Here is a 57671-nt window from a genome sequence, read left to right on the forward strand (position 1 = left end):
CGATCAGGTATTCGATGGCGTTGAAGGTGCCCTCCGGTCCGGACTCGGAGCGGATGGCGAACCGCTTCCCCGGCTCCCACGCGGTGACGGTCGCCTCGTCGGTGTGACCGGCCATGGTGAGGCTGCTGCGGCCGCCCTCGCGTGGCTCCACGTTGTTGCGGCCCATGAACCAGGAGTCCAGGCCGGGTCCGGTGGCGATCGCCGCCCACACCTGCTCGGGCGTGGCGGTCAGCTCGATGTCCTTGTGCAGCTCGAAGTGGTGTCCCACGAGGTTGAGCCCTCTCTTGTGATCTGTCTCGTCAAAGGTCGGGTTGAGTCGTTATCCATGGCCGGCGGCGACGCGGGGCCGGTGACCGAGGTCTCGGATCTGGTCCGGGTCAGCGGCCGGACTGGTGACGGAGCATCGGCAGCAGCGCCGCGGCCACCACGACATGCAGTGCGCAGAGCATGATTCGGGTGTCCGCCGTGGCCCGCTCGATGAAGACGGGAAGGAAGGAGGCCGTCAGCACCGCCCCGGCCAGCAGAGTCCAGGTCACCCGGGCGTGCCGGGTGAACCGTTCGAGCAGTGCCAGGGCTGCCCAGCCGAGCAGCCCGAAGAGCAGGCTGAAGACCGCGATCTCCGGCAGGATCAACTGATGCGACTGGGTCGCTCCGGGGTCGGTGAGCGTGAAGTCCGTTCCGGCGGCGCGAGCGACGAGGTAGAGCAGGCTGTTCGCGCAGACCGCAGCGGCCACCCCCAAGGCGCGCTGCTGACGGCGGCGGGACACGGCACCGTCGGTGCGGCTGACCGGGTAGCTGCGGGCGATGGTCGGACTGGTCGTGGTGGTCATGTCAGGGCTCCTCGGATTTGTTGCCGGCTGCGGGGTTGACGCTGGGATGCAGGGCCAGCACCACTCGGTGCTCGCGGCCGCCAGGGGCCGTGTCGTCGTGGTACCTGCTGATCAGGGCGCCGACCGTGGACGCCAGTGCGTCGGCGAACGCGGCCCGGTCACTGGCGGAGGCGAACCGGACGGTCGCATCGATGGCAAAGGTCGCCACCGGCTTCTTCGCCCGGTCCGCGCCGGTGATGAGGGCGCCGACGTCCTGCACGAGTCGGGCGGCGAGCGCGAGCAGCCACCGCGCGGACAGCCGGTCCGGCGCATCAGACGGGTTCGGTCGCACAGCCGCCAGGGCCGTCGGCGAGATCACGTACGAGGCTGCGGTGGCCTGCATGACCCGTTCCGTGACGTTGCCCTTGCGGCGCTCCTCCACCAACTCGATCAGGCCGTGCTGCTCGAGCGCCCGGAGGTGGTAGTTGACCTTCTGCCGGGGCAGGCCGACCCGGGCGGCGAGCATCGTCGCCGAGGCCGGCTCCGCGAGCGCGGCCAGCAGGCGGGCCCGCATCGGGTCCAGCGACGCCTCGGCCGCCGCCGGGTCCTCGATTACTGCGATGTCGAACATGACCAAACCCTCCCACCGACAAGTTTTTTTGTCAAGACAGGTTCGATTGTCGGCGCGCCGGTCCGGCCAGCCGACCCGTCCAGCCGGAGGCCAGACGGCAACCTCGTAGCGGCGGGTGGGTTGACGGTTGGATCGGCGCCTTGCTTTGGATGACCCGAACAACCGCGGCGCGCGGGGCGGTTCGGGCAATGCGCGTGAGCAGGGTGAGGTTCCCCCGGTAGCTCGGAGAACATCACTCCGCATTATCGGAGGAACCTCAACGATCCAGCATCTCGACGGGAACCAACCGCTCAGCCGGCCAAGCCGGGGCGGATCAGGAACGAACTGTCGGCGCGGAACGTGGCCGTGCCGTCCATCTGGTCCACCCATATCTCACCGTCGCGATGCCGCAGGAACCAGCCGGGGTAGTTCGACGCCTCCAGCGACGTGGCCCCCTTGGTCGCCCCGGCGCGGGCGCAGAAGGTGGCATCACCGCGGAACAGCCGGGTCCCGTCGGCGGGGCTGAGCCGCACCCGCCAGGACGAGTGCCGCAGGTATCGGCCGTCGCGGGCGCGGAAGGAGAAGCAGGCGGGGTCGGCCAGGCCGGCGAGCACCGAGAAGGTCGCCTGCCGGCGCGCGTCGGCGTTGCTCGCCGGGCCGACCGGCAGCAGGACGCCGAGGCCGTCGACGGTCGTGACGAACAGTCCCCGCCGCCCCCTGTACTCCAGGGAGACGAGCCGTCCGGCAGTCAGGGATTCGCCAGGGACGGCCGACGGGTGGGCGGCCACGGTCGGGGGTGGTGTCGGCGCTGGCACAGCGACCGCCGTCGCCGGGGACGGACCTGCGGGCGTCCCGGACGGGGCGGTCGTTGCCGCGACCGGTGCGGACGCCTGCGGTGGTGGCGCGGGCCGGACCGCCGCGGTGAGCCCGGCGCCGGCGACGAGGGCACCGGCGACGACGGTCGCGGCGACGGGGTGCGCCACGACGGTCTGGAGAAGCTGGCTGAACAGTCCGGCCTTGATGCTCGCGCCGACACCCGCGGCGTGGCCGGCGGCGGCGGTACCGGAGACGGCGGCGGTCGAGGCAGCCGCCACGCCCACCGTGCTCCTGGCGGCCAGTGCGGCGGCGAGCCCGACCGGAACGGGTAGCAGGGCGAGACCGAGAAGCAGCCGTTCCGGGGCGATCATGCCATCGGCGGCGCGTAGGCAGCGATCGCAGGACCGGACGTGCCGGGCGAGACGCTTGCGCCACAACGGGCTCGGGGTGCCGTCCCAGTCAGCCGCCGCGGCAGCAAGCCCGGCGCATCTCGGCCGTGCCTGCAGTGCGGCAAGCAGTTCGCGGCTCACGTCGAGTTGCTGACGCATGCGCTGTACGCGCACGCCGGCGTGCGCGACGCTGACGGCCAGGGCCCCGGCCAGTTCCGTCCGGGTCAGCTCCCCCGCGGCTTCCAGCCACCACAGGGACAGCAGCGCCCGGTCGTCCGGGTCCAGCCACCAACTGGCTCGGACGATCTGCCGGCGCTGCCCGGACAGCTCCACGCGCAGGGCCGTCAGGTCCTCGAAGCCGGCCTCCCCGTCCGGGACCTCGGCCGCCTCGTCCAGCGGGCCGGTCCGACGGGCCGCCAGCTGCCGGCGGTGCAGATGCGTGCTGAGTTGCCGCGTGGCGATCGCGGCCAGCCAGGACCGGAAGCTCTCCGGGGACTGCAGCCCTGGTAGCTGGCGGACGGCACGCAGCATGGTCTCCTGGACGACGTCGTCGGTGTCCGGGTGTCCGCCCAGTGCGCGGTGCACGATCGTGTAGACCAGCGGAAGGCCGGCTGCGACCACCTCGTCCATGGCCCGCCGGTCACCCGCCTGAGCCGCGACGACGAGGCCGGCCTCGTTCGTGCTGCTAGCTCGCATCTTCACATCTCAGTCACAGACCTCGATCTTAGCCGCTGGTCATGGTGGGGCCGTCGCCCGGCGGGAGACCGGGAGCGGCCAGTCGGGCTGGTCGTTGACTGTCGCCGAGGATCGGCCGCCGCGTCAAGCAGGGCGGGGCCTGGTCGGACGCGTACTCGTGCCCGCCGCGCCGCCGGGACCGCAGTACGGTGCCCGAAGGAAATGCCGGTACTGATCCGCATCCGCCGGAGAGGCGCATCCCGCCGAGAAGAAAGTGTTATGCGGAACGGCATCCGGGAGTCGATACCCGAGGACTGCTGTGATCGGCACCCACGAGAATGGGATCACCATTACGAAACGCCCGTGAGCTGCAGGGACCACCCGGCTGACGCTCACGCCCTGGCGACCGTACACGCACCATTAGATTGATCGATGCCTACCTCTTGAACGCGCCGAAATATTCTGGCAATCTATCGATCTCGATGTGGGTCCATTCGGGCGCACCCTGCCACACATCGGGGCAGCCCGGCCACCACCAATCACCAGGCAGAAACAGACGTCATGTTGTTAGCGCTAACAGGGATCCTGGCACCACCCGCCCAGACCGGAGGGAAACACCCATGAGCATGAGCGACGCGGCGTCGCCGGCCGCCTCACACAGACGCGGCCGGCGACGCCGGACGACCGTCCTCGTCGCCGTCGCGACACTGCTGGCCGGCGCCCTCGCCGCAGCGGTCAACGTCACCGAGGCCTCCGCCGCCTCGGTCGACACGAACGCCTGGTACGTGCTGCTGAACCGCAACAGCGGCAAGGCCCTCGACGTCTACGGGGCCTCCACCGCCGACGGCGCCCGCATCACCCAGTGGACCCGCAACAACGGCAACAACCAGCAGTGGCAGTTCGTCGACTCCGGCGGGGGCTACTACCGCCTGAAGTCCCGCAACTCCGGCAAGGTCCTCGACGTCTCCAACCGGGCCACGACCGACGGCGCCCCGCTCATCCAGTGGACCGACGCCAACGCCACCAACCAACAGTTCCAACTCGCCGACTCCACCGGCGGATACATCCGACTCCTCAACCGCAACAGCGGCAAGGCCGTCGAGGTACAGAACGCCGACACCGCCGACGGCGCCAACGTCGTCCAGTACAGCGACTGGAACGGCGCCAACCAGCAATGGCAGCTCATCCGCGTCGACACCACCGGCCCGACCCCCGCCACGTCGGCGCCGCCGGCGGCGTCGTACACGAATCCGGTGGTGTGGCAGGACTTCGCCGACGGTGACATCGTCCGGGTCGGCGACGCCTACTACTACTCGGCCTCGACCATGCACTACTCCCCCGGCGCGCCGATCCTGCGCTCCTACGACCTGGTGCACTGGGAGTACGCCGGGCACTCGGTACCGAGTCTCGACTTCGATTCCAGCGCCTACAACCTCACCGGCGGACGCGCGTACGTCAAGGGCATCTGGGCGTCGGCGTTCAACTACCGCAAGAGCAACAGCACGTACTACTGGATCGGCTGCGTCGAGTTCAACCGCACGTACGTGTACACGTCGTCGGCGGTCGACGGCACCTGGCAGAAGCGCTCGAAGATCAACAACTGCTACTACGACGCCGGACTGCTCGTCGACGATGACGACACCATGTACGTCGCGTACGGCAACACCAACATCAGCGTGGCGCAACTGTCGGCCGACGGGTTGAGTCAGGTCCGCGCCCAGCAGGTGTTCACCACCCCGTCGAGCGTCGGCACCCTCGAAGGGTCGCGGTTCTACAAGCGCAACGGCTACTACTACATCTTCCTGACCCGCCCCGCCAACGGCCAGTACGTCCTGCGGTCCAGCAGCCCGTTCGGCCCGTACGAGATGCGCCAGGTGCTGCTCGACATGCCCGGCCCGATCGCCGGCGGCGGCGTACCGCACCAGGGCGGCCTTGTGCAGACCCAGAACGGCGACTGGTACTACATGGCGTTCCAGGACGCGTACCCGGGCGGACGCGTGCCGGTCCTGGCGCCCATCACCTGGACGGCCGACGGCTGGCCGAGCGTGCAGACCGTCAACGGTGCCTGGGGCGCCAGCTACCCCGCGCCGAACATCCCCGCGTCGTCGAAGACGGTACGGCCGATGACCGGCGCGGACACCTTCACCGGTAGCAGCCTCGGCCCGCAGTGGGAGTGGAACCACAACCCGGACAACACGAAGTGGTCGACCGGCAGCGGGCTGCGCCTGCAGACCGCGACAGTCACCAACGACCTGTACGCGGCCCGCAACACGCTCACCCACCGCATCCAGGGACCGACGTCCACGGCGACCGTCGAGCTGGACTACTCCGCGATGAGCGACGGTGACCGGTCCGGTCTGGCGATGCTGCGTGACTCCTCAGCCTGGATCGGCGTCAAACGCGATGGCGGCGCCACTCGGGTGACCCTCGTCAACGGCCTGACCATGGACGGCAACTGGAACACCACCGGCACCGGCACCGAGGCGGCCTCCGCCGCGGTCTCGGGCGGCCGGATCTGGCTGCGGGCCAGCGCCGACATCCGCCCCGGCACCGGCCGGCAGGCCCGCTTCTCCTACAGCACGGACGGCGTCACGTTCACTCCCCTCGGCCCGGCTTTCACCCTCAACAACGCCTGGCAGTTCTTCATGGGATACCGCTACGCGATCTTCAACTACGCGACCCGCGCCCTCGGTGGCGCCGTCACCGTCCGCAAGTTCGATATGACCACCCCCTGACCGTGCACTGCCCACCACCATCAAGAACCCGAAAGGTGTGAAAATGAGGGAACACCGTCGCCCGCCGCTAGGACGACTCTCGATGCGGCTACGGGCGATCCTGACCCTGCTGACCGCCGCGCTGATCGCTGTCGGCGCCCCACTGGTGATCGCCGGTTCCGCCGACGCGGGCACCACGCTGGGTGCCTCGGCCGCGGAGAAGGGCCGCTACTTCGGCGCCGCCGTCCCCGCGTTCAAACTGTCCGACAGCCAGTTCACCGGCATCCTCGACCGCGAGTTCAACGCGATCACCCCCGAGAACGAGATGAAATGGGACGCCACCGAACCGTCCCAGAACCAGTTCAACTACAACGGGGGCGACCAGATCGTCACCCACGCCCAAGCCCACGGCATGAAAGTCCGCGGCCACACCCTGCTCTGGCACGCCCAACAACCCGGCTGGGCACAAAACCTCTCCGGCACCGCCCTGCGCAACGCCGCCATGAACCACGTCACCCAGGTCGCCACCCACTACAAAGGCAAAATCTACGCCTGGGACGTCGTCAACGAAGCCTTCGCCGACGGCACCAGCGGCGGCCGCCGCGACTCCAACCTCCAACGCACCGGCAACGACTGGATCGAAGTCGCCTTCCGCACCGCCCGCACCGCCGACCCGGGCGCCAAACTCTGCTACAACGACTACAACACCGACGGCGTCAACGCCAAGTCAACCGGCGTCTACAACATGGTCCGCGACTTCAAATCCCGCGGCGTACCCATCGACTGCGTCGGCTTCCAGTCCCACCTCGGCACCAGCCTGCCCGGCGACTACCAGGCCAACCTCCAACGCTTCGCCGACCTCGGCGTCGACGTCCAGATCACCGAACTCGACATCACCCAGGGCACCAACCAAGCCAACATGTACGCCGCCGTCACCAAAGCCTGCCTCGCCGTGACCCGCTGCACCGGCATCACCACCTGGGGCGTACGCGACAGCGACTCTTGGCGCGGCAGCGACAACCCCCTTCTCTTCGACGCCAACGGCAACAAGAAAGCCGCCTACACCAGCACCCTCAACGCCCTCAACGCCGGCGGCAGCACCACACCGCCGACCGGGCCGGTCGACACGAACGCCTGGTACGTGCTGCTGAACCGCAACAGCGGCAAGGCCCTCGACGTCTACGGGGCCTCCACCGCCGACGGCGCCCGCATCACCCAGTGGACCCGCAACAACGGCAACAACCAGCAGTGGCAGTTCGTCGACTCCGGCGGGGGCTACTACCGCCTGAAGTCCCGCAACTCCGGCAAGGTCCTCGACGTCTCCAACCGGGCCACGACCGACGGCGCCCCGCTCATCCAGTGGACCGACGCCAACGCCACCAACCAACAGTTCCAACTCGCCGACTCCACCGGCGGATACATCCGACTCCTCAACCGCAACAGCGGCAAGGCCGTCGAGGTACAGAACGCCGACACCGCCGACGGCGCCAACGTCGTCCAGTACAGCGACTGGAACGGCGCCAACCAGCAATGGCAGCTCGTCCGGGTCGGGTGACGGGCGCGCTTCGCGCGGCGGGCGTTCATCCGCACAGCCGAGCGGGCTCGACCCGCTGACCGGGTGTCCCGGTGCTCCCGCCCAGGGACCACCGGGACACCCACGCGGTGCCCCCGCTGATCACGTGGATCGGTGGTGGTGGGTCGCCGCACAGGACCGGTGGCCCGGATCAGTCCGGGCCACCGGTCCACGTGCCACAGCCAGGGCAGGCGGAGCCAGCCCAACCCGCTGAGCAGACTACGAGGTAACGGTCCACCGTTGGTTCGCGGCGGCGGTGCAGGTCCACAGGATCACTGTGGTGCCGTTGCCGGTGGCGGCGGCGTTGACGTCGAGGCAGAGGCCGGACTGTAGGGACCGGATGGTGCCGTCGGTGTTGCGGCTCCAACGCTGGTTGGCGCCGCCGTTGCAGTCCCAGATCTGCGCCTTGGCGCCCGCAGTGGCGTTGGTCGGCGCGTCGAGGCACTTACCGAGGGCCTGGAGGGTGTCGCCGCTGACCGTCCAGCGCTGGTTGGCGCCGCCGTTGCAGTCCCAGATCACCGGTTGGGTGCCGTTGGTGGTGTTGCTCTGCGGCACGTCGAGGCACCGGCCGGAGGCGGCGCTGACCAGGGCGCCGGCGGTGGTCGGGGCGGGGTCGTGGTGCCGCCGCCGCTGACCCGGTAGACGACTGTGCCGTGGCCGGGGACGCTGGCGGAGATGGCGCCGCTGGTCGTGCTGGCGGCGTTGGTCCACGCGTCGAGCAGGGTGAAGGAACTGCCGGTCTTGCCCACCGCGGTCGCGGTGGTCGAGATCGTCGTGGTGGTGCCGCCCTGGTTGAACAGGGCCACGGCGACGTCACCGTTGGCCAGCTTCTTGGCCAGCACCCGTCGGGTGCCGTCGAAGGAGACCTGGGTGGCCTGCAGGCCGAGAGAGTCCTGGTTGATCGCGATGAGGCTGCGGTTGGTCAGGACGCTCTGGGTTGCCGACGACATCGAACGGACGTCGTTGCCCGCGATCAGTGGCGCCGCGAGCACCGCCCACATCGCGAAGTGGCTGCGCATCTCGGTGTCGGTCATGCCGCCCCGGCCGACCTCCATCATGTCGGGGTCGTTGAACGCGCCGGGACGCGCGTATCCCGCGAGGGGCACCGTGACGTTGATGATGTTCTGGATGCCCATCGGGTAGCCGTTGGTCTGACCGGTGTCCCAGGCGTTGGTGATGTCCTCGGTGGTGCGCCACATGTTGGCCACGTCGCCCCAGTTTCGCTGCGGCCCGGTCTTGGCGTGGATGCTGTTGGGGTTGATGCTGTAGACGATCGGCCGGCCGGTCGCCGCGAGGGCGTCGCGCATCCGGGCGAAGGTGGTCACCTGCTGGTCGATGGTGCCGTCGGGTGAGCACCAGTCGTACTTGAGGAAGTCCACGCCCCAGGCGGCGAACTGCCGGGCGTCCTGCGCCTCGTGTCCCTGGCTTCCGGTCGCACCGGGGTAGGAGCCGAAGTACTGCGCGCAGGTCCGGTCGGCCGGAACCTCGTAGAGACCGAACTTGAGGCCCTTGCTGTGCAGGTAGTCACCGAGCGCCTTCATGCCACTCGGAAAGCGGCCCGGGTCGCCCTGGAGATTGCCGGCGGAGTCGCGGTTCGGGTTGAACCAGCAGTCGTCGACCACGACGTACTGGTAGCCGGCGTCGCGCATGCCGCTGGTGACGATGGCGTCGGCGGCCTGCCGGATCAGCGACTCGTTGATGTTGCAGCCGAACGAATTCCAGCTGTTCCAGCCCATCGGCGGGGTGCGGGCCACCCCGTTGTCCAGGGCGAGCGAGGCGGCGGGACGCAGCCCGACCGCGGTGCCGGTCAGCAGCAACGCGGCCGTGAGGGCAGCGCCCCATCGCGAGGCGAGGTTTCTCATCAGCTCTCCTTTCCGCCGCGGCGGTACGCCGCGGCAGGTGGTGGTCCGCCGACGGGTCACGGTGGCCGCGGCGGGTCGACGGCTGGTGGATGTCATCAAGGTCGATACATATGACGCTTCGAGTCCCTCGGGCGCCCGCCGGCCCGGTCGATATTCACCTGGGCCGTGCCGGCGGGTGCGGTCGGCAGGGACTACTGGAGCGAGACGTCGTCGACGAAGAAGCTGTCCGTTCCCGACGCCGTCTCCACGTAGAAGGTGGCGCCGGACAGCGTTCCGCTCCAGGACACCGCCGCCGTGCCGGTCAGCTTCGTCCAACCGTCGGGGCTCACCGCCGTTCCCGGGGTGAGTGAGAGGTAGTTCGTCGTGCCGTTGGCGGTCAGCGCCAGGGTCGCCTTCACGGTCGGCGTCCCGCTCTGGCTGCGTACCCAGACGGTGGTGGTGTAGCTCTTGCCGTTGGTGAGCTTCGAGGTCACGTCCTGGCTGGGACCGTTCCACGACGCCGTACGCCCGGTGACCGACAACGACGCCGCACCACCGTGCACGACCGCGGCGTTCGACGACAGCGTCCCGCTGCCCATGACCCCCCAGCCCGACGTGCCGCTCTCCGCGTCACCGTTGGCGATCAGATTCCCGCCGCCGGCGGCCCCTGCGAACTGCCACCAGTTGACGTTGAACAGGTTGCCGCTGCCGCCGGTGAAACGCAGGTACAGGTCGTGCGTGCCGGTTGCGCCGGTGACGGTGCAGGAGGTGTTCACCCACGTCTGCCAGCCGCCGGTACCTGGGACGGTGCACCGTCCCACCACCGGACCGGAGGTGCTGTCGAGGCGGAGCTCGATGGTGCCGCCGCTGGTCGCGGAGGCAACCCGCGCGGTGAACGAGTTCGCCCCGGCGCCGAAGTCGACGCCTTTGACCTTGATGTAGTCGCCGTTGTCGATCCAGCCGACGTCCATCCCGCCTTCACTGGCGGGTTCGGTCTCGATACCCGATTCCCAGGCGATCGTCTCGGCCTCTTGACGGGTATACGGGTTGAGGGTGCCGACCTGGGGTGCCCCGGTGGTGGTCATGTTGATGGTGGGGATCGAGCCGTCGGCGTTGTAGGAAAACTTCTCGACCGCGACCGACCGGGTGTAACCGCCGCCGCCCGGCAGCGCGCCGTTGTGGTAGAAGAAGTACGACCCCCCGCTGAAGTCGACGATGCCGGGGTGGTTGGTGAAGCTGCTGCCCTGGGTCGGCATGACCGTTCCGCGGTAGGTCCATGGCCCGGTGGGGCCGGGGGCCGTCGAGTAGCCGATGAACTCGGAGCAGCACTTCGCCGCGAAGACGTTGTAGTACAGCCCGTTGCGCTTGTAGACCCAGGGGCCTTCCTCGAACAGTGTCGGCCGGTTCGCGTCGCCGGTGCGGGTGCCGAACCCGGCGGTGGTGAGTGGGATCTGGGCGGGGCTGCCCGAGTAGGAGATCATGTCGGCGTTCAGCTTCACGTACCAGAGGTGGGGGTTGCCCCAGTACAGGTAGGCCTGTCCGTCGCTGTCGATGAAGACGGTCGGGTCGAATTCGCCGTTGGACACCAGGGGCCGGCCAATGGCGTCGTGGAAGGGGCCGGTCGGGCTGTCGGCCACCGCCACCCCGATGCCCATCGCGCCGGTCGCCCGCACGGTCATGGGTACGTACCAGTAGAACTTGCCGTTGCGGGCGATGACCTGGCCGGCCCAGGCGTCGGCACTGGCCCAGCTGAAGCTGGCGATGCTGAGCGGGGATCCGTGGTCGGTCCAGTTCACCATGTCGGCGGACGACCAGACCCGCCACTCCTTCATGGTGAACCAGGTCGAGGCGTCCTCGTCATGACCCGTGTAGAGGTACACCCGGCCGTTGTAGACCAGCGGAGCCGGGTCGGCGGTGTAGATGTGCTGGATAATCGGGTTGTCCGCCCGGGCCACGCCAGGGACGAGAGCGACGGCGCAGAGCACCGCCGCGACCCAGGCGATGAGCCGCCCGACACGGAGCTTGCCGGGAAGTGGAGAGAACACTCTCATATCTGCCTCCAAGGGCTGCCGGTTGTTGTCTGATCGCGACTGCGGCCACGTCGCACACCGTCGTTGCGGACCCGGCGTGCGGCCGGCCGGGGCGGGCCGGCCGCACGCCGTGCTCAGTTGCGCAGAGCCCACTGCTGGTTGGTGCCCCCGTTGCACGTCCAGAGGATGAGCTTCGTGCCGTTCGCCGTACCGGCGCCGTTGGCGTCGAGACACAGTCCCGACTGGACGCCGGTCACCGTGCCGTTGGCGTTGAGGTTCCACTGCTGGTTGGTCTGGCCGTTGCAGTCCCAGATGATCGCCTGCGTGCCGTTGGCCGTGCCCTGCCCGGACGCGTCGAGGCACTTGTTCCCGTACACCTGCAACTGCTTGCCGGCGGTGTAGGTCCACCGCTGGTTGGTGCCACCGTTGCAGTCCCAGAGTTGCGCCTGGGTGCCGTTGGTCGTGCTCGAGCCACCGATCTCGACGCACCGGCCCGATTGGCTACCGACTATCTGCACGTCCTGCTGGCCGACGCCGGTCTGGACCCCTGCGGAGGCCATCACCGCCTGCGCGCCCGAGGGCCAGCTGTTGTTCGTGACCGTCGTGTTGCCGGAGACGACGTTGCCGCGGTCACCGTTGGTCACGTTGCTGCTGCCGTTGGTCGACCAGTTGCCGGTGACGGTGAAGTTGCCCATGTTCTCCCCGCCCCAGTAGTTGGCGGTGGCCCAGGTGCCGGTGCTGGAGAAGACATTGGTGCGGACCGTGTAGTACCGGGAGCCCTCGTCGAAGTAGAGCCCGAACCAGCCGTTGGTACGCAGGCAGTAGTTGTCGCTGATCAGCGCGTTCGGGTTGGCCGACAGGGTGTAGATGCAGGAGCCGTCGGTCATCTGCTGCATGACGTCGTGGACGTAGTTGCCGGTGAGCCGGTTGTTGGACGCGGTGGTCGGCGTGGTGTAGCGCGGCTGGTAGTTGTACAGGCCGCGGTTGGCGTACTCGGTGCTGCCGCCGGCGTCGTTGGCGCCCCACCCGTAGCCGATCGACATGCCGGTGTACGGCAGGCTGTAGACCTCGTTGTGGGAGACGGTGGACGTGTTGACGTAGGTGGTCAGGACGGAGACGATGCCCCGGTAGTCCGCGCCGAGGTCGTGGATCCGGTTGTTGCTGATGGTGATGTCCCGGTTGACCATCCGGGAGTCGCTGGGGTGGTGCGCGTCGGCGCGTACACCGCCCACCACGATGCCGCCGGCCGAGCTGCGGGCGATCTCGGAGCGGGTGATCGTGATGTTACTGGCGCCTAGGCCGACCCCGCTGGCGTGGGCGTTGGCGTCGTTGCCGATGCCCACCGCGGTCTGGCCCAGGTTGACGAACTGGGAATCGCTGAAGGTGATGGTGTTGGCGGCGGACACCTGTACCGCGGCCGGCATCTGGCTCCAGCTCGGCCGGGTGGCCTCGAAGAGCTGGCAGCCCTCCTGACATGAGGTCAGGGCGTCGGCCGGTCGGGCCCAGGTACCGGTGATGTGGGCCCCGGTCTGCTGGTCGGCGAAGCCCTGGTTGCTGCTGGGCCCCAGCCAGCTCGTCCCGGTGAAAGTGATCCCGCTGAACGAGATGTGGTGCGCCGGCGCGTCGTACGTGCCGCCGACATTCACGAGGGACGGCAACACGGGCAGCTCGACGCTGGTGGTGGCCATGTTCTGCCCGGCGAGCGGGATGTAGGAGAGCACGCCGGTCCCGGGGTCGAGGTACCACTCCCCCGGCGAGTCCAGGAACTCGTACGCGTTGGCGAGGTAGAGCGGGCCGGCTCGGTGCGGCTGGCTGAGGGTGTCGTAGCCGAAGGTGTTGTTGTTCCACGCCGGCTGCTGCATCGTGAGGAAGTTGCCGGCGATGCTCTGCACCGGCGAGTACCGGTCCGTGAACGAGCCGACGCTCTCCACCTCGACCCGGTTCTGGTTGGCGAGGTTGTTCAGGTAGCTCAGGGCGCCGCTGCTGAATCGCATGCCGGTCGTGGTGAAGGTGAAGTCGGACCGGTTCACGGCCGTGCGGGCACGGGTGGCGATGGCGCCGTTGACGTAGAGCTGCCGGCTGTCTGTCCCGGTGCCGACGTTCGCCCGCCAGATGTTCCTTCCGGCGTCGGCGAGCGACCAGCCGGTCACCGCCCTGGCACCGCTGATCACCGGTCGGGCCGACGAGGCGGCCCGCCAGATGACGGTGTAGCCGTTGTTGCCCGAGTCGGCCGCGGTCAGTCGCAGCGGTGCGGCGAGCCGGTACACGCCGTCGGCCAGCTCCACGACGATGTCGCCGGACATCGCGGCGTTGCGGGAGCGGACCGCCGCCTGCGCGGCCGTCAGCGAACACGGTTGGCTGACGGAGCAGGTGCTGCCCGTACCGGAGGGTGCGGCGTAGATGGTGGTGGTGGCCGCGGCGGCCGGTGCGGCGGCGACGAGCACGGCGGCCGCGGTGATCATGACCGCGGCGGCGACGCGGGCCGCCACCTGTCTGCATCCGGTGGGGGACGAGGATACGAACACAGTGTCTCCTGTCGTGCACGGTGGTGGGGGGCCTGCTTCGGCCTGGTGGGGACTCCGAAGCCGGCCTGGTGTGCTCGGACGCGGACTGCGATCCCTCGGGTTGCCGAGATCGCGACGCGCGCCGCGTGGGCGTGCCGGCGGGGGGCGTCAGCAGGTCGAGGTGACCCACGTGCAGTGCAGGTGCGGCAGGACGCTCGGGGGCCGGACGTAGCTGTTCCGCCGCGCCGGGGGCATCCCGGGCTGAGTGGGGGCTGGGCCGCCCGGACCCCCAGCCTCCGCTCAGCACGGCAAAAGTTATGTTAGCGATAACAGAGGCGATCAGCAATGAAGCGCGTCTATTTCGAGCGCTTCCGTTCTGCCAACTCCGGAGCCTCGAATCGCGCGTCAAAAAGCGTTATCCGCGACGCCCGCGTATGGTCGAGCAGCCCCACGACGCCCCGGCGGCTGTCCCGCCGCCGCACCGCCTGGCGCCCGGAGCGTCTGCGCCGACAGCGCAGCCGAGACCGCGCCGCGGCGACCAGGTCGCTCAGAGCAGACGGCATCGTCCAATCAGGCGGCACTGGCATCCGCCTGGCCCACCCCCGCAGCTCTGCCATCGCGGCACCGAAGAAACCGGCCGCCATGGTTCGACACCTCCGGCGACCTGGCGGAGGTGGCCGCCCCATCGCGTAGCAAGAAGGTGGACCGCCGGCGGAACATCTCGGGTCCGTCGCCGGCACCGCTCGGCGGCCCCGGAGTGCGAATGCAGCGATGTCGCGGCCGTCCCGGAGCCCGCCGGAAACGCCGACTTGACGAACGGGATGTTATCGCTCACAGTCGATGGTCATAGGACGATGGGCACGTCGCGGCTGTCCGGCAAGGTGCTGGACGTCTACAACTTCTCGACCGCCAACAGCGCCGACATCGTGCAGTGGACCGACGGCAACCAGACCAACCAGCAGTTCCGGCTCGCCGACTCCGACAGCGGCTACGTCCGGTTCATCAACCGGAACAGCAACAAGGCGATCGAGGTGATGGGCGCCTCTGACGCTGCAGCGCTAGTTGGCGTGACGCAGGCCCGCCACGGGTGCACCTGAGGTCCGCCGGCAACGACGGATGCTGATTCGGGAGTGCTGTCACGGCTCGCGACCAGGACCGGGTGGAACTGGAGCGGCGGGCTCGGCGCAAGGCCGAGACCGCCCCGGTCACGCCGCAGGCCGGATGAACCTGCTGTCCGAGCACCCGGTCATCGATGAACCTGCGCCCGAAAGTTTCGGACGATGCTTCCCGCGACACCCCATTACGGCGCTCTCGCGCTGATCGACTGCCCGCCCAGACGTCACCTGGGCGGGCCAAACGTACAGGTAGACCTGGTAGCTCGAGGCGACCGACGTCCGAGCCGAGCCGCAATTCGCTCCCGGAAGTCTTCCGGAATCTGTTGTTTCAGCGGTGTTACCCGTGTCAGCATGACTTGACATTGAGGTTCATCGTTCGCTGGCCCAGGTTGCCCGAATCCACGGCTTCCCCTCGCACGCACTGCGACAGCCCACCACCCGTGAGGTGCTCGGTGACCGGGACAGCAGAACCGAGAAAGGAGGCCATCGTGGCAACCAGTTCTTCTGTCTACTCTCCTGGCTCCCTGCGGAGTCGCTCGCTACGGGTACGACTGCTGATCAGCGGTACCGCCGCCGCCGTTGCCGCACTGGGCGCGGTGATGGTGATCCCGGATGCGAACGCCGCAGCGAGCACCCTGGGCGCGGCGGCCGCGCAGTCGGGCCGGTACTTCGGCACGGCGATCGCCGCGGGCCGGCTCGGTGATTCGGCGTACACGACGATCGCCGGGCGCGAGTTCAACATGGTGACGGCCGAAAACGAGATGAAGCCGGACGCGACGGAGCCCCAGCGTGGCCAGTTCAACTTCAGTTCCGGCGACCAGATCTACAACTGGGCGACCCAGCGCGGCATGAAGGTCCGCGGCCACACCCTCGCCTGGCACGCACAGCAGCCGAGCTGGATGCAGAGCCTGAGCGGCAGCAGCCTGCGCCAGGCGATGATCGATCACATCAACGGCGTGATGGCCCACTACAAGGGCAAGCTCGCCTACTGGGACGTCGTCAACGAGGCCTTCAACGAGGACGGCAGCCGCCGGCAGTCCAACCTGCAGGCCACCGGCAACGACTGGATCGAGGTGGCGTTCCGCACGGCTCGCACCGCCGACCCCTCGGTCAAGCTGTGCTACAACGACTACAACATCGAGAACTGGTCCTACGCCAAGACGCAGGGCGTCTACAACATGATCCGGGACTTCAAGTCTCGCGGCGTGCCGATCGACTGCGTAGGCCTGCAGACCCACTTCACCGGCGGCAGCTCGCTGCCGAGCAACTTTCAGACCACACTGTCGAGCTTCGCCGGCCTGGGCGTGGACGTGGCCCTGACCGAGGTCGACGTCACCAACGCGTCGACCACCCAGTACGCCGGGCTGACCCAGGCCTGCGTCAACGTGTCCCGCTGCGTCGGCATCACCGTCTGGGGCGTACGGGACAGCGACTCGTGGCGCTCCAGTGAAAGCCCGCTGCTGTTCGACGGCGGTGGCAACAAGAAGGCCGCCTACAACTCGGTGCTCAACGCCCTCAATGCCGCCGGCCCGACCACCACGTCCTCGCCGACTTCGACCGGTGGCCCCACCTCCTCCCCGCCGTCCTCGCCCTCTGCCACGCCAGGCGGAGCGAAGCGGATCATCGGCGCCCAATCCGGCAGGTGCGTCGATGTGCCGAACGCGTCGCGGAACAACGGCACGCGGGTCCAGCTCTACGACTGCAACGGCCAGGTCAACCAGGCGTGGACCCTCACGTCGAGCCGGCAGCTGACGGTGTACGGCACCATGTGCCTGGACGCCGCCGGATCCGGCAACGGCTCGGCCGTGCAGATCTACAGCTGCAGCGGGCAGGCCAACCAGCAGTGGAGCGTCAACTCGAACGGAACCATCACGGGCGTCCAGTCCGGACGCTGCCTGGACGTCTGGGGCACCGGCAACGGTCAGCAGATCCAGATCTACGACTGCAACGGACAGGCCAACCAGCGGTTCAGCCTGAACTGACCCGATCGTTCGTCGCGGCGCCCGTGACGGCTGCCGCCCCCTCTCGAGCGCCAATCCCCCACGCCGCATCTTCGATGCGGCCCATCAGGAAGGTCGAAGTGTGAGACGACGTCCTCTCTCCACGTCGAAACGGCTGCTCGCCGCGGGCGCCGCGACGCTCGCCATGTTGGCCCCCGCCCTGCACCCCGGAACGAGCGCAGCAGCCGGAGCACCGTCGGTGCCGACCCGCGACGCCTTCAACTGGATTTCCTCCTCCGAACCCGTGATCACCCCACAGCAGGCAGCGGGGCACGACCTCGTGTCCGTCAAGGACCCGTCCGTGGTCTGGTACGGCGGCAAGTGGCACGTGTTCATGACGACGTTTGACGCGAAGGCCGGCTGGACGATGGCGTACAAGTCGTTCCGCAACTGGTCGCAGGCCGACGCCGCTCCGCAGTACATGCTCGACCAGTCAGCCATCGGGCCCGGCTACCGCGCAGCCCCTCAGGTCTTCTATTTCGCGCCGCAGAAGCTGTGGTATCTCATCTTCCAGAGCGATGGCGGCGGCTCCTATTCCACCACCACCAACATCGACGACCCTTCTTCGTGGTCCAAGCCGAAGAACTTCTACTCGAGCATGCCGCAGATCATCAGAGACAACATCGGCCAGGGATACTGGGTCGACTTCTGGACGATCTGCGACGACGCGAAGTGCTACCTGTTCTCGTCCGACGACAACGGCCACCTGTACCGCTCGGAGACCTCGCTCCGGAACTTCCCCAATGGCTTCGACAACTCCACCGTGATCGCCATGGCCGACCCGAACAGGTTCGACCTGTTCGAGGCGTCCAACGTCTACCGGCTCGGCGATTCCGGCAGCTACCTGCTGCTGGTCGAGGCAATCGGCAGCGACGGGCGCCGCTGGTTCCGCAGCTGGACGTCGCCCCACATCTCGGGCCCCTGGGCACCGCTGGCCGACACCGAGGCGGCCCCCTTCGCCCGCAGCAACAACGTCCACTTCCCGAGCGGCGCCTGGACGAAGGACATCTCTCACGGCGAAATGATCCGCGCCGGCAATGGTCAGCAACTCACCATCGACCCATGCAGCCAGAACAAGTTCCTCTACCAGGGGCTCGACCCGAGCGCCGGGGGCGACTACGGGCTGCTCCCCTATCGTTTGGGCCTGCTCACCCAGCAGGGACCGGATCCGCTGGACGCGTACTGCGTTCGCTGAACAGCCGGGTCGGCGCCAGCCGGGCTGAATCCGGCTGGCGCCAACGCGCGTTGACGGCCGGGTGCCGGCGGCGAGCCGGCGTCTCACGGGAACCGAGGTATCGGCGCGCCGCTGGTTCGGCTCGCCGGCCGCCCCGACCGATTCGAGGTCGGAGCGGCGCGGCCGGCCCCGGGCCCGCCCGGACCACGTCATCGCCGACAAGGGCTATGCTCCCAAGGCCGTCCGGGCTGACCTGCGCCGGCGAGGCATCGGGCACACGATTCCTGAGCGCGTAGACCAGCAAGCGAACCGTCGCAGGCGAGGCAGCCGAGGCGGCCGGCCACCAGCGTTCGACAAGCAGCTCTACAAGCACCGCAACGTCGTCGAACACTGCTTCAACCGGCCCAAGCAGTGCCGCAGCGTCGCCACCCGCTACGACAAGACCGCCTCGTACTACCATGCCACCGTCGCCGCGCTACTCCAGTGGTTGTGAACCTTTGAAGACACTAGGATCGGTCGCGTGTCGAGGCCAGGGCGGCGGAAGAAACGCCAGCGCAGACCGCGTCGGCGACTGCCAGAACTCAAGGATCGTGAGACTCCTCGGCGCGGGCAACGATCTCGGCCTGGGATACTGCGTTACTGGGTGCGGCGGCCGGAACCGAGCGTTGCCATCTCAGCAATCTTCACGTCGATCTTTCTGCTGATGGCCGCTGTGACGCGTGACGGGGCTCTCCTAATCATCGTGCTGCCGTGCGCAGGCGCGGGTCTGTTCGTGTGGGTGACCCGGCATACCTGGCGCCGTAACGCCGACCGCTGGCAGCAGGGCTACTACGACGTCTTCTGATCTCCAGTCTGGCAGCGACCGAACTGTTCGGCGCGGCACACTCTCTCGCAGGAGGCCCCGGACGCCGTCTCGGTGCCGCCGACAGCTGGAGAACGGTCGCCAGCGGCAGGAGCGATGCCGCCCAGGGCATCAGCACGCCGCCTGAAGGCACCGTTCTCGGCATGTCCGGCAGCTGTCGCGCCGACCGATCGCGCTACAGCAGTGACCGGCATTCTGGCGGACGATGCGCACGGCCGGCGGCATGAGCGGGCGCCGATTCGCGTGAGAACATGTGTCCATGAGCAGCGACGTCGCCCTCGATGTGAGCGCCCTGGCGATCAACGTCACGATCCCCGAGGGGCTCCGCTGGACCGACACTCGACGCGGCGAGGAGTTCACGCTCACCACACTCAACGTCCGACTCCTCCCGGACGGGCACCTCGCGGCAAAGGCCTACGGCTGACCGACCGGCGGCGGCCGCGGCACATACCTCTCGTTCCCCGTGCCCAACAGGCCCGAGCTTGCGGCCCTAATCGCGAAAGCTGCCAGCCGCGCCGGCGCGCTGTGGGCCGCCCACCGCGGTCTCAGCTGAACGTTCGGCTGCTGTGACGCGGCCGGCGCGTCAACCCACCAGTCTCGTAGACGCAGGCTGCAGCAGACGCGACCTGAACGGCGTCGAGCGCGCTCCCTCAGCGGCATGATCGCATGGGCGGCGTCGGGGTGCCTGCTCGGACCGATTGTGCGGGACAGGCGCTGGTGGCCTGGCCGCTGGGCGCGTCTGCCGGAGCCGATGCGAGATGCCGCAGCGGCGGCCCCGGCCAACACCTGACGGGGCCGCCGCTACAACGGTGTCCTGCCGCGGCTGGGCTAAGTTAGGCGGCGCGGCCGGCCTTGAGTGCTGCCGCGGTGTCGACGACGCGCCGGGCCTGGTAACGGGCCGCCTCCAAGGCCACGTCGTTGGGTGGGCCATCGCCGGCTACGTGGGAGGCCCCGTAGGGATTGCCTGTCTGGAACTGGATGGGGTCGGTGTAGCCGGGGGGCACGATGATGCCGCCCCAGTGGTAGAACGTGTTCCCCAGCGCCAGGATGGTGGACTCCTGTCCGCCGTGGGCGGTGTTGGAGGCGGTGAAAGCCGAGTAGATCTTGTCGGCGAGTTTGCCCTGGAACCACAGGGGGCCGGTGGTGTCGATGAACGCCCTGAGCTGGCTGGATGGGTTGCCAAAGCGGGTGGGGGTGCCGAACAGTACCGCGTCGGCCCAAGCCAGGTCGTCGAGGCTCGCCTCGGCGACGTCGGCCGTGTCCTGGATGTGTTGGGCCCAGGCCGGCTTGGCGTTGATCGCCTCCGGTGGGGCCAGTTCGGCAACTTTGCGCAGTCGCACAGATGCGCCGGCCTTCTCCGCGCCCTCGGCCGCCGCTCGCGCCAGGGCGTGCACCGTGCCAGTGGAACTGTAGTAGATGATTGCGACCTTCACGGCTTCCATGATCGGTTTCCTTGCCTCGCAGGTTCTGTTTCGTGCTGCCGGGCGGGTACCGCCGGAGCCCGGGCTGCAGCGGACGGTGCGCCGCCCGCGCGGGCGCCAGCAGAATGGTCAGCGCCAGCGCGGTGGCTCGCTGGATGGGCTCAGCAGTACGACGACTCGACCCCTCGAAATGTGAGGCGACGCGCCGAGCTCACAGTTCGGTGCGATGTTTCGTCGATCTGGTGAGGCAGATGCGACCAGGGGAGGGTCGGCGACACCAGATGAGTGCGTTCACACACTCACCGAACTCGGTCAGCCTCTAGGGAGGGGAACTGTCGTCGTTCGGACGGCCCAGGCATCGACGATGCGGTCCAGGGTGCGCCTGCCCCACCGGCTCATCGTCGGGTTGGAATCGAGGTAGTACCAGACCAGCCCCATCGCCTGCTGGAACGCCCAAGCCATCCCGCGCCGCCACTGGACGTCGTCGCATCCGAGCTCGCGGCGGAGGATGCCGCGCTGGGTCTCGTCGAGGAGATGCCAGGCTGCCACGAGGTCGAGCGCCGGGTCCGCCGGGCCGAAGCCGCCGCCGTCCAGGACGCCGACGAGACGGCCGTCTTCGACGAGGATGTTGGGCGGGTTGAGGTCGCGGTGGCACATCGCGTCCTCGTCGACCTCGGGCAGCGTCCGAAGCTCCGCCCAGATCCGCCGCAGGAGGGGTACGTCGAGCAGGTCCTCGCTCTGCCGGAAGCATGTCTCGAGCCACTCGTCGTGGTCCGGGAGGTGCCCGCCGCGACCGACGCCGTCGAAGCGTCGCCCGCCGGTGTCGTGGGCGCGCATCCCGGCGATGAGCTCGGCCAGGTCATGGGCGAACGCGTTCGACCCTGCGGGGTCCTCGACCGTCGCGTCGCGGCCGGACAGCCAGGTCTGGACGCTCCACGGCAGCGGATAGCCCGCGCCCGGCTCCCCGATCGCCACCGGCTCCGGGGTGGGCACGGTGGCGGCGTCGGCCAGTTCACGCGCGGCCTCGGCCTCTGCCTCCAGCGACGCGCGGGCCTGCGCCGGGTCGTGACCGACCAGCGGGAAGCGGGCGGCCAGGTCGTCGCCGATCCGGAAGATCGCGTTCACGGTCCCTGGCGTGCGCAGCTCGGTGACCGGCAGTCCGCGCCACTGAGGGAACTGCACCTCGACCAGCCGGCGGACGGTCTGCCTGTCGACGTGGAGCTGGTCGGCGTGCATTTTCATGCCGCCATCCTCCCGTCGGCGACCACGGGTGTCCCCCGATTTCGCGCGGCAGGCTCGGCTCGGTCATTGCCCGACCAGCCGCCAGCGCCCGGTCGAGACGACGTCCACCTTGTCGCCGCGGACCCGGATCGCGGAGTCGTCGTCGAGCAGGTAGAGCGGGAAGTCCACGCTCGCCGCCAGCCGGTCTGCCCATGCCTCGTCGCGGTTGGGGGAAGGACGGGGAGTCGAGGTGCGGCTTGACGTACCAGTCGAACAGCGGGCAGGCCGGTTTGATCCGCTCTTCGCCGAGGAGGTGGAGGTCGGCTAGGTCACCGAGCAGGGCTGAGGTGATACGCGCTCAACGGCATGAGCCACTGTCCCAAACGCGAGCGGGTGGCCAACCAGGCCGCGTACGTCGAGTGGTGCGGACGGCAGGCGGCCAAGCGCACTGCGTCCTCGCTCAACGACGTGGGCGCGGAACACGCGTACCTACTATGCGTGCCGGACTCACCGAAGTAGCGACGACCAGCCGGTACGGCTGAGGATCTCTGTGGCGATCTCGTCTGCGGGCCGGTCGTCCGTGTCCACTCGCAGATCTCCGACCCCGTCCAGGGCGTTGACGGTCCGCGCCGCCTGCTCGGCGATCTCGCGTAGCCGCGCATGCGGTTGCCCGATCAGCTCGTCGCCGGCCAGGCCCCTTGTCGGGGTGAGGCCTCGGCCACGGCGTGCGACCCGGTCGCCCAGCACTTGCCGACTGGCCTGTAGCTGGCACAGCGTGATCGTGGCGGCGGGCAGCGCGGCCGTGTACGCGGCTACATCCTCCGGCCGGTCGAGCGGGCCGACCGTGATCAGACATGCCGCCCCGCTGGCCCGGAATGTCCGCCACGCGGCGGCGAGGCCATGGCCTGCGCGTAGTCGTGTCGAGGGGTGAGGGATCGGCCTGCTTGGCTAAAGCCAGGCTGTGTCGGCTTTCATCCCGTGTCGCACTGACACAGCCCGCGATAGGTCGTGAGGATGTAGGCATGAGTTCGTCGCAGCCCCTCGCCGACCCCGCCGGGTCCGAGCCGGACACGACTTCGGGCGGGCCGGTGAATACTGCTGGCGCGCGGTCCGGCAGCCCATCGCCGCACACCACAGGGTCCGCCCCGGATCACCGCTACCTGCTCGACAACGCCCGCGTGGAGGCGGGCGAGCGGTTCACCTGGCTGGCCGAGCTGTTCGACGGTGTCACACGGGGGCACTTCGACCGGCTCGGAGTGAAGGCGGGCTGGCGCTGCTGGGAAGTCGGCGCTGGAGGCCCCAGCATTCCCGAGGCACTCGCCACGGCCGTCGGACCAACCGGTTACGTGCTGGCCACGGACATCAATCCGGCCTGGTTGGACCCGCACGGCGGGTACGAGGTGCTCCGGCACGACATCGTCGGGGACCCGCCGCCGCAGCCAGGCACGTTCGACCTGGTACACGCCCGGCTCGTGCTCGTCCACGTACCCGACCGCGCCCGGGCGTTGGCGGCGATGGTGGCGGCGCTACGGCCCGGCGGTTGGCTACTGGTCGAGGACGCCGACACCGAGCTGCAGCCGCTGGCCTGCCTCGACGAGTTCGGCCCGGCACAGCAACGCGCCAACCGGCTGCGCCGCGCCGTCCGGGAGCTGATGACCCGCCGCGGCGCCGACCTGCGTTACGGCCGTACGCTGCCACGGGCGTTGCGTGCGGCCGGCCTGGTCGATGTCACGGCGGCCGGCTGCTTCCCGGTCGGCGGGCTAGCCTGCGACCGGCTGGAGGCCGCGACGGTGCGCATGGTCCGCGCCGAGCTGCTCGCCGCAGGGCTGGCCAACGACGCCGAGATCGACGCGCACCTGGCCGCCATCGATGCCGGCGAACTCGACCTCACTCTCGCGCCGCTGATCTCGGCATGGGGACGCCGCCCGGGATAGCCCTTGCAGGCGATCACTTCGGCCGAAGCGCTCCTCTTGGCTGTCCAGGCTCGCTCGCAGCAACGGCCCCAGCCTGCGGTACACCGAAGCGCCGCCGGCACAGCAGGGTAAGGAAGTCCCGCTCAGCAGCCTCCGGCCAGGCGGGCGCGTCGAAGACCGCGGTGGTGGTGACACCGGCGACCTCGACAGCAAAGGCCCGTGTCGTTCCTACCAACCGAGATCGGCAGGAGCGACACGGACGCCCATGACTACACCGTCATCGCCCGCCCGGCTGACGGCCGTGCGAGGGGCACCTGCCACCCTGCTTTGACGGGCCGTCTCTGGAGGTGCATCCAGAACAGCGGGGTCCCGCTTGTCCTCGTCGGTGAGGACGTCCGCCCAGTCGGGCTCGGCAGGCATGTCCTGAATCATCAGCGCATTGGTGGAGACGAGCGCCAGCTACAGCAGGTGGAGCGCCAACCTTAACGCCGTGTTCACCAGCTGATGCTGGCCGCCACCGGCAGGTGGTCACTGCCGGTGGCCGGCAGCACCCACGAGTTCTCCGGCTTCACGCCGCGGACCAGGATCTGGTCGATCCGCACCACCGGGAACTGCGCCGGCCAGCTGAAGCCAAAGCCATCCCCGGCCGCGTCCTGCGCCGAGCGCAGCTGCGAGGTGATGCTGGCGAACGCACGGTCGTCCATGGTGCCGTTCAGGTCGCCAAGCAGCACCACCCGCTCGTTCTTCTCGGCGGCGATGGCCTTGCCGAGCGCCTGGGCGTTTCTATCCCGGTGGGCCGTCCAAAAGCCCGCCCTGGGATTCACCCGTGCGGATCCCAGGTGGGCCACATACACCGCAAGCGGACCCTGGTCCGTAGTCACCGTGGTACGCAGCGCCCGGGTGTAGGCCATCTTGATTTCGACCGGCTTGGTGTCCGCCAGCGGCCCGGCATCCATCTTGATGTCGACCGGCTGAGTGTCCGACAGCGGCAGCTTGCTCCACAACCCGACCGTGCCCTGCACCGTGTGGTTGGGGTACGCCTTCGCCAACTCCTTCTCGTACGTGCCCCTGGCCTGCTCGGTCAGCTCCACCAGGGCCAGTACATCCGCCCCGGAGGCAGCCAGGCTGCGGGCGGTACCGGCCGGGTCGGGGTTGTCGGCGCCGACGTTGTGGCTGGCCACCGTGAGGTCACTGCCCGTGTGGGACTTGTCCGCGAGCAGCCCGCCGAAGAGGTTCAGCCACACCATGACCGGCAGCAGCAGCGCGGCCACCGCGGAGGCGGAGCGGCGCCAGAGCGCCCCGATCAGCAGTACGGGGATGAACAGGCCGAACCACGGCAGGAAGGTCTCCACCAGGCTGCCGAGGTTCCCGATCCGGTTCGGAATCTTCGCGTGCAGCAGCATGAGCAACCCGAGCAGCAACGCCAGCGCCGCGAGCACCAGGCCGCGCTTCCAGGGACCCGGCCGGGAGGCGGCGCGTATCGCCCGGCGGATGCGCGGGCGCCAGGTCCCGGCGCCGGTGTCCCGGCGGCTGGCACCGCCCTGCCCGGTCTCCGCCGTGTCCGCCTGCGTCATCGTCTGTCCTCGCTCACTGTTGCATCATCGGGTCCCGGGTGGGTCGGCATACATACTCGGGCAGCGGCCCTCGTCGATCGCTTCAGGGTGCGGTCCGTGCTGCCAGCCTCCGTTGCGGGAGATCTGGCACAGCCCGTACGCGCGCCGTGCATGGTCAGCCAGTCCGTCGTATCGGACTGCCCGAGTCGACCGTGTCCCCTGACACGCTGCGCCGACCTCATCGGCGACATAGTGCCCGTACCGGCCGGGCATGCCGGGGCCGGGGCGCGTCGGCCGCTCGGACTGCGACCGGCAGCCGGCCGACAGAAGGCCGCGCCGCCGTGGGTGACGGACCCTGCCCTCAGTTACCGGCCGGTGGTCGCTGGGTGGTGCCCCGGCCGACATTACCGTGGTGGTCGCACACCTGCTCCACGATCAGCCGCTGACCGAGCGGCTCCCACGCCAGCACACCCCAGCCGGAGCCCTGCACGCTCTTCGTCGCCGCGGACAGTTGCCCGGCGAACGCGTCGAAGGAGCCGAAGTGCACGTCGAGCGCGGGGGCCAGCTCGCCGTCCGGGGCGGTCGCCGCCGTCCGGGGACAGGTTGCCCCAGAAGATCGAGTGCAGCACGTGCCCGGACAGGTTGAATGCGAACGTCTTCTCCAGACCGACCAGCATGCTGACGTCACCCTTGGCGCGGGCCTCGGCGAGCTGCTCGAGGCCGTCGTTGGCGCCGATGACGTATGCGGCGTGGTGCTTGCTGTGGCGCAGCTCCAGGATCTGCCCGGACATGGCCGGTTCCAGGGCGCCGTAGCCGTAGGGCATGTCAGGCAGGGTGCAGCCCGCCACCGGGACCACCCCGATGATGATGCCATACTCTGGCTGTTGCAAACGTGTTGCAACAAGACGGCGGCTGTCATGGGAGCGGTGATTGATCACATCGGAGACCGATCAGTCGACCCCGGCGATGAGCCCGGCTGCGCCGCACCCTGCGCGCCATCCTCACTGAAGGCCATGCAGCGCCACGTCGAGGATCACGTCGCCAACCAGAACGTCGTGATGTACGGCGGCCGGGTCCGTCGACAACGTGAGCCCGTCCGCGCGGCAGCCGCCGCGCGGCACCGGATCAGCTGACAACTCGGCGCCGCTCGCGACCTGTTCGGCCTGGCCGCCGACCATCAACCCCGCTACGACCGAACGGAGCATCGACATGACCGCCGTCGACCCCTGGCAGAAGCTGCTGTCCTCCTGGGACGACCAGCAGGCCGGCTACCTGCCTCGCCGTGAGGAACGCTTCGCCATGATCACTCGCACCATCGGCGAGGTGATCGGAGACAGCTTCGTCGCTCTCGACCTCGGCTGCGGGCCCGGCTCACTGTCCCAGCGGATTCTTGCCGCTCACCCCGCCGCCACCGCCATCGCCGTCGACAGCGATCCGCTGCTGTTGGAGCTCGGCCAGCATGCCCTGTCCGATTATGCCGACCGGCTTCGCTGGGTCGACGCCGACCTGCGCGATCCGCGCTGGCACGAGAGCCTGGGCGTCGACGGCGTGGACGTCGTCGTCTCGACAACCGCCCTGCACTGGCTGGAACCGGGCGTTCTGTTCGAGGTCTACCGTCGTGCGGCGCGTTTGCTGCGCCCCGGGGGGATCTTGCTCAACGGCGACAACATGCCGTACGACGCCGGGCAGGCCACCCATGAACGGCTCGCCGAGTCGGCGAACGAGCGGGCCGCCAAGCAGGCGTTCGCCGTCGCCGGGGTGCCCGACTGGGAGCGATGGTGGGCCGACGCCACCAGCAACGAACTACTCGCCGCCGCCGCCGGGAAACGGACAGCCCGGCGTGAGCGAGCCGACCAGCAGTACGGGCCCCGCGACGGTGACCTGCTCACCTCACTCTCCACCCATGTCACCGCCCTGACCGAGGCCGGATTCCGAGAGATCGGCACGATCTGGCAGAACTTCGACGACCGGATCCTGCTCGCCGTCCGATGAGCCGGACCGGGCGGGAGGCTCTGCCGGAGCGACGGAAGGTCACGGGCTCGGCGGGGTGAACAACACCTCACCCCGCTTCCACTGTGTTGATCTTGCTGTTAGCTTTTGCCAAGACTTTGCAAGAGCCAACAAGTTGCAGATGGAGGGGGGTACGGTGACAGCCAGCGCCCGGCCGAAGGGTCACCAGGATCTGCTCGGCATCGCGGCGCAGCGCCGCCGCACCGGGATCTGGCTGCTCGTGCTGGCGGTCGGGCTGGTCCTGACCGGGGTGGCCGCGGTCGGGACCGGAGCGATCGGGATCCCCCCGATGACCGTGACCTCGATCATCGGGCACCACCTCGGCCTGCCCGTCGAGGTGAACTGGACGCCCCCACAGGAGGCCATCGTCTGGCAGGTCCGACTGCCCCGAGTGCTGCTCGGCATGCTCGTCGGCGCCGGGCTGGCGGTGTGTGGGGTAGCGCTGCAGGCCATGGTGCGTAACGTGCTGGCCGACCCATACCTGCTGGGCATCAACTCCGGAGCCTCCAGCGGAGCCGCCGCGGCGATCCTGTTCGGCGCCGGGGCCGGCTTCGGGCAGTACGCCCTGTCCGGCAGCGCCTTCGGCGGCGCGCTCGCGGCGTCGCTGCTGGTCTTCCTGATCGCGCGCAGCGGAGGCCGGGTGACGTCGATCCGGTTGCTCCTGTCCGGAGTCGCCGTCGGCTACGCGCTCTACGCCACCACCAGTTTCCTGATCTTCGCATCGGGATCCGCCGAAGGCGGCCGATCGGTGATGTTCTGGCTCCTCGGATCCCTGGGGCTGGCCCGGTGGAACGCCCTGCTGGCGGTGACGGCGATTGTGGCGGGCTGCATGATCGTCTACCTGACCATCGTCGGACGGCGCCTCGACGTCCTGGCCATCGGTGACGAGACCGCGCAGACGCTGGGCGTGTCACCTGACCGGTTCCGGCTACGCCTGCTCGCGATCGTCTCGCTCAGCGTCGGCGTGCTGGTCTCCGCAGCCGGCAGCATCGGATTCGTCGGCCTCGTCATCCCCCACCTGGCCCGACGCATCGTCGGAGCGCCGCACGTACGCGTGGTGCCGGCCGCCGCGTTGCTCGGGGCCATTCTCCTGGTCTGGGCCGATGTGCTCGCCCGGGTCCTACTGGCCCCGCAGGAGATCCCGATCGGCATCATCACCGCCCTGCTCGGCGCGCCCTTCCTGCTGTTCCTGATCCGTCGTCTGCACTCCACCGGCGCGTGAGGCGCCCGATCCGCCAGGAAAGAGAGGCATGAAGTCACTTCGTCTCGCCGTCACCGCGGCGATCTCCTCGACAGTTCTGCTCACCACGGCCTGTGGCGGCGGCCCCGACGCCGGATCGGCCGCGACCGGCCAGGGTTACCCGGTCACTGTCACCAACTGCGGGACGGAGGTGACGTTCGACGCCGCCCCGAAGCGGGTCGTCCTGCTCAAGAGTGCGGCCGTGCCGTACCTGCACGCGATCGGCGTCATGGACCGGGTCACCGCTCGCGCCGGCCAATATCCGATGGAGTACTACGACGAGGCGACCCGCGCCGAACTGGACCGGATCCCGCTGCTGACCGACAAGACCGACACCAGCGGCCACCTGCAGATCTCCAAGGAAGTCGTGATCAGCCATCAGCCGGATCTGGTGCTCGGCCAGGTGGACAATCTCTCCCGCGACACGTTGTCGGCGGTGGACATCCCCCTGTTGGAGGAGCCTGCCATGTGCCCCGGCAGCACGGCCGCGGCAACCTTCGACGACATCTACGCCCAGCTCCAGACGTACGGCAAGGTGTTCGGCCGTACGGCCGAGGCCACGACCGCGGTCACCGCGCTTAAGGAGCGGATGACGAAGATCCAGGCCGAGGCGGACCCGTCGTCCGGACGCACGGCGGCGGTGCTGTACCCGACGGTCGGCGGGGGCACCACGTACGCCTACGGAACGGCCAGCATGGCCCACCCGCAGTTGGCGGCCGCGGGCTTCCGCAACGTCTTCGGCGACGTGCAGAAGCGGGTCTTCGAGGTCACCGTGGAGGAACTGCTCGGCCGCGATCCCGACGTGCTGATCCTGCTGTACACCGACGGGGATCCGAAGGCAGTCGAGCAGGGCCTGACCGGGCTGCCCGGTGCCGAGAAACTCAAGGCCGTCGGCAACGGCGACATCATGACCCAGCTGTTCAACTTCACCGAGCCGCCCACCCCGCTGTCGATCGACGGCCTGGAGCGGATCGTGCAGCGGTTCAAGGGCAGCGCGTGATCCAGGCAACCGCCATCTCCTGGCACTACGGCGCGAACCCCGTGATCGACGGGGTCAGCGTCACCGCACGACCCGGTCGGGTGCTCGGGCTGATCGGCCCGAACGGCAGCGGCAAGACCACGCTGCTGCGGCTGCTCTACGGCGCGTTGCACAGCGGCACCGGCCAGGTCCTGGTCGACGGCGACGAACTGTCCACCCTGTCGTCGGGGGAAGCCGCGCGACGGCTCGCTGTGGTGGTGCAGGAAACCGGCGGCGAGACCGCTCTGACTGTGGCGGAACTGGTGCTCCTGGGCCGAACGCCACACCTGTCAGCATTCCAACGCATTAGTCCGGCCGACCAGGAGATCGCCGCCCGGTGCCTGGCACGGGTCGGCGCCGCGCACCTGGCCATGCGGGGGTTCGCGAAACTCTCCGGCGGGGAACGTCAGCGGGTGCTGATCGCCCGCGCCCTCGCCCAACAGGCCACCCACCTGCTACTCGACGAGCCCACCAACCACCTGGACATCCGCTACCAACACGAGATCCTCCACCTGGTACGCAACCTGGACACCTGCTCCGTCGTCGTGCTGCACGACCTCAACCTCGCCGCCCGATACTGCGACGACCTGGTGCTGCTCGGCTCAGGCGGAGTCGCCGCCGCCGGCACCACCGACGAGGTGCTGGACCCGGCGCTCCTCGAGCCTGTCTACGGCATCGGCATCCGACGCCTGGAACTCGACAACGCCATCCACCTCCTGTTCCACCCGCACGGCCGAACCATCGACAATAGGACTGCCGCATGACTGCGCAAGACCGCATCAACGCATACTGGACCGACCGCGCCCCGAGCTACGACGAGTACGTCCAGCGCCCCGACCGCCTCGCCGCCAACCAGCGGGCATGGTCCGCGATCTGGGCCGAGGCCCTGCCTGCGGCGCCGCTGGACGTGCTCGACGTCGGCACCGGCACCGGGCAGGCCGCCATGATCCTGGCCGGTCTCGGGCACCGGGTCACCGGGATCGACCTCTCCGAAGGCATGCTGGCCCAGGCCCGCCGGCACGCCGCGGCCATGGCCAACGGTCCGGTGATCCAGCACGGCGACGCCGTGCATCCGGGCTTCCCGGCCGCCAGCTTCGACGCGGTGGTCAGTCGCTACGTGATGTGGACCCTGCGCGAACCGGAGACCGCGGTGGCGAACTGGGTCCGCCTGCTGCGCCCCGGCGGCACGATCGCAGTCGTCGACAGCACCTGGTTCCCCCACGGCCTCGACAACGCCACGGAGAACTTCGCCGACCACTACAACAGCCACGTGCAGGCGATGTTGCCGCTGGCCACCGCGACATCCATCGACCAGACCGCAGCGGTCCTGGAACAGGCGGGTCTGGCGGAAGTCACGGTCACGCCGCTGGCATCGATCTTCGAGCTGGACCGACAGTTCGGCGCGGCACCGAACCACGATCACCAGATGCAGTACCTGGTCACCGGCCGGATCTGAACCCGTCCCGAGCTTTCCCCGGACCCAGTCGCCTTCGGCGACACCCGAGCGTGACGATGAAGGCCCGCAAGCGTGGTGGCCCTCGGGCTCGTCGAGCAGCAGCATGGCCGGGCCGACGGCAAGCCTACGGAGAAACCCGGCCACCGCGCCGGTCCTCGCCTACGCCTTGATCGTTCACCGATCGAAGACCAGCAAGCACGAACATCGCCTCGACCAATTTTTAGCGGAGATCCGAGGCCAACTCCCCTCCCTCCATTTTCAGCAATTCCGCCAACTTATTTGCTACGCGCTCCTCATCCGGCTCCCGGGACGCCGTACAAGGCGAAGGCCCAGCTTGCTCGCACGCTGAGCCATCGTCAATCGGACCTGCTGGCCCTTCGCGCGGGAAACCGAAAGCTTTACGGGCAACCGAGATGGCCTTCAACCAAACGTTTCGCCGCGCCTTCCCGCCGCCCGGGGCGGGACCGGAGAATTGCCGAGCGGAATTGGCGCCCGGCGGTGCCGGTAGAGGAGCGGTCGAGCCTCGGTCGCGGCGGTCCACAATGATTGCCAGACGGTCGTTGCCGGCCACCGGCCGGGCCGGCAAGGATTCGCGCCATGGCGACCGGGCGCGGGGCGGACGGGCAGCCGGGCTCACCGGCCGCCCGAGGCTCCCGCCCGCCCCAGGACCAGGCTCACGTTGTGCCCCCCGAAGCCGAACGAGTTGGTGAGCACCGCGTCGACCCGCTCGACGCGTGCCTGCTTGACCACGTGGTCCAGGGCGCAGGCGGGGTCGGGATCGTCCAGGTTGCGGGTCGGCGGGAGCATGCCTCGGCCGAGCGCGGCGGCGCACACCGCGACCTCCACCGCGCCGGAGGCGCCGAGCATGTGCCCGGTCACCCCCTTGATAGAGCTGACCGGCGGGCCCTCGGGCCGGCCCGCGGCGCCGAACACCCGGCGGATCGCGGCCGCCTCGGCGGCGTCGCCCAGCTTCGTGCCGGTGCCGTGCGCGTTGACGTAGCCTACGTCGGCCGGGCCGAGGCCGGCGCCGGCCAGCGCCCGGCGCATGCTCTGCGCCGGGCCCTCGCCGTCCGGCCGGGGCGTGGTGGGGTGGTGCGCGTCGGTGCCAACGCCCCAGCCCAGCACCTCGGCGTGGCCGGCCGCGCCGCGCGCCGCGGCCAGCTCCGGGCGCTCGACGACCAGCACGGCCGCGCCCTCGCTGAGCACGAAGCCGTTGCGGCGCCGGTCGAACGGGCGGCTGGCCTCGGCCGGGTCAGCCCAGCCCTGGGCGAGGGCGCGGGCGTTGCCGAACGCCTCGGCGAACACGTCGAACAGCAGCGCCTCGGCGCAGCCGCAGACCACCGCGTCCGCCTCGCCGGCGCGCAGCAGCCGCAGCGCCTCGGCGACGGCCTGGGCGCCGGACGCGCAGGCGGTCGCGATCGAGGAGCTGTAGCCGCGGATGCCGTGCGCGATCGCCACCCGGGCCGCGGCCATGTTCGGCAACACGCCGGGCAGCAGGTACGGGCTGACCGCGAGGCGGCCCTTGTCGGCCCGGCGCAGCACCTGGCCGGCGAACGTGGCCAGACCGCCGGTGCCGGAGATGACGCAGGCCACCCGCTCTGGGTCGACGTCCTCGCCGACGCGCAGGCCCGCGTCGGCGACCGCGTCGGCCGCCGCGCGCAGGGACATCAGGACGTGCCGGTCCACCGTGCGCCATTCGGGCCCGGGCACCAGTCCGTCCGGGTGGATCTCCGGCGCGATGCCGGCCACTTCCAGCACCCCGTTGACCGGGTGCCCCTCCGGCGGCCGGCGCAGCCCGGACCGCCCGTCGCAGACCGCGTCGAAGACCTCGTCGAGTGTGCTGCCCACCGCGGTGACCAGGCCGATGCCCGTGATGACCCCGTTCATGTCGCGCACCATAACCACGGCATACCAGACGCCCAAGGAGTGACTGCGTGTCCACAAGCGATCCTCAAGCCCACCTGCGAGCCCGTCTAGCCGCCGATTCCGAGCTGGGTGCCGGCAACGTCCTGGTGAAGCTGCGCGAGCACGGCGCCGACCCGGACGGCCCCGGCATCACGTTCGACGTGCCGGTCGACGGCCGTCCGGCGTGGACGGCGCTGACCCTCGGCGAGTTGACCGAGCGGGTCGCCGCCCGCGCCGCCTGGCTGCACGAGCGCGGGATCGGCCCGCGCGACGTGGTCGCCGTGTACGCCGCCTCCGCCGCCGACGTGTTGCTCAACTTCGCGGCGCTGACCTGGCTGGGCGCGATACCGGCGCTGATGAACCTGAACATGCCCGGCGAAGTGGCGGTGCAGTTCATCCAGCGGCTGCGCGCCACCGCGGTGCTCGCCGACGCGGAGCGGCTGCCCCTGCTGGCGGGCCGCGACCTGGGCGGCGCCACCCTGCTGCCGGAGATCGGCCAAACGGGTACCGGCGAGGCGGCCAAGGCGCCGGCGCACTACCGCCACCACGGCAGCGACCCGATCGCGATCACCCACTCCTCCGGGACGACCCGCGTTCCGGCGGCCGTGGTGCACTCGCACGACAGCCTGTTCGCCGCGATCCGCCGTGTCCGGCTCACCGAGGCACGGCCGTACGGACAGACCCGCGAGCTGTCCCTGCTGCCCGCCGCGCACACCGCCGGCATCATCACCCTTAACCAGGCCCTCTGTAACCGTTATGAGCTGGCGTTCCTGTCGAACCAGGGCGGCCCGATCGGGCGCAGCGGCGAAGCCGTGCTGGACGCGATTGAGCGGTGGCGCCCGACCGGCGTCTTCGGCTTCGCCGTGACCTGGGCCGAGCTGGCCCGCCACGACCTGGCCACGCGCGACCTGCGCTCGGTGCGCAACTGGTTCAACACCGGCGACTGCGCGCACGAGGCGCACATCCGGCGACTGGTCGCGGTCGGCAGCCACCCCGAGCGGCGGGACGGCGTCGTGGTGGAGGTGCCGGGCTCGAAGTTCATCGACGGCATCGGGTCGACTGAGATGGGCCACTCCGCCTTTCAGATCACGCACCGGCTCGGCAGCGACCGGTACGGCCGCTGCGTCGGCAAGCCGTACCCGTTCGCCGACGTGGCCCTGCTCGACCTGGAGACCGGCGAGCCGGTGCCGGACGGCACCGTGGGCCACGTCGCGCTTAAGTCGCCGACGCTGGCCCTGGGCTACTGGAACGACTCGGTGACCACGTTCCGGACCCGGTTCGCCGGCTACTACCTGACCGGCGACCTCATGTACAAGGACGCCGAGGGCTACTACTACCACGTGGACCGCGCGGTGGACGCGGTCGACCTGGGCGGCGGGGACCGGCTGTACACCGCGCTGTCCGAGGAGCGGATCCTGGCCCGCTGCCCGGACGTGCGCGACTGCACGGTGGTGGCCGGCCCGCAAGACGGGCGGGTGGTCACCGACGTGCTGCTGATGCTGGAGGCTGGCGCCGATCCGGGCGCGGACCGCGGCCCGGCGATCCGGGAGGCGCTCGGCGCACCCGCGGCCGCGACGCTGCGGCACATCACGGTCGCCGACGAACGGGACATCGTCTTCGGGCCGACGGGCAAGGTGCGCAAGTTCCTCATGCGCCAGCGTCACCTGGCCAAGGCCGGCGCCTGAGGAGGGGGATGTGACGGGGTGGGGGGACGTGTGAAAGCTCTGGGACGGCTAACGCGCACGGGCGCGCTGGAGGACGAGGTGGTCGAGCAGTTGGGTCAGCCCGTCGTCCCGCGGCGCCACCTCCAGCGCCGGATCGTCCGCGAGGATCGCCTGCTGGAGCAGGTGCAGCCGCTTCGACGGCTCCAGCCCCAGTTCCTCCACCATCGACGCGCGCAGCCGGTGGAAGACCGACAGGGCCTCGCGCCGCTGGCCGCTGCGGTGCAGCGCGACCATCAGCTGCGCGCACAGGTTCTCGTTCAGCCCGTGCTCGGCGATCAGCATGGTGAGCTCGGCCAGCACGTCCTGGTGGTGGCCGAGCCGCATACGCGCCTCGATGCACTGCTCGATGGTGTTGAGCCGGACCTGCTCCAGGGCCTTGAGCCGGGGCTCGGCCACGGCACCGGCGCGTACGTCGGCCAGCGCCGGGCCGCGCCAGAGTGAGCAGGCGCGCACCAGCAGCGCCGCCGCGTCAACGTTCTCGCCGGCCGCCAGGGCGCGCCGGCCGGCCGAGGCTAGCTGCTCGAACAGGCGCAGGTCGAACTCGTCGGAGCCGACCCGCAGCACGTAGCCGCCGGGGACGGTGACCAGCACCCGCTTGGCCACCTCGGTGACCGAGATGCCGAGCAGGCCGGCGAAGCACTTGCGGATCTGGAGCACGTAGGTCTGGAGCGTTGTCAGCGCGCTGACCGGCGGGGACGCGCCCCACAGATCCTGGATCAGCGCGGAGACCTGCACGGTCTGGTCCGCGTTGAGTAACAACAGGCCCAGCACGCTGCGGGGCTTCGGGGCGGTCGGTGTGGCGACGTGACCGGCGTGGGCGAGCACGAGCGGTCCCAGAATCTGGATTTCCATTGCCTCTCCCCCAGAGAGCGATCTGCTTTCTTCTCGACGTGCTGCTGTGGGGACCCGAATGAAAGCGACAGCCTTACCTATCGCCATGGATGGACGCCACTTCCACGAGGCACTCACGTCTTTCTGCGCCGTGGGTGCACGAGGTTCGGCTGAGAGGATAGCCGGTTTTTGGACCACCGTCGCAGATTACTCAAGCCATCTTCAAGGACCGACGGAAACACTGAGGTCAGGCCGCCTGACGAAGCCGAAAATGAGAGACCGGACGCATAACTAGACGCGAATCGGCACAATTGAAAACCTTCACTCATAAGACGGGTGTCAATTGCCCTGAAGGGCATTGACTGCCTGTTCCCCAGGGCAAACGAGATCAGGACCGGCGCCGTCGCAGCCCGGCGGCGCCGGTCCGCCACAGGATGTCCGGGCGGCGCAGTCGCCCCGGCCCGGCCGTCAGGTTGACGACCTCCAGGAACGCCCGGTGCACCACCTCGTCGGTCACGGTCGCGTTCTGGACCGCCTCGGCCAAGCCACGACGCAGCCGCCAGCCGAACGGCCTGGGAGCGGTCACGTGCGGCAGGTAACAATCCTGCGCGGCGGAAAAGCCCCAGGCGTCGTCCACCACCGCACGCACCCGCCGGAAGTACGCGTGCGCCGGCCCGTCCACCGCGCCGGGCTCGGCCAGCCACTCGGCCAGCGCGACCGCCTGCATGGCCGCCACGGAGATGCCCTGCCCGTAGGTCGGGTTGAACGAGGCGACCGCATCGCCGATCACTACCAGGCCCGCCGGGAACCGGTCCAGCCGGTCGAACTCTCGGCGGACGCTGTCCGGGAAGCGGTGCACGTACACCTCGCTGGCCGGCTCGCACGCGTCCGGCAGCAACTGGAGCGGGGTGGCCGGGTTCGACCGGCAGCGGGCCAGGAACCCGCCCAGGTCGCGGCCCGGTCGCCGGTCGCCGTAGCCGCTGACCAGCGTCAGCCAGCGATTCCCCTCCACGGGCGTCATCGAGCTGGGCCCGGTCAGCGCCTTGCTCGGCGTGTAGACCGAGTACACCGCCACGTGACCGGCCAGCCGCTGGCCGGGCTCCCGGTGGAACAGGCATGTGGCGTAGCCGAGGTCCAGGGCCATCCGGCGCTTGTCCGGCGCGGGGTACCCGAGCCGGCCGAGCCAGTCGGCCAGCCGGCTGGATCGCCCGGTGGCGTCCACCACCAGCTCCGCGCCGTGCCGCTGGGCGTCGGTGACGCCCGGCGGGCGGACCAGCGCGCCGTCCACCCGGTCAGCGGTGGCGGTGAGCCCGACGGCGGTGCCCTTCACCAGGGCCACGTTCGGTAGCGCGAGGACCCGCCGGCGGATGTGCCACTCCAGGAACGGGCGGGACACGCTGACCACGCTGCCGCCCCGCACGGGGACCTTGGCCCGGCCGTTGAGAAACCACTGCGCGCCGCCGGGGCCGCTGTTGATCAGCTGGCCGCCCTCGCGCACCATCTGCCGGACGACGCCGGGCAGCAGCCGGTCGATGACCGTCCGGCCTCTGCCGAGCAGGTTGTGCGCCTGGCTGCCGTGCGGCGCGCCGCGGCGGATCACCGGCGCGTCCTCCAGCAGGTCCGGCTCGACGATCCACACCTGGTCGGCGTGGTCGGCCAGGACCCGGGCCGCGATCATGCCGGCGACACTGCCGCCGAGGACGAGGGCGGTCTCCATCAGCGGTCGGCGGCCTTTACTCAGGTAATCCACATGAGACCTGTCGGTCATCTTCGCCTTCCCCGTGTCCGCCCTGCTCCGACGCTATGCGCCCGGGCTCACGACCACCTCGAGCGCGGCTACAGGCCCCGCCAGCAAACGGGTACAGCCGGTAGCGGGCGTCGAGGACCGCCGCTACGCTCGCGACCGCCAGCAGGTGACCGGGCAGTTCCCGGTGGGTCACCAGCACGCCGGGATCGTCGACGGCGGGCCGCCACGCCGGCGGCTGCGGTGGCGCGGTACGCAACCGCAGCAGCCGGCCGCCGCGCAGCCCGGCGCCGTACAGCTTGGCCACCGCCTCCTTGCCGGTCCACAGCGACAGGAAGCCGATGTCGAGACGCTCCCCCGGCTGCCCGCGCAGCCAGTCGGTGTCCTCGGTGGCGAACCACCGCCGGCTCAACTCCAACGCGGGCAGCGGACGCACCGCCTCCACATCGACACCGACCGGTCCGAGCCGGGAGACCGCCACCGCGACCAGGCCGCGCGTGTGGCTGACGCTGGCGTGCAACCCCGCGGCGGCGCCGCGCAGCAACGGCGCGCCCCATGCCGCGCGGCCCACCGCGACCGCGCCCGGCGAGGCACCGGCCATCGCGGCGGCCGTCTCGGCGAGCAGTGCGCGGGCGGCCGCCCGCCCGTCGCCCGCCGTACGGTGGAGCCGCACCACCAGGTCCAGCATCACGGAAGGGCTGCGCAATGGACGAGGACACCATCGTGTGCCTGGCGGACTACGAGCCGCTCGCGGCGGCCCGGATCGCGCCGGAGGTCTGGGACTACCTCAACGGCGGCAGCGGCACCGAGGCGACGGTCCGGGCCAACCGCGCCGCGTTCGACCGGGTGCCGCTGTATCCGCGCGTGCTCGTCAACGTCTCCCGGGTCGACACGGCGACCACGCTGCTCGGTGACGCCCTCGCGGCGCCGCTGGGCGTCGCACCGACCGCCTTCCACCGGCTGGCGCACCCGGACGGCGAGGTGGCCACCGCGCGAGCAGCCGGCGAGGCGGGCCTGCTCTACATCATCAGCATCATGGCCAGCCGTCGACTGGAGGACATCGCGGCGGCCGCCACCGGTCCACTGTGGCTTCAGCTCTATTGGCTGCGCCGCCGGCAGGTCCTGCTGGATCTGGTCCGCCGGGCGGCGGACTGCGGCGTACGGGCGATCGTGCTGACCGTCGACACCCCGAAGGTGGGGCGGCGCCTGCGCGACCTGCGCAACGGCTTCCGCATGCCGGACGGCGTGACCGCGGTGAACCTGGACAGGCCGAGCACCGCCGGCATGCACGAGCGCGAACCCGGCGCCTCCGCGCTGGAAAGGCACTCCCGGCACCAGTTCGATCCGTCGCTGAGCTGGACCGACCTGGCCTGGCTGCGCGAAAACAGCCCGCTGCCGTTCCTGGTCAAGGGAATCCTCACCGGCGCCGACGCGGACCTGGCGGTACGCAACGGCGCCGCCGGGGTGATCGTCTCCAACCACGGCGGCCGGCAGCTGGACGGCGCGGTGGCCAGCCTGGACGCGCTGCCCGGCGTGGTGGCCGCCGTCAACCGGCGGTGCCCTGTGCTGCTCGACGGCGGGGTCCGCACCGGCAGCGACGCGCTCAAGGCGCTCGCGCTGGGCGCTGACGTCGTCCTGCTCGGCCGCCCGGTGTTGTGGGGGCTGGCGGTCGGCGGTGCGGACGGTGCCCGCGACGTGCTGGCCACGCTGGCCGGCGAGCTGACCGACGCGATGATGCTCGCCGGCCGGCCCACCTTGTCCGACGTGGACGCCAGGCTGGTGCGCCCTCACTGAGCGGCGGCCGCGAGGAACGCGCACAGGCGGGCGATGCCCGTCCTCCAGGTCGGCGGCGCTCAGCCCGACCGGCGCCATCACCACTCCGCCCATTCGATCCCCCACGGATCCGATTCCCATAATTGTCAGCGCACCCCGGTTAATGCGAGGATGACCCGGACCGAATTGACGATACCGATGCGGAAGTCATATCCAACTCGCGCTTTTCTCGACGTTCACTAGAGCCCCGCTGGAGAACGACTATGCCGTTGCATCATCAGGTCGCGGAAATGCTTTCCGAACGCCGCCGGGATCCGACGCCGCCGCTGTACGAGCTTTCGCTGGCGCAGGCCCGAGCGAACGACCTGGCCTCGGTCCGGGCCGGCGGCGGCACGGCACGGCCAGTCGGCGAGGTACGGAGCCTCACGCTGCCGGGGCCGGCGGGAGACCTGCCCGCCCGGCTGTACCGCCCGGCCGGGGCCGGCCCGTTTCCGGTCCTGCTGTACCTGTTCGGCGGCGGCTGGACGCTGGGCACACTGGACACCTGCGACGGGGTCTGCCGGCAGCTCTGCGCGGACGCGTCCTGCCTGGTCATGTCCGTGCAGTACCGGACCGCGCCGGAGCACCCGTTCCCGGCCGCACCGCAGGACAGCTACGCCGCGGCCGCCTGGCTGGCCGAGCACGCGGCCGAGTTCGGCGGCGACCCGGCCCGGCTGGCCGTCGCCGGGGACAGCTCCGGCGGAAACCTGACCGCAGCGGTCACCCTACTGGCCCGCGAGCGCGGCGGGCCGGCGCTGCGCTGCCAGGTGCTGGTCTACCCGAACACCGACTACCGGGCGGACACCGCGTCGCGGCGCGACATCGACGACCGCGCGATGTTCAATCGACATTCGGTGAATTGGTACTGGGCGCATTATCTGAGCGACCCGGCGGACGGTGACAATCCGCTCGCCTCGCCGCTGCGCGCGGTGACGCTGCACGGCCTGCCGCCGGCCCTGGTCATTTCCGCGGAATTCGACCCGCTGCGCGACGAGGCCGAGGCGTACGCGCACCGGCTGCGCGCCGAGGGCGTGCCGGTGACGCTCACCCGGTACGACGGAATGGTGCACGGGTTCTTCACGATGCCCGGCAAGCTGGACGACGCCCGGCGGGCGGTCGCCGAGGTGTGCGGGTTCCTGCGCGAGCATCTGGCGGAGGCGTCCACCGATGGCGCGTGACGGCGATTACTACCGCAAGCGGCTGCTGAACATCCTCTGTGCCACCTGGACGGCGCAGGCGTGCTCCGTCTTCGCTCTACTCGGCCTGCCCGACCGGATCGCCGCGGGCACCACCGGCGGCACCGAGCTGGCCGCGGCCGCGGGTCTGGACCCGGTCGCGCTGCGCCGGCTGCTCGCCGCGCTCGCCGACGCCGGCGTCCTGCGCCAGACCGGCCCCGACCGCTTCGAGCTGTCCGGCATGGGCGAGTACCTGCGCTCGAACGCACCCGGCTCGGTCCGCGACACGGCCGTCCTGTACGGCCAGGAGGTCTTCGCCTCGTTCGCCGGCCTGCTGGACACCGTGCGCACCGGCCGGCCGGCCTTCATCGATCGCTTCGGCGAGCCCTTCTACCAGTACCTCGGCGGCCATCCGGAGCTGGCGGCGACGTTCAACGGCGCCATGTCCGCCGCCCCTGAACCGCCAGCACCCGCCGCCAGCCTGTTCGGCGGGGCCCGCACGGTGGTGGACGTCGGCGGCGGCGACGGCCGCCTGCTCGCCAACGTCCTCACCGAACGCCCGGAGCTGCGCGGGGTCCTCGTCGAGCTGCCCGAGGCCGCCGCCCGGGCACGCGAACGGCTCGCCACCTCCGGTGTGCTGGACCGGGTGGACATCGCCGCCGGCAGCTTCTTCGACCACGTACCCGCAGATGGCGACCTGTACGTGCTGCGCCGGGTGCTGCACAACTGGAACGACGAGAACGCCGCCCGGTTGCTGGCCCGGGTGCGCGCGGCGATGCCGGCCGGCGCGCGGCTGCTGGTGCTGGAGGAGCTGCTGCCCGCGAAGCCGGAGCGGGCGAGCGCCGGCGCCTGGGCGGCGCCCCGCAACCGGATTGTGGACCTGCTGATGCTGGTCCTCATGGAGGGCCGGGACCGCACCGCGGAGGAGTACGGCCAGCTGCTCGCCGACGCCGGCTTCGCGGTCAAGAGTGTGGCCGAGGGCGCGATCGAGGCGATCCCCGCCTGATCCGAACGGTTTCCCCGATGTCCCGGGTCCGTGGGCACGCCGGCGCTCCCGCCGGAGACCAGTCGGCCCGTCGGCTCGTCGGCCCGTCGATCAAGGACTTGTTGGCATCGAGCCATTTTCATCCTGCGTGGTGGTTCGCTCGACGTGGTGCAGCGAGGATGGCCGGCACGATCGCGGTGGCGCGGCGTGGGCAGCATCGCAGTCTGGTCAGGATCTGCCAGGTCGTGAGCGTGGCGATGGCTCGTTCGCCACGAGCCCGGATTCTCGCGTGCGCCCGGTTGACCGCCTTCTGCCGGCGCGACAGCTTCGGTCGGAAGCGGTGCCGCTTGAACGGCGTGCGCAGGCTGCCCCGAGTGCCTTGGTAGCCCTTGCCGACGAAGGTCATCACGTCCGCGCTGGTCAGCGCGTCGCTCATGCCGTGGATGCGGGCGGCGGTAAGGGCCGTGGGTCGGGCGCGGCAGTGCCGGTGCGGTTTCATGCGTGCCAGATGGTCGGGCAGAATTCGGGATCGGCGTAGTCGGGCTCGCCGGTGGCGGTGCGGCGGACGAAGTGGTCGTGGTTGTACGCGACCACGCTGCCGTCGGAGCGGGTGAACCGGCGGTACCGGTTGTCGCCGTCCTGCAGGTGCAGCGAGATGGCGCGGCGCGGGCGGTCTGCGCGGTTCGCGCCGCTGCCGTGGTAGGTGCGGCAGTGGTGGAAGCTCATGTGGCCCTTGGGTATCGTCATCGGCAGCTTGACGATTTCGGCGTTGTTGAACGCGGCGTTCTGCTTCAACAGCTCCTCCAGCTCCGCCCAGCCGCGGTGGGCGAAATGCCGGGTGGTGCTGTCGTCACCGCCGATCTCCTGCCAGGTGTTGCTGCCGTCGACCATCGTGATGGTGCCCATCTCCTCGCCACAGTCGTGGAACGGGATGAACGCGGTCAGCATCTTCTGCGACGTGCTGGACTGCCAGTAATGCTTGTCGAAGTGCCAGGGCACCAGGTTGGTCGGCTCGTCCAGGCGCGGCGGCTTGTAGATCAGCGTGCTCTGGAAGATCCGGATCTCCCGCGCCCCGGCCAGCCGGGCGGCGACCGCACCGATCAGCGGCTTGCGCAGGATCGCGCCGATCTCGTCGGACTCGTAGTGGATGTAGTCGTTGTGCCGCTGGACCGGGCCGTTCTCCGGCTCCCAGTAGGCCAGCGTCGACGGCCGCTTCGGCAGCCGGCGGCCGCGCTGCCCGGCGTAGAACCGCTCGCTGGCAGCCAGCAGCGTGTCCACCTCGTCGTCGGTCAGCAGCTTTTTCGACAGGTACCAGCCGTGCCTGGCGTAGCCGGCGACGTCCTCGTCGGACGGCAGCAGGGCGCGCTCCCCGTCCGTCAGTACGAATTCAGTGGTCTGCATGTCCCGTTTCCCTGGGTAGTGGGTTGCCGTCAGGCTCCGACGGTGGTCTGAGCGCGCTCACGCTCCTTCGCCTCGTACAGCGCCTTGATGTTGTTGGTGCCGAAGGTGAGCGCCCCGTGCCGCTCGATCAGCTCGAAGAAAAGCGTCCGGCGTACGAGGGCCGACTCGGTGAAGATCTGGAACATTTCGCCCCAGTGGTCCCGGTCGACCAGGATGTTGCCGGCGCGCAGCCGGTCCATGGGCACGCCGACCGTCCCGAGCTGCCGCTCGATGCCGTCGTAGTAGCTGGACGGCGTGGCCAGGAACCGCACTCCCCGCTCGGTGAACGTACCCACCGCGGCGGCGATGTCGGCGGTGCTGAACGCGATGTGCTGGACGCCGGCACCGTCGTGCGAGCCGAGAAAGTCGTCGATCTGGCCGCGCGGCCGGGTGGTGTCCGGCGCGATGATCGTGAGCGTCACCGTGCGGCTGGCGTCCTGCACCACCTTGGAGTCCATCGCCTGCTCGCCTACCTCGATCCGCTCCTCGAAGATCTGCGCGAACCCGAACACCCGCTGGTAGTAGTCGGCGGTGCCGTCCAGCTCGCCGGCCGGCACGCAGACGGCGAAATGGTCAACGGTGGTCAGCAGCTTGCCCCCGGCGGGCGCGGACGCGGCGTCGATGGCGCCGGGCAGGAACGCCTCGCCGTCCCGGCGCTGGGTGAACCGGTGGTGCACGTCGCCGACGCCGGCGACGGTGGCGGTGATGACCTCCGCGCCGCCCGCGCGCCACGCTCGCGGCGCCTCGATGGCGAGGGCCCCGCGCTCGACCGCCTCGGTGAACGCCATTTCCGCGTCGTCGGTGCGCAGGCCGATCACGGCCACGCCGTCGCCGTGCCGGCCGACGTACGCCGTCGCCGGGTGCTCGGCGCGCAGGCCCGAGGTGAGCAACAGCCGGATGTCGCCGTGGCCGAGCAGCACGCTGTACTGGTCCGCCAGGGGGCCGGCCACACCGCCGCCGCACCCCAAAACGTCGAAGTCGAAGGCGGTGCGCAGATAGAACGCCGTCTGCTGGGCGTCGCCCACGTACAGCTCGACGTGGTCGACCTGTCGGATGTCCACAACTACTCTCCTTGCCCGACGGGGGTTTCCGGAGCTTCCCGGTCTGCCAGCCGGACCAGGAGGGCGTGGGACCGGTCCTGCTCGTCCGCTCCGCACGCCGGCTCGGCGAGCACGACGAGGGCGGTGTCCGCGTCGCCGTCGGCGAGCACGCCGGCGGCCAGGTCCAGCGCGTCGGCGTCCGGGTCGGCCACCGGGCTGGTGCACAGCACCGGGCCGCCGATGCCCCAGCGGGTAGCGACGTGGCCCAGCACGGCGTTCGCGACGGACTGGAAGAACAGCAGCGGCGAGACGCGCTCGCCGGCGTCCACCGCGGTCGCGATGGCCTCCGCGATGGCGATGTCACCGCGCACGCTGGCCAGGATCAGCGCGATCCGCTCGCCGTCGGCCGGGGGCACCGGCGGGCCGCCGTACCAGCGCGACAGGCAGCGGCCGGCGGTGGCGGCGACCAGCGGGCTGAACGAGGAGTACACGAAGCCGGGCAGCGGGTCGGGCTCGCCGTCGCCGGCCTCGGGCCAGCGCGCCTCGGCGAGTACGGTCAGCGTTTCCCGCGGTACGGCCGTCTCAAGCACGGTCGCCCGCCTTCACGACGAGCGCCGTGTTGGCGCCGCCGAACGCGGCGTTGACGCTCAGCGCGTACTCCACCTCGGCTGCGGCCGGCTCCAGAACCAGGTTCAGCGGGCACTCCGGATCCGGCTCCTGGAAGCCCGCGTTGACGGGCAGCCGACCACGTTGCAGCGCGGCCAGCGTGGCGACCAGCTCCACCAGGGCGGACGCCTCGAGCGCGTGCCCGTGCGCGGACTTGGTCGAGCTGACCGGCACCCGCCGGGCGTACCCGCCGAGCGCGCGGTGCAGGGCGTTGGTCTCGGCGGCGTCACTCTGCGCCGTGCCGGTGCCGTGCGCGTTGACGTAACCGATCCGCCCGGCCTCGACGCCCGCGCGGCCCAGTGCCGCGTCGACCGCGCGGGCCAGCCCGACGCCGTCCGGCCGGGGCTGGCACACGTGGTACGCGTCCCCGGCCCGGCCCCAGCCCACGACCTGGCCGAGCTGCTTCGCGCCGCGCCGCCGCGCCGCCTCTGCCGACTCCACGACGACCGCGGCTACGGCGTCGCCGAGCAGCATGCCGTCCCGGTCGCGGCTGAACGGGCGCACCGCGTCGCCCGGCGACAGCGCGCGCCCCGCGTCGAACGCGCCGAAGTAGTCCGCGTCGACCAGGTATCCACCGGCGACCAGGATCCGCTCGGCCCGCCCCGCGCGGATCATCACCGCCGCGTCGATGACGGCCGAGCTGGCCGCCACGCAGCCGGTCGTGTAGGCCCGGATCGCCCTGCCGAGGCCGCACCGCCCGGCCAGCGCCACCGCCGCCCCGGCCGCTCCGGTGGTGGCCGCCGCCGGGTCGGGCGAGCGGACCAGTGCCGGCTCGGCGTGCGCGGCCAGCAGCACCGGGCAGGCGGCCCGCTCGCCCGGGTCCAGGCCGGCGTCCCGGCACGCCTGGTGCGCCACGCCCGCGAGCTCTTCCGCCAGGCCCCCGGCATCGTCCAGTGCGGCGGCGGAGGTGGCCCGGCGGCCGGTCACGTCGAACCGGGTGACCGGGGCGAAGCCACGCCGCCCTTCGAGCACCGCGTCGCACAGGGCCGCGGTGCCGCGACCGAAGGCGGTGACCGCGGCCATGCCGGTCACCGTCACCGCGGTCGCCCGGTCAGCCATCACGGCCCGTTGTTTCCCGCTGTGCCTCGCGCAGCACACGGACGACACCGGTGACGGTACTCATCGAGGCCAGCAGTTCGTCGGTGAGGTCCAGGGCGATACCGAAGCGCCGTTCCACCTCGTAGACCAGCCAGGCCACGCCGAGCGAGTCGATCCGCTCCGGCACCTCGCCGGCCGGGCGGTCCGCCTGCGCGGCGAGGATGGCGACCACGGCGTCCCGGTCCGGCACTCCGGCGGCGGCCAGCTTCTCGACGTCGTTCTCGGCGGTTGCCATGGGTAGGTTGCCTCTCCTGTGGGGTCGGGGTGGATCAGGCGCCTGCCTTCACGGCCGCCTCCTCGACGGCCGCGCGCAACACGGACAGGTCCCGTACGACCTTGCCGCTGGCGGTCCGGGGCAGCTTCGGCAGCAGGTGCAGCCGGCGCGGCCGCTTGTACGCGGCCAGCCGGCCGGCCAGCTCGTCGGCGATCCCGTCGGCGCTGTGCCCGTCCGCGACGGCCAGGAACGCCTCGATGCCGCCGTCGAACAGCACCACGGCCTCGGTCACACCGGGCAGCTCGACCAACGTCTGCTCCACGTCGGTCAGGTCCACCTTGAGACCGGCGATGGAGACCTGCGAGTCCAGCCGCCCGGTGACCGTCACCAGGCCGGTCTCCTCGTCGACGGTGCCGGCGTCCCGGGTGCACAGCCAGCCGTCGATCCAGCGGCCCGGCGCCGCCGCACCGACGTACGGCGTGCGCGGCCGCGCGACCAGCAGCTGCCCGCTCTCCTCCCGCAGCGCCATGCCGGACACCGGTGCGAGCGCCGGGCGATGCTCGCCGGCCAGGTCGGTGGCGATGACGCCGACCTCGGTCATCCCGTACATGATGCCCAGCGGCACGTCCGGGTACTTCACGGCGAACGCGCGCACGGTGCGCGGCGGCACCACCTCGCCGCCGACGATCATGCGGGCCAGCCGGGGCAGGGACGGCGGCTCGTCCACCGAGGCGAGCAGGTCGATGTGGAACCGGACGCCGAGGATCGTGGCCGGCTCGGGGCCGGCCTCGACCGCGGCCAGAATGTCTTTCGTGGTCAGGAACGCCGGTACGACCAGCGAGACGTCCGCCGCCAGCCCGTACAGCAGGCCGCCGACCAGGCCGAGCACGTGCACCATCGAGGCCAGCAGCACGATCCGCTCGCCCGGCCGCGGGTATCCGGCCAGCTGCCGGTACCGGTCGATCTCGGTCAACAGGTCCTCGGCCGTACGACCGATCACCTTGGACGGGCCAGTGGAGCCGGAGCTGAGCTGGAGCAGCGCGTGGTCGGTGCCGGCCGGGTCGCCGTCCCGCGCCGTGATCGCGGCGGTGACCGAGGTGTACCCGCGCAGCAGGTGCTGCCGCGGCTCCGCCGAACTGACCAGCAACTGCGGCCGGATCACCGACATCGCCCGCTCCGCCTCGAACGGCGTGAGCCGGTGATCCAGCAGGGATACTTGGGCGCCGAGCCGCCAGGCGGCCAGCAGGTTCACCACGTACGTCAGCCCGGGCGGTAGCTGGAGGCTGACCGTCCCGCCCGCGCACAGCCCGGCGCCGGCCAGCTCCTCGCACCGGTCCGCGACCAGCTCGCGCAGCTCGGTGCGGGTCACCAGCCGGTCGAACCGGAGGCACGCCCGCTCGTCGGCGCCGGCCAGCAGATGCCTGTCGACCCAGTCCACGTCCCGCCGCACGTCAATCCCCTAAGAAAATGGTCGTGGTCAAGATTTCAGGAATTGGGTAGATGCGCTCGCAGAATTGCTGCCTCAACCGACCGATGCGAAGTTATCAGCGCCGCTCGCGACCGGTCAACGCCCGCACCACCAGGCTCTACGTCCGCTACATTCGAAGCACGCGCGATATTCGAGCAGTCCTCTAGCAATTCCTCCAGGCCGCCTTTACCGCACCTGCAACGCGCCCCATTAGATTGTCCGGGACAAATTCGGGCGATCGATCGGGGAGGGCATTGAAGTCCCGGGTGGGCCGGCCGGGATCCGGCTGGACGAGCTGGTCGGGCTGCTCGATCCGGCCGCCCTCGATCCGGTCGCGGAACCGTCCGCGACGGACCTGGTGACGCGGGTGACCGGAGCGTTCGCCGGCGTGGCACCGGTCGGCGCGGCGCGGCTGTTCGGCGGGTTCCTGGCCGCACAAGCCTGGTCGCCGCCGCACGCACGGTGCCGGCGACCCGCCCGGTGCACCTGGTCGCCACCGTCGCCCAGGAGGGCCTGGTCCGCTCACTCGGCTTGCTGCGCCGGGCGAGCCAGCAGCAGGCCCTCCTGGGCCACCGTGGCCACCAGGTCGCCGTTCATCGCGTACAGGCCGCCGGTCGCCAGGCCACGACCGCCCGCCGCCCACGGGCTGCGGCAGTCGTACAGCAGCCACTCGTCGGCACGACAGGGCCGATGGAACCACACCGTGTGGTCGATGCTGACGCCGGCGTCACCTGGCCTCCATGCCTGCCCGTGCCCGGCCACCATCGAACTCAGCAGCAGTGGCAGATCCGAGATGAACGTCAGCGCGCCGGCATGTACCAACGGGTCGTCGGGCAGCTTGCCGGCCACCCTCACCCAGGCCCGGCGCGGCACGTCGCCCGCTCGCTCCCCAGCCTTCCGCGCCTCTCCAGCCTTCTGCGCCCAGGGCGGAGGGCCGATGTACCTGGCGTCGAACGCGAAGAGCATGTGTTCCACGGCGGCCAGCGTGCCCGGCGCGCGGGCGAGCACCTGGGCAAGGTTCGGCACCTCGTCCGGTGGAGGGACCTCCGGCGGAGGCTGCGCGTGCTCCAGCCCGCTGCCGGGATCGTGGAACGAGGCGGTCAGGAAGAAGATCGGTGTTTCGCGCTGGACAGCGACCACGCGCCGGGTGGACATGGATCGGCCGTCGCGAAGGGTTTCGACCAGATAGGTGACCGGCCTGTGGCTGTCACCCGGGCGGATGAAGTACGCGTGCAGCGAGTGCACCGGTCGACCGGACCTCACCGTGCGTCCGGCCGCGGCCAGCGCCTGCGCGGCGATGAGCCCTCCGTACCGGCGAGCGGGCCCGCGCGCCGCGCCGCGACCGGCGAACACACCGGCGAGGGGGACCAGCCGATCCGTTACGGCCGGATCGCCTGTGGGCTCGACCGCTGCCAGGTCGAGCAGCCCGACCAACTCGTCGACGGCCGCTCGGCCGCTGGCGACCGCCGCTGGTTCGCCCCTCATGTCGCGAGGTACTTGTCGACCTCGTCGGCGGCGACCAGCGTGCCATGAGGTTCCGCGCGCATCCGCTCGCCGAGCTGTGCCGCACGCCGCCGTACCGGATCCGTCATCAGGCGGGACATGCCTGACCGCAACACCTCCTCGGACAGGTCGGTGAACCGCACGTGCACGCCGGCACCGAGCCGTTCCAGCTGACGGCCCCAGAACGGCTGGTCGGCGAAGGATGAGCAGACCATCGTCGGTATGCCGGCGCGCACGCCGGCGGCGGTGACGGTGGCGCTGCCGTGGTGTACCACCATGGCACAGCGCGGCAGCACGACGTCGTAATCCACATAGTGCACAACGCGCAGCTCCGGTGTCGCGGGCGGCTCGACCCCGGACAGGCCCCAGCCGGTGACCACCAGGCCACGCAGACCCAGCGACCGGCAGACCCGTCCGATGCTCGCCAGCGTCGCGGCCGGATCCGACACGTGCGTGCTGCCGAACGTGATCAGAGCCGGCGGCTCGCCCGCGTCCAGCCACCGCGCCAGCTCCGGATCGAGTGCGGACAGGCCGACGCGGTGCAGGTCGGACGGGGTAAACCGCAGGTCGCCGACGATCGGCCGGTAGGCATCCCAGGTCAGGCCGGGCACCAGAGTGGGGCTGTAGCCCTGCAACTCCAACGGCCGCCTCAGCTGCGCCGGGCGCGGCGGCATCGGCGCGAGCCCGAGCCGGCGGCGGAACCGGAACACCTGGTCGCGCCGGTACCGCCAGGCCCGTCGCGCGTAGTGCACGTAGGTCGCCCGGTTCGCGGCGGCGTCCGGCAGGGGATCGGGAGTCACCAGCGGATGCGGCACCACGTCGTTCGGCCGGGCCGGCGTGAGGTCGTACGCGACGAGGGGGACGTCGCGCGCCTCCGCCAGCGCCGTGGCCCACTGCTCGCTGACCACGGCGCACATGATGGCCTCGCAGCCGGCGCTGAGATCGATCGCCTCGTCGCTGAACCGTTCGCCGTACTCCTGGTATGCCTCGTGCGAGCGCTGGAGGAAGGCGTCGAGATCGGTCATGGTGACCCACTCCCGGCCGCGCTCGGACCGCATAATTCGCTGCTGGTCCCATCCGACCGGTACCACGTCGAGCCCCAGCCGCCGGGGCATGTCCACCAGGTTGGGCGACACACCGATGCGTACCTGGTGGCCACGGCGGGCCAGCTCGGCGGCGAGCGCGGTCAGCGGGTAGACGTCACCGCGGCTGCCGAGCGCCAGAACGGCGATGCGCATCCTCGTTACTCCTCTGGTCCTCGGCCCGCCGCCGACGGCGTCATCATGCGGTGTCTCCACTCAGGTCGGTGGAAAGCGCGATGTGCTTCTGGTCTTCAAGATCTGCCAGGCGTGCCGTCAGCCCGCGCCGGATCAGCCCGTACGCGTCGCTGCCGAGCGCCAGCCGCAGCGGGGCGGTCGGACGCGTGGCAACGTCGACGATGGCGCAGGCCATCTTCGCCAGGTCGCCGCGGCACGACAGGCGACCGTCCTCGGCCCGGCGACGAAGGACCGCGGCCGGGGTGTCCGCGTAGGCGGGCAGCGCAGCGGTCACCTCCTTGCCGCGGCCGAAGAAGCCGGTGCGTACGGTGCCGGGCTCGACGATCGTCACGCCTATTCCGAAGCCCTTCACCTCGGCGGCCAGCGACTCGAAGAAGCCCTCCACGCCCCACTTGGTGGCGCAGTAAACCGCCGTGCCGGGGGCCGCGCGCTGCCCGGCCATGCTGGAGATCTGGACGATCCGCCCGTGGCCCTGCGCGCGCAGGTACGGCAGCACCGCCTGGGCCAGGTGAATAGGCCCGGTCAGGTTCGTCCGGATCTGCCGCTCGATCTGGTCGCGGCTGGCCTCCTCGGCCGCGCCGACCAGCGCGTACCCGGCGTTGCTGATCACCACGTCGATGCGGCCGAGCGCCTCGACTGCGTCGGCGACCACCTGCCGGATCCGCTCCGGATCGGTGACGTCCAGCCGTGCCGTCCACAGTCGTCTCCCCGAGGACGGCCCCAGATCCGACAGCGCGTGCGGAACGCGCGCCGTGGCCGCCACCGTCTCGCCCCGTGCCAGCAGCTCGGTCACCAGCGCCCGGCCGAGACCGGCCGAGCTTCCGGTGATGAGCCAGGTACGGGTGGGCGCGGTCATACCCGCGCCCACGCCGGGACGTCCAGGATCTCCAGGACCGCACAGGACATCGTCGCTGGCGCGCCACCGAACAGCAGCAGGTGGTCGCCGGCCGCGAGCTGCCCGGTGACCAGCAGGTGGTTGAGGGACAGCAGCTGGTCGCTCGCGCCGGTGTGCCCGATGCCGCGGCCGAACTGCCAGGTGGTGCGCTCCATCGCGATACCCAGCGGCTCCAGCAGATCCTGCTGCACCATGTAGGCCGCCGAGTTCCCGCAGATGAGCCGGGTCATGTCGACCAGCTTCCGGTCCGCCTCGTCCAGCGTCCGTTCGATCAGGTCCAGCCGTGCCCGGGTCCTCAGCTCGGCGGCGTCGGTCAGCGACATCACGTTGTCGCGGAAGTATTCGGCACGCTCGCGCATGTCGATTGTCCGGCCCTGCCTCACGAGCGGCGGATACAGCGGCTCGCCGCCGCGGTACAGCGACTCCACCTCGGGCACCGCCACGCTGCCCACGGCGCGCAGCCGGGCGAAGCCCTCGTCGCGGTCCAGCAGCAGCGCGCTGCCGGCGTCGCCCAGGATGAACCCGGGCGCCGAGTTCCACCGGTCGATCAGCGGTGAGCCGAGATTCTCCGCGGTGGTCACCAGCACCGTCCGGGCTGCCGCCGCGACGGCCAGGTGCCCGGCGGCGATCTCCAGCGCCGCGAACACGCCGTTGCAGCCCAGCCGGATCTCGAACGCGGGGGCCGGCGTACCGACGATCTCCCGCTGGATGTACGGGCCGGGCAGCCACATCTCGGGGCCCTGGAAGTGGATGGACGCGTGCAGCACCAGATCGATCCTGGCCGGATCGAGGGCGGCACGGGACAGCGCCTGGCGGGCCGCACGCACGGCCATCTCCGGGGGCGAGACGTCTCCGGCGATACAGACACCGGTCAGCCTGTTCTCCAGGTACGCGGCCGGACTGTACTCGCCGCGCCGGGCGGCCTGCCCGGCATCCGTAACGGGGGGTTGAAAGACACCCAGCCCGCAGAGGTAAACGTTGGTGACTTTCACACGCGTCTCCCCAAATCGGCCGGCCGTAGCGCCACGTCTGCCTTTTCGAAAGACTTTAGGGCTCTCCCGCAGAAACGCGGCACAGGTGGCCTCGACGCCGCATTGAGAAACGCTTGAGTCTTACCATCGCATTGGCCGCAGGATGCGTTGGGGCCGCATTGTCCCGCGTTGACCGACCCGGTCACCCGCTGATAACTTCGGACGACGCATTTTGGAAATGTGTTCTCGGCAGGCGCGATAATCCTGGGGGCAGTCGGTGGCAAATTTCGACTTTACCGACTGACTTCACCTTGTCCAGTGAATCGCGGTCGGTCCGGGCCGGGTCGACATACGCCGATAGCCGGGCCGCGCACACCCTACGCCGCCTCCGCTGCGGGGCGCCAGGTCGGAGGCTGGCTCCGCACCAGGAACGCCGGGAAGGTCCAGCCAGGACACCGGCTTGCCGCCCGGTATCACCGTCCGAAAGGAAGGTAGCTGAACCATGTCAGTCGACGATGTCATGGCGTTCACCATCCAGGCGCTGCAGGAGATGAACTTCTACACCGACGATACCGGTCCGGACAGCATGCTCGGGCCATCCGGCGTGGACCTCGACTCGCTCGCCGTGTCCGAGCTCGCGCTGCGCATCGAGGAGCAGTACGGCGTGACGTTCGACGACGACGACATCGAAACCCTGGCCATCATGACGCTCGGCGAGTTCGCCGCGGAGGTGGCCAAGCGGGCGGAGTTGGTACCGCAAGTCGACGAGGCGCGCAGCTGACGGCGGTGGGGCACCGAGCTCGACGACGACCCGCTGAGCGTACGACCCGACGGCGGTGACCAGCATGGCTCCGGTCACCGCCAACGGTCGCGCCCGTCCCGACGAGTGGCGGAATGAGGAGACAGCGTCATGGAAGGCGACCCGACCGAGGACGGGCACGCGCGGCTGTATCGGACCGTCCGGCTGATCCGCCGCTTCGAGGAGCGCGCCATCGACCTCGTGCGATCCGGCGACATCCCCGGCATCCACCCCTGCATCGGCCAAGAGGCGGCCGCCGCCGGCGTATGCGCAGCCCTGCGGCCGGACGATGTCGTGCTGTCCAACCATCGCGGGCATGGACACCTGCTGGCCAAGGGGTGCGACCCGGGCCGGCTGATGGCCGAACTTCTCGGTCGAGTCACCGGCGTCGGGCACGGAGGCGGGGGGTCGCTGCACCCGGCCGACCTCGACAACCACGTGTACGGCGCCACCGCCACCGTCGGCCACGGTGCCGCGATCGCCTCCGGAGTCGGCTGGGCGCTGGCGAAGCAGGGGGGAGGCCGGCTCGCGGTCGCGTTCTTCGGCGACGGCGCGGTCAACCAGGGTGCGCTGCTGGAGGCGTTCAACCTCGCGTCGCTGTGGCGGGTGCCCGTACTGCTGGTGTGCGAGAACAACTCGTACGCGACCACGCTGGCCGCGGGCAGGGGCAACGCCGGATCTGTCGTCGGGCGGGCGGAGGGATTCGGCATCCCCGCGTCCACAGTTGACGGGCAGGACCCGGTCCTGGTGCGGAAAGCGGCACGGCAGGCCGTACACAGGGCCCGGACCGGGGGCGGGCCGAGCGTCCTGGAGCTGCTGACGTACCGGTACGAGGGCCACCACACCTTCGAGCTGAGGACCCGTCTGCGCTACCGGGACAAGGCGGAGGTGGAGCGGTGGCGAGAGCGCGACCCGCTGCGCATCCAGGGAGAACGGGTCCGGGCCGAGAAACGGAAGCTGATCGACGCGGAGGTCGAGGCGACCCTCGAAAAGGCGGTCCGGTCGGCGCTGAACAGTCCGGCGCCAGACCCCACCGACCCGCTGCGCTACCTGTACGCCGACGGCTTGCGTACCCGTGGAGGAGTCTCCCATGCCTAGGCTGCACTACCTCAAGGCAATGAATCTCGCGCTCCGCGACGAGATGGCCCGCGACCCCGCGGTCTTCCTGATGGGCGAGGACGTCCACCTGGCACTGACCAACGTGGCCACCGGGCTGCTGTCCCGGTTCGGGCCGGACCGCGTGCTCGAGACGCCCCTGTCCGAGCAGGGGTTCACCAACTTCGCCACCGGCGCGGCCCTGGCCGGTCGCCGGCCGGTGGTGGAGTACCAGATCCCCTTTCTGCTGATGCTGGTGCTGGAGCAGATCGTCAACCAGGCCAGCCGCTTCTCGCTGATGAGCGGAGGCCGGTTCCGGGTGCCGGTGACCTATCTGCTGCCGGCTGCAGGCTGGAAGGCCGGCTGGGGCGCCCAGCACTCGGACCAGCCGTATCCGCTTTTTGTCCACATGGGAGTGAAGGTCGTCGTGCCGGCCACGCCGACGGACGCGTACGGGCTGCTCACCAGCGCGATCCGCGACGATGACCCGGTGGTGGTGTTCGCCCCGATCGCGGCGCACGGCGTCCAGGAGACCGTGGCGTTCGAGGACCTGGTGCCGGTGCCGCTCGGCGTCGGCCGGGTGCACCGCGCCGGCGACGACGTGACCGTGGTGGCCGTGGGGCACCTCGTCCACGACGCGCTCGCGGTCGCCGAGGACCTGGCCGATGAGGTGTCCGTGGAGGTGTTCGATCCCCGCACGCTGCACCCGTTCGACTGGTCCGGCCTGGCCGCCTCGGTGGAACGCACCGGGCGGCTGGTGGTGCTCGACGACGCCAACCGGGCCTGCGGAATGGCGGCGGAGATCGTCGCCACCGCGGCCGAGGAGATGCGGCTTGTCGCACCGCCGAGGCGGATCACCCGCCCTGACGGCGCGGTGCTCGGCGGCGTGGCCGCGCTGGACCTGGCCATGCAACCCAACCGCGAGCAGCTGGCGGCCGCCATCAGGCGGGTCATGAAGTGAGTGCGGGGCGCCGTCCGCGCGCCCCGCACTCGCCTCATGTCAACGGCGGCCGGGGGCGCCCAGCTGGCTGAACACCTCGCCGGCCAGCTCGGCGACGCTGTGGCCGCCGAGCATCTTCGCGATCGGCAGCATCATGCCCAGGTCGCGCTGGACCCGGGTACGGACCTCCACGGCCATCAGCGAGTCCAGGCCCTGCCGCTTGAGCGGGCGCCGCGGGTGTACCTGCGCCGACGGCATGCCCAGCACATCGGCGAGGACCTGAGCGAGGTAACGCTCCACAGCGGCCCGATCGGTCAGCGTGCCCACCACCCCGTTACCCGCGACCGCCGCGGTGTCGGCGTCTGCGTTGCCGGTATCCGCGAGGTCGGCCGGCGGCGGGCTCGTGGGCGTCGGTGCCGGCGATACCCGCGGCACGGCGCGCGCCGGGAACGTCGGGGCAGGGATGGCTGCCTCGGCGGTGGGGCCGGCGAGCAGGTCGCGCAGCAGTGGCGATGCGGCCGCGTCCGGATGCGCGGTGGCCCACCGCTGCCAGTCCGCGGGCAGCACCACGCCGTGGGTGGCGCCCCTGGCCAGCAGCAGGCGCAGCGCCTCGATGCCTTCCCGCGGGCTGAACGTGTCCATCCCGGTCGGGTTGATCGCGCGGCCCTGCTGTTGCCCGGCCCGGGCGGGCATGCCGACCGACCAGAAGCCCCAGTTCACGCTGAGCGCGGTCAACCCGGCGAGCCTGCGCTGGTCGGCCAGCGAGTCCAGGGCGGCGTTCGCGGCCGCGTACGCGCCGAGCATCGGGGAGCTGAGCACCGCCGAGCCGGAGGAGAACAGCACGAAGAAGTCCAGCGCCCGCTCGGCGAACAGCCGGTGCAGCACGGCCGCGCCGGTGACCTTCGGCCGCAGCACCGCAGACAGCACCCGGTCGTCCAGGTCGGACAGGGCGCAGTACTCGATGACGCCGGCCGCGTGCACCACGCCCCGGATTGCCACGCCGTCCTGCTCGTGGTGCCGCACGACCGCCCGCATCGCCTCCTCGTCCGCCACGTCGACCGCCTCGTACGCCACCCGCACCCCGTGCCGCCGCAACTCCTCCAGCCAGCCGGCGCCTCCGGTCCGCTCAAGCGGGGTACGCCCGGTCAGCACGATGTGCCGGGCGCCCTCGCGGACCAGCCAGTCCGTGACCACCACGCCGAGGTCGCCCAGCCCGCCGGTGACCAGGTAGCCGGCGGCCGGATCGATCCGGACCGGCCGATGCATTGCCGGGGTCTCGTCCCGCTTGGGGGCGGTCAGCTCCTCGGTGGAAACGAGTACCTTGCCGATGTGCCTGGCCTGGGCCATGTGCCGGAACGCGCCGACCAGCTCAGCGGCGGGGAAAACCCGGTGCGGCAACGGTTCGAGCACGCCGGCCTGTACCAGGGCCAGCGTCTCGTCCATGATCGCGCCAAGCCGGCGCGGGTCGCTGAGCCCGAGGTCCACCACGTCGACCACGAAGAACGAGGCGCCGCGCGCCAGCAGCCGCATGTCCAGCCGGGTACCCTCGACCAGGTCGCGCCGGCTCAGCTCGACATACCGCCCGCGGTCGGCCAGCAGCTCCACGCTCTTGAGCAGGCCCTCCCCCGCCAGCGTGTTGAGCACCACGTCGACGCCCTCGCCCCGAGTGGCTTCCCGGATCTCGTCGGCGAACCCGGTGCTCCGCGAGTCGGAAACGTGCGCGACACCCATCATGCGCAGCATCGCGCGCTTCTCCGGGCTGCCCGCGGTGGCGTACACCTCGGCGCCACGCCAGCGGGCCACCTGCACCGCAGCCATGCCCACCCCGCCGGTGGCGTGATGGATCAACACCCGCTCGCCGGGCCGCAGCTGAGCCAGGTGAACCAGCGACTGGTACGCGGTGACCAGGCCGACCGGCACGCTGGCCGCCTCCTGTGCGGTGAGCCTTGCCGGACGCCGGCGCACCAGGTGCGCGTTGACGCACATGTAGGTGGCCGCGGGCGTCTCCAGCGAGATCGCCACCACCTCGTCGCCGGGCCGTAGCCCGGCCACACCCGGGCCGACCCGGGCGACCGTCCCGGCGCACTCACCGATGACGATCGCGGGCCGGTCGGACATGCTCGGATACATGTCCATGGAGACCAGCACGTCGCGGTAGTTCAGCGCGAGGTAGTCAGCGCGCACCTCCACCTCGCCCGGCCCCGGCGCCCGCCGCGGCACCGGCACCAGGCGCATCCCGTCCAGCATGCCGGGCACGGTGGCCCGCACCTGGTGGGCGACCTCGGCACCGTCCGGCCGGCCGGCACCGACGGAGCTGGGCAGCAGCCGCGCGGCGTACCGCTGGCCGCCACGCAGGGCCAGCTGGTCCTCCGGACCGGCGCCGGTCAGCTCCCGGCCCAACGCGGCGGCGAGCTCGGCCGGTGGCCCGGCCGGGTCCAGGTCGACCAGAGCGCAGCTCAGCTCCCGGTGCTCGTGTGCGATCACCCGGCCCAGCCCCCAGATGGCGCCCTGCCACATCGACACGCTCCGGTCCGTGTCCAGCACCCGGTACGCTCCCCGGGTCACCAGTGCCAGCCGGGGCGGCTCGGGCAGCCCGGCGTCGGCGAGCGCCCGCAGCAGGCGCAGGACGCTGGCGCAGCCAAGGCGCTCAGCGTCCTCGGCCAGCCGCTGTACCGGGGCCGAGGCGTCGGGCTGGTCCGCGTCCAGCGCCCAGAGGTGCACGACCTCGGTCGGCGCCAGGCCGTCGAAGTGGGCCCGGACGTCGGCGAGCAGCCGCCGGTACTCCGCCGGCGCGGTCGGGTCGATCTCGTACCGGCCGGACGCCAGCCGCTGGTACCCGGCGCCCGCGTAGACCCGTACCTCGGCGTCCAGCGCGGCGCCGACGCCGGACCGGTCGGCGAAGACCAGGCGGCGGCCGCCCGGCCTCGCCGCGTCGGGCAGCGCCGGCAGCGGCTGCCAGCGCAGCTCGTGGAACCAGTCGTCGGGGTTGCGCACCGAGTCCGGCGGCTGCAGGTATTGCAGGCGCAAGCCCTTGATCTCGACGATCACCCGCCCGTCCGCGTCGGACACCATCAGGTCGCCGCAGAACGAGTCGGACCGCCAGGCGGTGACCGCGACCGCGTGCGCCCAGCCGGGCGTACCGGGG

General features: G+C 70.6%; 48 protein-coding genes and 5 pseudogenes (2 of these 53 running past the window's edge). 22 read left to right on the top strand and 31 right to left on the bottom strand.

The genetic code is table 11. From position 1 onward, the window contains the following. From GA0070604_RS20200 to GA0070604_RS33995, 4 genes are all read right to left on the bottom strand, one after another. Window positions 1-268, bottom strand: the 5' end (the start) of a protein-coding gene (locus GA0070604_RS20200; protein WP_091120693.1) for an SRPBCC family protein. The gene continues 491 nt to the left of window position 1, outside the view; the window shows 268 of its 759 coding nt (coding positions 1-268); its start codon is at window positions 266-268; the stop codon falls past the left edge of the window. 109 nt (window positions 269-377) lie between these two features. Then, complete coding sequence (locus GA0070604_RS20205; protein ID WP_091120697.1) at window positions 378-830, bottom strand: DUF6069 family protein; 453 nt, start codon at window positions 828-830, stop codon at window positions 378-380. A gap of 1 nt (window position 831) precedes the next feature. Then, complete coding sequence (locus GA0070604_RS20210; protein WP_208602133.1) at window positions 832-1440, bottom strand: ArsR/SmtB family transcription factor; 609 nt, start codon at window positions 1438-1440, stop codon at window positions 832-834. A gap of 290 nt (window positions 1441-1730) precedes the next feature. Next, the gene (locus GA0070604_RS33995; RefSeq protein WP_091127288.1) at window positions 1731-3320 is read right to left on the bottom strand and encodes a sigma-70 family RNA polymerase sigma factor; all 1590 of its coding nucleotides are present in this window, start codon (window positions 3318-3320) and stop codon (window positions 1731-1733) included. A gap of 599 nt (window positions 3321-3919) precedes the next feature. Here GA0070604_RS33995 and GA0070604_RS20220 point away from each other — a divergent pair. Further along, window positions 3920-6034: a family 43 glycosylhydrolase gene (locus GA0070604_RS20220; RefSeq protein ID WP_208602134.1), complete on the top strand. Its 2115-nt coding sequence runs from the start codon at window positions 3920-3922 to the stop codon at window positions 6032-6034. A gap of 43 nt (window positions 6035-6077) precedes the next feature. Beyond that, window positions 6078-7568, top strand: a complete 1491-nt coding sequence (locus GA0070604_RS20225; protein WP_279615701.1) for an endo-1,4-beta-xylanase — start codon at window positions 6078-6080, stop codon at window positions 7566-7568. Window positions 7569-7805: 237 nt separating this feature from the next. On the opposite strand, the pseudogene GA0070604_RS20230 reads toward GA0070604_RS20225, so the two are convergent. The 3 genes and pseudogenes from GA0070604_RS20230 to GA0070604_RS20240 all read right to left on the bottom strand — a co-directional run bounded on the left by GA0070604_RS20230 (window position 7806) and on the right by GA0070604_RS20240 (window position 13919). Next, window positions 7806-9448: pseudogene (locus GA0070604_RS20230) on the bottom strand (glycoside hydrolase family 27 protein). A 191-nt stretch (window positions 9449-9639) separates the two neighbouring features. Beyond that, window positions 9640-11478: a family 43 glycosylhydrolase gene (locus tag GA0070604_RS20235; RefSeq protein WP_091120704.1), complete on the bottom strand. Its 1839-nt coding sequence runs from the start codon at window positions 11476-11478 to the stop codon at window positions 9640-9642. Between the two features lie 113 nt (window positions 11479-11591). Beyond that, complete coding sequence (locus GA0070604_RS20240) at window positions 11592-13919, bottom strand: ricin-type beta-trefoil lectin domain protein (RefSeq protein ID WP_091127290.1); 2328 nt, start codon at window positions 13917-13919, stop codon at window positions 11592-11594. A 905-nt stretch (window positions 13920-14824) separates the two neighbouring features. Here GA0070604_RS20240 and GA0070604_RS20245 point away from each other — a divergent pair. The 6 genes and pseudogenes from GA0070604_RS20245 to GA0070604_RS33680 all read left to right on the top strand — a co-directional run. After that, window positions 14825-15013, top strand: a pseudogene (locus tag GA0070604_RS20245) (RICIN domain-containing protein); the annotation flags it as partial. Window positions 15014-15675: 662 nt separating this feature from the next. Next, window positions 15676-17058 carry an endo-1,4-beta-xylanase gene (locus GA0070604_RS20250; RefSeq protein WP_244162226.1) on the top strand — a complete coding sequence of 461 codons (1383 nt, stop codon included), beginning with the start codon at window positions 15676-15678 and terminating at the stop codon, window positions 17056-17058. Window positions 17059-17275: 217 nt separating this feature from the next. Continuing rightward, entirely contained in the window at window positions 17276-18271 is a 996-nt protein-coding gene (locus GA0070604_RS20255) for a glycoside hydrolase family 62 protein (protein ID WP_208602135.1), read from the top strand. A 160-nt stretch (window positions 18272-18431) separates the two neighbouring features. Continuing rightward, window positions 18432-18743: pseudogene (locus GA0070604_RS20260) on the top strand (transposase); the annotation flags it as partial. A gap of 210 nt (window positions 18744-18953) precedes the next feature. Continuing rightward, a complete protein-coding gene (locus tag GA0070604_RS32605) occupies window positions 18954-19094 on the top strand; it encodes a hypothetical protein (protein ID WP_167363531.1) in 141 nt (46 codons plus the stop codon). Window positions 19095-19371: 277 nt separating this feature from the next. Next, the gene (locus GA0070604_RS33680) at window positions 19372-19536 is read left to right on the top strand and encodes a hypothetical protein (RefSeq protein ID WP_244162019.1); all 165 of its coding nucleotides are present in this window, start codon (window positions 19372-19374) and stop codon (window positions 19534-19536) included. A gap of 409 nt (window positions 19537-19945) precedes the next feature. On the opposite strand, the gene wrbA is transcribed toward GA0070604_RS33680, so the two are convergent. From wrbA to GA0070604_RS33685, 3 genes are all read right to left on the bottom strand, one after another. Further along, the gene (wrbA, locus tag GA0070604_RS20275) at window positions 19946-20557 is read right to left on the bottom strand and encodes an NAD(P)H:quinone oxidoreductase (RefSeq protein ID WP_377593942.1); all 612 of its coding nucleotides are present in this window, start codon (window positions 20555-20557) and stop codon (window positions 19946-19948) included. A 288-nt stretch (window positions 20558-20845) separates the two neighbouring features. Next, complete coding sequence (locus GA0070604_RS20280; RefSeq protein WP_167363532.1) at window positions 20846-21775, bottom strand: phosphotransferase; 930 nt, start codon at window positions 21773-21775, stop codon at window positions 20846-20848. A 63-nt stretch (window positions 21776-21838) separates the two neighbouring features. Then, window positions 21839-21943: a peptidase E gene (locus GA0070604_RS33685; RefSeq protein ID WP_244162020.1), complete on the bottom strand. Its 105-nt coding sequence runs from the start codon at window positions 21941-21943 to the stop codon at window positions 21839-21841. Window positions 21944-22120: 177 nt separating this feature from the next. On the opposite strand from GA0070604_RS33685, the gene GA0070604_RS32610 reads away from it, so the two are divergent. Next, window positions 22121-22273, top strand: coding sequence for a hypothetical protein (locus GA0070604_RS32610; protein ID WP_167363533.1), 153 nt, complete (start codon window positions 22121-22123; stop codon window positions 22271-22273). Here GA0070604_RS32610 and GA0070604_RS20290 read toward each other — a convergent pair. Next, entirely contained in the window at window positions 22262-22501 is a 240-nt protein-coding gene (locus GA0070604_RS20290) for a hypothetical protein (protein WP_091120735.1), read from the bottom strand. The genes GA0070604_RS32610 and GA0070604_RS20290 overlap by 12 nt on opposite strands. Window positions 22502-22776: 275 nt before the next feature. Between GA0070604_RS20290 and GA0070604_RS20295 the strand changes: the two genes are divergently transcribed. Further along, the gene (locus GA0070604_RS20295; RefSeq protein WP_244162021.1) at window positions 22777-23688 is read left to right on the top strand and encodes a methyltransferase domain-containing protein; all 912 of its coding nucleotides are present in this window, start codon (window positions 22777-22779) and stop codon (window positions 23686-23688) included. A 473-nt stretch (window positions 23689-24161) separates the two neighbouring features. Here GA0070604_RS20295 and GA0070604_RS20305 read toward each other — a convergent pair whose 3' ends face one another. The 4 genes and pseudogenes from GA0070604_RS20305 to GA0070604_RS20315 all read right to left on the bottom strand — a co-directional run bounded on the left by GA0070604_RS20305 (window position 24162) and on the right by GA0070604_RS20315 (window position 26431). Beyond that, window positions 24162-25241 (bottom strand): endonuclease/exonuclease/phosphatase family protein, encoded by a 1080-nt coding sequence (locus GA0070604_RS20305; RefSeq protein ID WP_091120746.1) that lies wholly within the window; start codon window positions 25239-25241, stop codon window positions 24162-24164. 340 nt (window positions 25242-25581) lie between these two features. Beyond that, the gene (locus GA0070604_RS33690) at window positions 25582-25767 is read right to left on the bottom strand and encodes a Fe-Mn family superoxide dismutase (protein WP_244162022.1); all 186 of its coding nucleotides are present in this window, start codon (window positions 25765-25767) and stop codon (window positions 25582-25584) included. Window positions 25768-25876: 109 nt separating this feature from the next. Continuing rightward, window positions 25877-26044 (bottom strand): annotated as a pseudogene (locus GA0070604_RS33695) (superoxide dismutase); the annotation flags it as partial. Window positions 26045-26221: 177 nt separating this feature from the next. Beyond that, on the bottom strand, window positions 26222-26431 hold the full coding sequence (locus GA0070604_RS20315) for a hypothetical protein (RefSeq protein ID WP_091120749.1): 210 nt from the start codon (window positions 26429-26431) through the stop codon (window positions 26222-26224). Here GA0070604_RS20315 and GA0070604_RS20320 point away from each other — a divergent pair. From GA0070604_RS20320 to GA0070604_RS20340, 5 genes are all read left to right on the top strand, one after another. Then, window positions 26430-27212: a class I SAM-dependent methyltransferase gene (locus GA0070604_RS20320; RefSeq protein ID WP_091120752.1), complete on the top strand. Its 783-nt coding sequence runs from the start codon at window positions 26430-26432 to the stop codon at window positions 27210-27212. The genes GA0070604_RS20315 and GA0070604_RS20320 overlap by 2 nt on opposite strands. A 154-nt stretch (window positions 27213-27366) precedes the next feature. Beyond that, complete coding sequence (locus tag GA0070604_RS20325; RefSeq protein WP_244162023.1) at window positions 27367-28452, top strand: FecCD family ABC transporter permease; 1086 nt, start codon at window positions 27367-27369, stop codon at window positions 28450-28452. A gap of 28 nt (window positions 28453-28480) precedes the next feature. After that, entirely contained in the window at window positions 28481-29470 is a 990-nt protein-coding gene (locus GA0070604_RS20330) for an ABC transporter substrate-binding protein (protein WP_091120754.1), read from the top strand. Continuing rightward, a complete protein-coding gene (locus tag GA0070604_RS20335) occupies window positions 29467-30252 on the top strand; it encodes an ABC transporter ATP-binding protein (protein WP_091120757.1) in 786 nt (261 codons plus the stop codon). The genes GA0070604_RS20330 and GA0070604_RS20335 overlap by 4 nt, the downstream gene beginning before the upstream one ends. Further along, window positions 30249-30944, top strand: a complete 696-nt coding sequence (locus GA0070604_RS20340; protein ID WP_091120760.1) for a class I SAM-dependent methyltransferase — start codon at window positions 30249-30251, stop codon at window positions 30942-30944. Before GA0070604_RS20335 ends, GA0070604_RS20340 begins: the two co-directional genes overlap by 4 nt. 633 nt (window positions 30945-31577) lie before the next feature. Here GA0070604_RS20340 and GA0070604_RS20345 read toward each other — a convergent pair. Continuing rightward, window positions 31578-32831 (bottom strand): beta-ketoacyl-[acyl-carrier-protein] synthase family protein, encoded by a 1254-nt coding sequence (locus tag GA0070604_RS20345; protein WP_091127292.1) that lies wholly within the window; start codon window positions 32829-32831, stop codon window positions 31578-31580. 47 nt (window positions 32832-32878) lie between these two features. Between GA0070604_RS20345 and GA0070604_RS20350 the strand changes: the two genes are divergently transcribed. Next, window positions 32879-34534: a class I adenylate-forming enzyme family protein gene (locus GA0070604_RS20350; protein WP_091120763.1), complete on the top strand. Its 1656-nt coding sequence runs from the start codon at window positions 32879-32881 to the stop codon at window positions 34532-34534. A 48-nt stretch (window positions 34535-34582) separates the two neighbouring features. On the opposite strand, the gene GA0070604_RS20355 is transcribed toward GA0070604_RS20350, so the two are convergent. The 3 genes from GA0070604_RS20355 to GA0070604_RS20365 all read right to left on the bottom strand — a co-directional run bounded on the left by GA0070604_RS20355 (window position 34583) and on the right by GA0070604_RS20365 (window position 37854). Further along, window positions 34583-35425: an AfsR/SARP family transcriptional regulator gene (locus tag GA0070604_RS20355; RefSeq protein ID WP_091120766.1), complete on the bottom strand. Its 843-nt coding sequence runs from the start codon at window positions 35423-35425 to the stop codon at window positions 34583-34585. Window positions 35426-35792: 367 nt separating this feature from the next. Further along, the gene (locus GA0070604_RS20360) at window positions 35793-37121 is read right to left on the bottom strand and encodes an FAD-dependent oxidoreductase (protein ID WP_091120769.1); all 1329 of its coding nucleotides are present in this window, start codon (window positions 37119-37121) and stop codon (window positions 35793-35795) included. Between the two features lie 16 nt (window positions 37122-37137). After that, the gene (locus GA0070604_RS20365; RefSeq protein WP_208602136.1) at window positions 37138-37854 is read right to left on the bottom strand and encodes a 4'-phosphopantetheinyl transferase family protein; all 717 of its coding nucleotides are present in this window, start codon (window positions 37852-37854) and stop codon (window positions 37138-37140) included. Between GA0070604_RS20365 and GA0070604_RS20370 the strand changes: the two genes are divergently transcribed. From GA0070604_RS20370 to GA0070604_RS20380, 3 genes are all read left to right on the top strand, one after another. Continuing rightward, window positions 37854-38942 carry an alpha-hydroxy acid oxidase gene (locus tag GA0070604_RS20370; RefSeq protein ID WP_208602137.1) on the top strand — a complete coding sequence of 363 codons (1089 nt, stop codon included), beginning with the start codon at window positions 37854-37856 and terminating at the stop codon, window positions 38940-38942. The genes GA0070604_RS20365 and GA0070604_RS20370 overlap by 1 nt on opposite strands. Before the next feature lie 242 nt (window positions 38943-39184). Beyond that, window positions 39185-40138, top strand: coding sequence for an alpha/beta hydrolase (locus GA0070604_RS20375; protein ID WP_091120775.1), 954 nt, complete (start codon window positions 39185-39187; stop codon window positions 40136-40138). After that, the gene (locus GA0070604_RS20380; protein WP_091120779.1) at window positions 40128-41141 is read left to right on the top strand and encodes a methyltransferase; all 1014 of its coding nucleotides are present in this window, start codon (window positions 40128-40130) and stop codon (window positions 41139-41141) included. Before GA0070604_RS20375 ends, GA0070604_RS20380 begins: the two co-directional genes overlap by 11 nt. A 118-nt stretch (window positions 41142-41259) precedes the next feature. Here GA0070604_RS20380 and GA0070604_RS20385 read toward each other — a convergent pair. The 11 genes and pseudogenes from GA0070604_RS20385 to GA0070604_RS20435 form a co-directional block, all read right to left on the bottom strand. Beyond that, window positions 41260-41611: pseudogene (locus GA0070604_RS20385) on the bottom strand (transposase family protein); the annotation flags it as partial. 4 nt (window positions 41612-41615) lie between these two features. After that, window positions 41616-42521 carry a phytanoyl-CoA dioxygenase family protein gene (locus tag GA0070604_RS20390; protein WP_091120782.1) on the bottom strand — a complete coding sequence of 302 codons (906 nt, stop codon included), beginning with the start codon at window positions 42519-42521 and terminating at the stop codon, window positions 41616-41618. Between the two features lie 29 nt (window positions 42522-42550). After that, entirely contained in the window at window positions 42551-43621 is a 1071-nt protein-coding gene (hppD, locus tag GA0070604_RS20395) for a 4-hydroxyphenylpyruvate dioxygenase (RefSeq protein WP_091120785.1), read from the bottom strand. A 2-nt stretch (window positions 43622-43623) separates the two neighbouring features. After that, complete coding sequence (locus tag GA0070604_RS20400) at window positions 43624-44190, bottom strand: beta-ketoacyl synthase chain length factor (protein WP_244162024.1); 567 nt, start codon at window positions 44188-44190, stop codon at window positions 43624-43626. Further along, a complete protein-coding gene (locus tag GA0070604_RS20405; protein WP_091120789.1) occupies window positions 44183-45325 on the bottom strand; it encodes a beta-ketoacyl-[acyl-carrier-protein] synthase family protein in 1143 nt (380 codons plus the stop codon). The genes GA0070604_RS20400 and GA0070604_RS20405 overlap by 8 nt, the downstream gene beginning before the upstream one ends. Continuing rightward, complete coding sequence (locus tag GA0070604_RS20410) at window positions 45318-45599, bottom strand: acyl carrier protein (RefSeq protein ID WP_091120793.1); 282 nt, start codon at window positions 45597-45599, stop codon at window positions 45318-45320. Before GA0070604_RS20410 ends, GA0070604_RS20405 begins: the two co-directional genes overlap by 8 nt. Before the next feature lie 34 nt (window positions 45600-45633). Continuing rightward, window positions 45634-47028 (bottom strand): class I adenylate-forming enzyme family protein, encoded by a 1395-nt coding sequence (locus GA0070604_RS20415; RefSeq protein ID WP_244162025.1) that lies wholly within the window; start codon window positions 47026-47028, stop codon window positions 45634-45636. Window positions 47029-47568: 540 nt separating this feature from the next. Continuing rightward, complete coding sequence (locus GA0070604_RS20420; protein WP_091120800.1) at window positions 47569-48531, bottom strand: acyl-CoA thioesterase; 963 nt, start codon at window positions 48529-48531, stop codon at window positions 47569-47571. Then, window positions 48528-49787, bottom strand: a complete 1260-nt coding sequence (locus GA0070604_RS20425; protein ID WP_091120804.1) for a glycosyltransferase — start codon at window positions 49785-49787, stop codon at window positions 48528-48530. The genes GA0070604_RS20420 and GA0070604_RS20425 overlap by 4 nt, the downstream gene beginning before the upstream one ends. Before the next feature lie 43 nt (window positions 49788-49830). Next, a complete protein-coding gene (locus tag GA0070604_RS20430) occupies window positions 49831-50682 on the bottom strand; it encodes an SDR family oxidoreductase (protein ID WP_091120808.1) in 852 nt (283 codons plus the stop codon). Continuing rightward, complete coding sequence (locus GA0070604_RS20435) at window positions 50679-51713, bottom strand: ketoacyl-ACP synthase III family protein (protein WP_141721358.1); 1035 nt, start codon at window positions 51711-51713, stop codon at window positions 50679-50681. The genes GA0070604_RS20430 and GA0070604_RS20435 overlap by 4 nt, the downstream gene beginning before the upstream one ends. A 481-nt stretch (window positions 51714-52194) precedes the next feature. Here GA0070604_RS20435 and GA0070604_RS20440 point away from each other — a divergent pair, with 481 nt between their 5' ends. The 3 genes from GA0070604_RS20440 to GA0070604_RS20450 all read left to right on the top strand — a co-directional run bounded on the left by GA0070604_RS20440 (window position 52195) and on the right by GA0070604_RS20450 (window position 54547). Continuing rightward, window positions 52195-52473: a phosphopantetheine-binding protein gene (locus tag GA0070604_RS20440; protein ID WP_091120816.1), complete on the top strand. Its 279-nt coding sequence runs from the start codon at window positions 52195-52197 to the stop codon at window positions 52471-52473. 129 nt (window positions 52474-52602) lie between these two features. After that, window positions 52603-53589, top strand: a complete 987-nt coding sequence (locus tag GA0070604_RS20445) for a thiamine pyrophosphate-dependent dehydrogenase E1 component subunit alpha (protein WP_091120820.1) — start codon at window positions 52603-52605, stop codon at window positions 53587-53589. Then, entirely contained in the window at window positions 53582-54547 is a 966-nt protein-coding gene (locus tag GA0070604_RS20450) for an alpha-ketoacid dehydrogenase subunit beta (protein ID WP_091120823.1), read from the top strand. Before GA0070604_RS20445 ends, GA0070604_RS20450 begins: the two co-directional genes overlap by 8 nt. Window positions 54548-54586: 39 nt before the next feature. On the opposite strand, the gene GA0070604_RS20455 is transcribed toward GA0070604_RS20450, so the two are convergent. Next, window positions 54587-57671, bottom strand: partial view of a type I polyketide synthase gene (locus GA0070604_RS20455; RefSeq protein ID WP_091120826.1) — the 3' end only. Its footprint extends 3365 nt past the window's final position; the window shows 3085 of its 6450 coding nt (coding positions 3366-6450); its start codon lies beyond the right edge, outside the window — the gene reads right to left on this strand; the stop codon is at window positions 54587-54589.

This window comes from Micromonospora eburnea (genome assembly GCF_900090225.1).
Lineage (GTDB): Bacteria > Actinomycetota > Actinomycetes > Mycobacteriales > Micromonosporaceae > Micromonospora > Micromonospora eburnea.

Coding starts and splice junctions, on each gene's coding strand:
- GA0070604_RS20210 (WP_208602133.1), bottom strand. CDS start 1,440: ATGTTCGACATCGCAGTAATCGAGGACCCGGCGGCGGCCGAGGCGTCG.
- GA0070604_RS20320 (WP_091120752.1), top strand. CDS start 26,430: ATGACCGCCGTCGACCCCTGGCAGAAGCTGCTGTCCTCCTGGGACGAC.
- GA0070604_RS20315 (WP_091120749.1), bottom strand. CDS start 26,431: ATGTCGATGCTCCGTTCGGTCGTAGCGGGGTTGATGGTCGGCGGCCAG.
- GA0070604_RS20345 (WP_091127292.1), bottom strand. CDS start 32,831: ATGAACGGGGTCATCACGGGCATCGGCCTGGTCACCGCGGTGGGCAGC.
- GA0070604_RS20405 (WP_091120789.1), bottom strand. CDS start 45,325: ATGGCTGACCGGGCGACCGCGGTGACGGTGACCGGCATGGCCGCGGTC.
- GA0070604_RS20240 (WP_091127290.1), bottom strand. CDS start 13,919: ATGATCACCGCGGCCGCCGTGCTCGTCGCCGCCGCACCGGCCGCCGCG.
- GA0070604_RS20380 (WP_091120779.1), top strand. CDS start 40,128: ATGGCGCGTGACGGCGATTACTACCGCAAGCGGCTGCTGAACATCCTC.
- GA0070604_RS20440 (WP_091120816.1), top strand. CDS start 52,195: ATGTCAGTCGACGATGTCATGGCGTTCACCATCCAGGCGCTGCAGGAG.
- GA0070604_RS20220 (WP_208602134.1), top strand. CDS start 3,920: ATGAGCATGAGCGACGCGGCGTCGCCGGCCGCCTCACACAGACGCGGC.
- GA0070604_RS20235 (WP_091120704.1), bottom strand. CDS start 11,478: ATGAGAGTGTTCTCTCCACTTCCCGGCAAGCTCCGTGTCGGGCGGCTC.
- GA0070604_RS20450 (WP_091120823.1), top strand. CDS start 53,582: ATGCCTAGGCTGCACTACCTCAAGGCAATGAATCTCGCGCTCCGCGAC.
- GA0070604_RS20295 (WP_244162021.1), top strand. CDS start 22,777: ATGAGTTCGTCGCAGCCCCTCGCCGACCCCGCCGGGTCCGAGCCGGAC.
- GA0070604_RS20340 (WP_091120760.1), top strand. CDS start 30,249: ATGACTGCGCAAGACCGCATCAACGCATACTGGACCGACCGCGCCCCG.
- GA0070604_RS20390 (WP_091120782.1), bottom strand. CDS start 42,521: ATGCAGACCACTGAATTCGTACTGACGGACGGGGAGCGCGCCCTGCTG.
- GA0070604_RS20360 (WP_091120769.1), bottom strand. CDS start 37,121: ATGGAGACCGCCCTCGTCCTCGGCGGCAGTGTCGCCGGCATGATCGCG.
- GA0070604_RS33995 (WP_091127288.1), bottom strand. CDS start 3,320: ATGCGAGCTAGCAGCACGAACGAGGCCGGCCTCGTCGTCGCGGCTCAG.
- GA0070604_RS32605 (WP_167363531.1), top strand. CDS start 18,954: ATGGCCGCTGTGACGCGTGACGGGGCTCTCCTAATCATCGTGCTGCCG.
- GA0070604_RS20420 (WP_091120800.1), bottom strand. CDS start 48,531: ATGAGGGGCGAACCAGCGGCGGTCGCCAGCGGCCGAGCGGCCGTCGAC.
- GA0070604_RS33680 (WP_244162019.1), top strand. CDS start 19,372: ATGAGCAGCGACGTCGCCCTCGATGTGAGCGCCCTGGCGATCAACGTC.
- GA0070604_RS20330 (WP_091120754.1), top strand. CDS start 28,481: ATGAAGTCACTTCGTCTCGCCGTCACCGCGGCGATCTCCTCGACAGTT.
- GA0070604_RS20205 (WP_091120697.1), bottom strand. CDS start 830: ATGACCACCACGACCAGTCCGACCATCGCCCGCAGCTACCCGGTCAGC.
- GA0070604_RS20280 (WP_167363532.1), bottom strand. CDS start 21,775: ATGAAAATGCACGCCGACCAGCTCCACGTCGACAGGCAGACCGTCCGC.
- GA0070604_RS20355 (WP_091120766.1), bottom strand. CDS start 35,425: ATGGAAATCCAGATTCTGGGACCGCTCGTGCTCGCCCACGCCGGTCAC.
- GA0070604_RS20250 (WP_244162226.1), top strand. CDS start 15,676: ATGGTGATCCCGGATGCGAACGCCGCAGCGAGCACCCTGGGCGCGGCG.
- GA0070604_RS20225 (WP_279615701.1), top strand. CDS start 6,078: ATGAGGGAACACCGTCGCCCGCCGCTAGGACGACTCTCGATGCGGCTA.
- GA0070604_RS20430 (WP_091120808.1), bottom strand. CDS start 50,682: ATGACCGCGCCCACCCGTACCTGGCTCATCACCGGAAGCTCGGCCGGT.
- GA0070604_RS20410 (WP_091120793.1), bottom strand. CDS start 45,599: ATGGCAACCGCCGAGAACGACGTCGAGAAGCTGGCCGCCGCCGGAGTG.
- GA0070604_RS20445 (WP_091120820.1), top strand. CDS start 52,603: ATGGAAGGCGACCCGACCGAGGACGGGCACGCGCGGCTGTATCGGACC.
- GA0070604_RS20305 (WP_091120746.1), bottom strand. CDS start 25,241: ATGACGCAGGCGGACACGGCGGAGACCGGGCAGGGCGGTGCCAGCCGC.
- GA0070604_RS20375 (WP_091120775.1), top strand. CDS start 39,185: ATGCCGTTGCATCATCAGGTCGCGGAAATGCTTTCCGAACGCCGCCGG.
- GA0070604_RS32610 (WP_167363533.1), top strand. CDS start 22,121: ATGAGCCACTGTCCCAAACGCGAGCGGGTGGCCAACCAGGCCGCGTAC.
- GA0070604_RS20425 (WP_091120804.1), bottom strand. CDS start 49,787: ATGCGCATCGCCGTTCTGGCGCTCGGCAGCCGCGGTGACGTCTACCCG.
- GA0070604_RS20370 (WP_208602137.1), top strand. CDS start 37,854: ATGGACGAGGACACCATCGTGTGCCTGGCGGACTACGAGCCGCTCGCG.